Raw genomic sequence first — 56,701 nt, 5'->3', positions numbered from 1 at the left:
GGATCGAACCATTCCGGCTGGAACAGGTGCAGGCCGTAGCCCGCCTTGGTCTCGCCCCGGAGCAGCTCGATAATCCGGCTGCGGCATTTGTCCGGGTTGGAGTGGGGCACGCACATGGCGTCCTGGGCGGTATCGCGGTAGCCCAGGCCGGTGCGTCCTCCCACCTCGATAAAGGAGGCAAAACGGGAAAACAGAATGTTCACCTCGCTTTGGTAGAGGTTCCAGATGTTCAGGGAGGTGTTCATGTTTTCGTTGGGCGTGTTTACCTGCAAGCGGGAGAGCTTGTCGTCCCAATAGGCGGCCAGGGCGGCGAAGCAGGCGTCCACGCTGCGGGGATCCGCGTATCTCCCCCGGGCCGCCCGGGCCTCGGCCAGCTGCCCCTGGCCCAGGAGGAAGAGCAGGCGCACTTCCTCGCCGGGGGCCAGGGTCAGCCGCTTGCGCAGGGCGGCGCAGTGGTTGCCGGTTTTTCCAAAGCTGCCGGACAGTTCCCCGCGCTCCACTCCCACCGGGCAGCTTTCGTCATGATACAGGCCGATGAATGCATCCCGCAGGGCATCGAAGCCGTCGGGCTGAAAATCGGCGGTGAAGAACTGATAGCCGAACTCTTCATAAAACAGATCGTACAGCACCGCCCCGTCCTCATAGGAGGAGCCGGCGGCATAATTGGACATCTGAAAATTCTGGTTGTCCATCTCGATGTGGTGGTAAGACCATTCCACATAGGCGTACACGCTCAGCCGCCGTGGCTTGTCCGCCCGGCTGCGAAGCCGCACGTCCCACAGCTCCACCGGATCCCCCAGGGGGACGAACACCGTCTGGCTCGCCTCGATCTCCCGGTAATCGCAGGCATAGGTGGAATAGGACAGGCCGTGGCGGCAGGTATACGCCGCCTCGTCCAGCGGCTTGCCCACCGGCTGCCAGGAAACCGACCAGTACTCCCCCGTTTCGTCGTCCCGGATATACACATAATGGCCGGGTCGGTCCAGCGGCACCCCGTTGGGCCGGAACCGGGTCACCCGGTGGTACTGCGGCGATTTGTAGAACGAGTAGCCGCCCGCGGTCTGGTTGAGCACCGCGCAGTAGTCGTTCACGCCGATGTAATTGGTCCAGGAGGCCGGGGTGTCCACCCGATTGATGACATATTCGCGGCGGTCGTTGTCAAAATATCCGTATTGCAAAAAGCAACGCTCCTTTTTCATGGAAATCGAAGGTTCAATGGTATAGTATGAACCAAGCCACAGCGATAATTCCATAAAGAGCGGCATAAAAAAGTCTCCGGAACCTTTGTCCCGGAGACTGGATAACCTATTCCCGCGCTTACCGGCGCTACACGCTGCGCAGCGCGTCGATCGGGTTGAGGCGGCTTGCCTTGCGGGCGGGGGCGAGGCCGAACACGACGCCCACCAGCACCGAAAAGCCCACGCCCAGCGCGATGGCGCTCAGCGACACGGCGAAGCCCACGTCGATGGCCAGAGCCACCAGCAGGGAAATGAGCAGCCCGACGGCAATGCCGATGATCCCCCCGAACAGGGAAAGGAAAATGGCCTCGGTAAGGAACTGCATCTGGATCCGCTTTGGCTGCGCGCCCAAGGCCTTGCGCAGGCCGATTTCTGTCGTCCGCTCGGTAACGGAGACCAGCATCATGTTCATAATACCGATGCCCCCCACCAGCAGGGCGATGGACGCGATGCCGGCGAGCATGGTCTGCATCATGTTCTGCATGTCGTGCATCATGTCCAGCAGGCTTTCCATGTTGGTGACGGCAAAACTGTTGTCCTTGTAGTTGAAGGCCTGGCTCAGCACCGCCTCCACGTCGTCGATGACCGCGTCGGTATCCGCCCCGTCCTCCATATACATCTCCACTGCCATGATGTGGCTGACCCCGGCTAGGGACATGGCGTTTTTATAGGGTACGATGATACCGTCCCCCGTGCCCATGAGCATGCTGGTCATGTCGGTAGAGCTGGCTGTCACCCCGACGATGGTGTAGGCGATGCCGCCCAGGCGCAGGGTGTGGCCAACCGCGCTTTCGCTGTCGAACAGATCGTTTTCCAGCGTCTCGCTGATGAGGCAGACCCGGTTTTTATTTTCCACGTCCAGGATGTTAAGCCCCCGGCCGGCTTTGACCGCGTCGGGGTTGCGGGCGAAATACAGCTCGTTCTTGCCCTGGATGGACACGTTTTCCTTGACGACGCCGTTCTGCGCGATGTCCAGGTGGGCGGACACAGTGGGAGACGCCCCGGCGATGCCCTCCACAGCCTGCAAGTCCTCGAAATCCTTATCGGTCAGGCCCATTTTCAGGGCCGTGCCCTGGGCCTGCACCATCAGGGTATTGGCCCCCAGATCGTCGAACTGGCTGTTGACCTCGGTGATGACGCTCTGCACGGTGGTGATCAGGGCGATGATGGCCGCCACGCCGATGACGATGCCCAGGATGGTGAGGAAGGACCGCATTTTGTTATGCACGATGTTCTGCCAGGACATTTTCAGGCTTTCCCTAAACATCCGCGCCGCCTCCTTCCGCGCCCGTGCCGGCGGTTTCGCCCTCCCACAGCCGGCCGTCCAGAATATGGACGATCCGCTGGGCGTTGGCGGCGATGTTCACGTCGTGGGTGATCATGATGATGGTGCGCCCCTCGTCGTGCAGCTGCCGGAACAGCTGCATCACCTGCCGGCCGGTGGCCTGATCCAGAGCGCCGGTGGGTTCGTCCGCCAGCAGGATGGTGGGCTCGGTCACCACGGCCCGTGCAATGGCTACCCGCTGCTGCTGCCCGCCGGAGAGCTGGTTCGGGTAGTTTTTCATTTTGTTTTCCAGGCCCACCCGCTCCAGCACGGCTTTGGCGCGCCGCCGCCGCTCGGACGGGGACACCCCGGCGTACACCAGGGGCAGCTCCACGTTTTCCAGGGCGTTGAGCCGGGGCAGGAGCTGGAAGGACTGGAAGATGAACCCGATCTCCCGGTTGCGGATATGGGCCAGCTCCTCCTCGTCCATGTCGGAGGTGTCCTGGCCGGAGAGGATATAACTCCCGGAGGTGGGCACATCCAGGCAGCCGATGATGTTCATCATGGTGGACTTGCCCGATCCGGACGGGCCGAGAATGGAGACAAATTCGCCCCGGCACATCGAAAAATCGATGTGTTTTAGGATCATTTGCTCCTCTTCCCCCATCTGGTAGCACTTGACGATGTCCCGCATCGTCAGAATCGTTTCCCCGTTCATCCCTTGTCCTCACTGTCGCCGCGGTGGCCCATCATGGGAAAGGAAAAGCCGGCCTTGGGCAGCAGCACGGTGTCGCCGGCCTTCACGCCGTCTTTAATTTCCACGGTGATGCCGTCGTTGATGCCCACGGTCACCGCTTTGGTTTCGGTTTTGCCCTCGGCGTTTTTGACGTAGACATAGGGCTTGTTCTCGTTATCGAACTGGAGGGCCTTCATGGACAGGGTGGTGACCCCCTTGACCTCCTGGTTGAGGAGCTTGACCTCCACCGACATGCCCACGAGCAGGGAGGCGTCCTTCTCCAAATCCACCGATGCGGTGAAATAGGACACGCCGTTCAGGGTCACGGCCTCCCGGGAGACCTTGGAGACGGTGCCCTTTACGTCCTTATCCAGGGCGTTGATGGTGGCGGTGACGGCCTTGCCCGCCTGGATGGTGCTCAAATCGTACTCGTCCACCTTGATGGTCACCTGGAGATCGTCGTAGTTGACCAGATCCATCACCTGGACGCCGGCCATCAGCTGGGCACTCTCCTCCACATAGATCTTGGTGACTTCGCCGTCAATTTTGGCCAGGAGCTTCTCCCCCATGGTGGTTTCGGCCAGAACGTCGTCTTTCTTGACGGTGTCGCCCTCCTTGACCTTCAGGGTTTTGATTTGCATGACCTTATCCGCCAGGATGGACTGGCGTTCCTTGGCCTCGATGTTGCCGCTGAAGCTGTAATAGGTGGTGATATCCCCGGATTTCGCCTTTTCCTCGGTAAAAGCGGCATCCTTGGGGCGCAGCAGGAAGAGCGTCACCGCGGCGCCGATCAGCAGCACCAGGACGACAATGACAATTACCCGCCGGCGGAGTTTTTTCTTCGCTTTTGTCGCGCTCATGGGCAGAAGCCTCCATTTACAATACTGGGGTATAGTGTTAAAAGTATAACCGGATTCTATGAACGTCAAATGAATAAATTTGGGAGAAAACGAAAATTTGGAAGATTTCTTCGCTGGAATGCGGTACAATAAAGGCGAATGGGAGGAGTTGCGCATGAAACCAATCGCTCTGCTATACACCGGCGGCACCATCGGCGCGCGAGTGACGGACGGCGCGGCGGACGCGGCGCCGGGCGGTGGCCGTCTGCTCACGGAGGTGTTCCGCCGCCGGCATCCGGACAGCCCCGCCGTATTCGACGAAAGGGAGCCGCTGACCACCCTGAGCGAAAACATGACCGTGGAAAAGTGGAACACCCTACTGGACGCGCTGCGCGGGCTGGAGCCCGCCGCGTTCGCGGGGGTGATCCTCACCCACGGCACCGACACCCTGGCCTACACGGCCAACCTGCTGGCCCTCGCGCTGGAGGGGACGGCCCTGCCGGTGATCCTGGTATCCAGCCACACGCCGCCCACCGATCCGGCGGCGAACGGGCACCGGCATTTCGCCGCGGCGGTGCAGGCGATCGCGCAGGGGCATCCCGGCGGGGTGTACGCCGCCTTGTCCGATCTGGCCGACGCGCCGGAGAGCCGGGAGGTGCGGCTGATTCCCGGGGAACGGCTGACCCAGTGCGCGGGGCTGACCGATCGGTTCGGGGTGGCGCCCGCTCCCCCCGGAAAGCGGGGCGGGGAGCCGCCGCTGCGCCGGCTGCCGCCGCTTGCCGCCTGCGTCGCGCAGGTGTGGCCCTACCCGGGATTGGACTACCGGACTATCGCCCTGCCCGAGGGGACGCGGGCGGTGCTTCACGGGCTGTATCATTCCGGCACGGCCTGCATGGAGGGGGTGGCCACAGGCTTTCCCGGGTTCGCGGCCCGCTGCCGGGACGCTGGGATGCTGCTGGCCCTCTGTCCCGCCCGGCGGGAGGGGGCGGACTATCGCTATGCCTCGGCCGCCGGATTGGAGGGCGGCGGCGTCCTGCCGCTGCCGGGGAACACGATGGAGAGGGCCTACGCCCTGCTGCTGATTGCCTGCGCGTTATACAAGGACAACGACGAGGCGGCGGCGTTTATACGGGAAAGGTACGGGTAAGGAGAAACCGCCGGGACACGATCGTCCCGGCGGTTTCACGCTTATGGGGGGGATTTTAAATGGAAACGACACATTTTATGCGTCATAATTGCGTCATTTCCGTTTCTATTATAAACGGTTGGGTATAATAAAGTCAACACATTTTTGGGGTGTGGATTTTATGAAGGATTCCTTGCCGCGATATACCTTGCGGATAAATCGGCTCATGCTTAGCAAGCTGAAATATGTATCGGAAGCTCACGGACGATCGATCAATAAGGAACTGGAACAGCTGGTTGTACAGCATATCAAGTTATACGAAAAAGAAAACGGTCCCATCCCGCTGGAGGATTTGAAAACCGATAAATAAACAAAGAGTAGATTCCAAAAGGAATCTACTCTTTGTTTGAGTCTGTCGAAAAAGTCCTCTTGCCGTCGGGCCTTTTCGCCAAGCTGAGCAAAAGTGGGAAAATCGTAACGATTCCCCCACTTTTGACGCCTGCGGGCGGGTCGATTGTCGTACGCACACACCCTCCCTCCGATAGGCTTTTTCGACGGCCTCGGCGGTTTTGGCTTATGGGGGGGAGCGCAGAATGAAATTATGTGATATCAAAATAATATTATTCTGCCATATTATAGTAATACATGAGTATAATAAAGTCAATACATTTTCTAAGGTGTTGACGTTTATGGCCAACTCTGCGGGTTATTCCTTGCGGATCTCTCGAGAACTGCTGGACAAAATAAAATATATTTCTGAAGCAGAGGGCCGTTCCATGAATAAGGAAATCGGACGCGCCGTCCTCCTGCATATTAAGCAATACGAAAAAGAAAACGGCCCCATCCCGCTGGAGGATTTGAAAACCGATAAATAGACAAAGAGTAGATTCCGAATGGAATCTACTCTTTGTTTTTACAGAATATTTCCTGCCAGGGGCAGTTCCATCTCCGACAGCTTGCTGAGCTGGCTGCGGCAGCGGACCAGCTCGGCGGCGAAATGCTGGGTGTCGCCCTGCTCGATAAGCACCGGCAGGGGAATGGCGATTTCCTCGATGCGGCTGATGTCCGCATGCCGGAGGAAAAAGGGGAACATTTTCGTCTTCTCCTCAAAATCCTTGGCGAATTGGCGCGCCTCCTGCTTGCAGGCTTCCATATCCCCCTGATCGAAGGATTCCTGCATCCGATCGAGAGATTGCAGCAGATAATCGGTGTTGCGGGACATAATTATAATGGAACCGACGCACAGCGCGGCGGTCAGCAGCAGCATTCCCAGGGCGATGAGCATACGTTTGATCATGGCGGCCAGGTCCTCCTTTCTCTTAGCGAGTCTTTACGCCAATTCCTTGCGCACTAGGTAGTATTCCCGGGTTTTGGTGGCGGTGAGCAGGAAAACCTTGTCCTGAGGACAGGCGTTGTCGATGAGCACCTGGTCGATCCACGCCTCGTCCACCCCCACGGTCTGCAGCGCCCACTGGGATATTTTCCCGTCGCTGATGATGACCAAAGGCATCCCGTTGTCGGGGGGGACGTTATTTACATCCTTGCAGGTGGCGGGCTGGCTGTCCGGCTTCATGAACACGCTGATTTTCCCGTTGGTTTCCGCGATGGCGTACTGAATATCCTTGATGTCATAATAGTTCATGCCCCGCAGGTTTTCCATCAGGTCATCCACCGTCATGCGCAGCTTTTTCAGGGCCTTCTGATCCAGCTGGCCGTCCCGGATGATGGTGATGGGGTTGCCGGTAATCAGCCGGGAAACCCAGGGGAGCTTGAGCATGGCCCCGGACAGCAGCAGCTCCAGGGACACCAGGATGAGGATGGGGATCAGACCGTTGAGCAGGGGCATCCCGCTTTCCTGCATCGGCACGGCGGCCAAATCGGAGATCAGCAGGGTCACCACCAGCTCCACCGGCTGCAGCTCGCCCAGCTGCCGTTTGCCCATGATGCGCATAGCCGTGATAATGAATATGTAGATTATCACGGTGCGGATAGCAGTAATCGCCATGAAAAATCCCAGCCTTTCATTTTCTCTCGCCGAGTAGTATGGCCCGCTTTGCGGGTATATATGCGGGAAAGTGCGGACATACTCTTTGCAGGGAAAAGCTGGCGGGGCCGGCTTAAGGTGAGGGGGAGCGAACAAGCTCCGATTTTTGGGAGAGCGAGCGCCCACAGCGGCGTTGGCCTCTTTTGCCATGCGACAGCATGGCGCGATCGGCCGCCTTGCTGTGAACCCCCGCTCATTCCCAAAAATTCTTTGACCTCAGCCTGCGTATTTTGTCATTCGGCAAGGCAGAGGACGACGGTGGGCTGGCGCCCACCTAGGACGATAACGCGGCGGAATGGCAAAATACACCGGCTGAGGCGGGGGGGATTCGCTCCCCCTCACCTTACGGAAAGGCGGGGACAATCATGTTTTCCATCGGTAAAAAAGCGCGGCCGAAGCCGCAGCCCAAGGCGCCGCCCAAGCCGCCGGTGCCGATTTCCGGCGTGCTGCTGGACGACCTGGTCTATCTGCGGGCCCAGTTCGGGGTCAGCGCGGATTTGACCGTGCGGCGGCTGACGGTCTGCGGGAGGGAGACGGCGATCGTCACCATCGAGGGGATGGTAGACCGCCACATGATGGCCAACGCGGTCATCCTGCCCATGACCGAAATGACGGGAAGCTACACGCCCGAAGCGCTCATCGCCCGCATCCGGGACGAGGTGCTGGGCTTCACCGACATGCTCCAGGTCACCACCATGGACGAGCTGATGAACCTGGTGGCCTCCGGCTTCGGGGCCATATTGGTGGACGGGGTGCCCTTCGCGGTGCTGGGCGGCCTGCAGAATTTCATGATCCGCTCGGTGTCCGAGCCGTCGTCCGAGGTGACCATGCGGGGCTCCCGGGAGGGGTTCACCGAGGCCATAAGGGTCAACATTTCCATGATCCGCCGCCGGCTGAAAACGCCGGAGCTGGTGTTCGACATGATGGAGGCGGGCAAGACCAGCCACACGGCGGTATGCCTGTGCTACATGAAAAGCCGGGTGTCGGAGGAGCTGCTGGCCCATGTGAAGGAAAAAATCGAGTCCCTGCCGCTGGACGCGGTGCTCGAATCGGGATACATCCAGCCGTTTCTGGAAAGCCCGCCCCGGGGGCTGTTCAGCGGGGTGAACACCACCGAACGGCCGGACACGCTGTGCGGCAAGATCCTGGAGGGGCGCATCGGGGTGCTGGTGGACGGCACCCCCTTCGTGCTGGTCATCCCCTATCTGTTCGTGGAGAATTTCCAGTCCATGGACGATTACGCCCTCAACCCGTATTACGCCAGCTTTCTGCGGATCATCAAATACGCGGCGTTTTTCGTTTCCCTGTTCCTGCCGGGGTTATATGTGGCGGTGGGCACCTACCACCCGGAAATGCTGCCGCCCACCCTGCTGATGACCTTTCTCAAGGCGGATCACGCCACCCCCTTTCCCCTGACGGTGGAGGCGCTGCTCATCCATTTCCTGTTTGAAATCATGCGGGAGGCGGGGCTGCGCTTTCCCAAGGCGGTGGGCCACGCGGTCAGCATCGTGGGGGCGCTGGTCATTGGGGAATCGGCGGTGCGGGCGGGGCTTATCGGCGCGCCGATGGTCATCATCGTGGCGCTGACCGCCCTATGCTCCTTCGTGCTGCCCAGCCTGTACGGGCCGATCGCCATTCTGCGGTTCGCTTTCATCATCCTGGGCGGCTCTCTGGGGCTGTACGGGGTGATGCTGGGGGCCTGCCTGCTGCTGGTGAGCATCGCGGCGATGAACATCCAGAGCATTCCGTTCCTTGCGCCCATCTCGCCCTTCAGCATCAAGGCCATGCGGGATGTGTTCGTCCGCGACACCTGGACCAGGCTGTGGAAGGGCACCTTCACGGTGCAGGGGCTGCCCGGCTCCAAGATCGGGAAGGACAAGGGGGAAACGGACAAGTAGACCGCCCCGCATTACTTGGAAAGAAGGACGATGAACAGCTTATGAACAATCAGCAGCAAATCAGCGTGGGGCAGTTGGTGGCTATCCTGCTGACCAGCCGCCTGGCGGTGGCCATGACCTTCGCCCCCACCGTCCACCAGCTCTCCCATGGGACGGATTTTCTCCTGTCCATCCTGCTCCAAGCGCTGCTGCTGGCTCTGCTGCTGCTGCCGACCTGGTGGTTCGCGCGCCGGTCGGAGGGCATCAGCACCCTGGATTACGCCGTGGCGGTGATGGGAAAGGGCGGCGGGGTGGTGGCGGTGTTTTACGGCCTCGCCTGCCTGTACATCCAGGCGGCGGATCTCATCCGGTTCAGCCGGTTCGCCTCGAGCACCCTCTCCCCCGGCATGTCCCGAGAGGTGCTGTGCATTGTGCTGATGGTGACGGCAGGCATTGCGGCCTTCTACGGCATCCAGGCCATCGCCCGCTCGGCGGCCATCATCGCGGTGTTTGTGGTGGCCACCATCCTGCTGGCCGCCCTGGCCCTCCTGCCCCGCATGGAGCTTATCAATTTCCCGCCCCTGCTGTATGACGGAGGCTCCCCCGTGCTGGCGGGAGCACTCGAGGAGCTGCCCCGCAGCATGGAGCTGGCGGTGCTCGGGCTGCTGATCCCTTATGTAAAGGGAAGCCTGATAAAGGGCAGCCTGTGGTGGATCGGCATTTTCACGGCGGTGGCGCTGGTCATCCAGGCCACGGTGGTGGGGGTGCTGGGCGATTTCGGCGCCATGGAGCTGTTCCCCTATTACACGGTGCTGACCACCGTGCAGGTCAGTGTGATACAGCGGCTGGACATTGTGGCCACCGCCATCTGGGTGGGCGCGCTGTTTTTGAAAATGGCCTTTTTCGGCATGCTGTTCACCGATTGCTTCCAGCGGGTAACGGGGCAGAAATGGCGGATGCTCATCGCGGCGACGGGGGCTGTGATCACCCTGGCGGCCGGGCTGCTGCTCGGCGACGCCGCGCCGCTCCAGGCCGAGCAGCGGATTATCTGGTACGCCTCTGCCGTGCTTCTGGGCGTGTGCGCGGTGGGGATCCCGGCGGCGCTGGCCCTGTGGGATCTCTGGCGGCATAAAACCATGCGGAAAAAGCTGGGGCCGCAGCAAGAGGAAGGCGCGTAACCGCGAATTCACGCGAAGAAAAGGGTGGGAAATATGAAAGTTTGGGTCTTGGCGCTGGCGCTGGCTGTGGGGTTCGCCCTGCTGCCCAGCTGCCGGGAAAAATCGCTGACCAACAGCCGGGTGGTGGTGACCGCCGTGGGCATCGACGCGGGGGAAGAGGCGGACTGCCGCCTGTCCATCCAGGCCATCGAAACCCTCAAGACCTCCGGCTCTCTGACCGAGCAGGCGGAGAACGCCACCAAGGTATATGATATCGAGGCCCCCTCAGTGGCCGGGGCCCTCCAATCCTTTGTCACCCGCACTGGCCGCAGCTCCTATATCCTGCACAACCGGGCGGTGGTCATCGGCCTCGAGCAGGCGAAGCGCCGGCCGCTTTCCGCCCTGCTGGACTACTTCATCCGCAACCACGAGGGCCGCTCCACCGTGGATATGGCGGTTTGCCGCGGGGAGGCGGCCGAGCTGTTGGCGGTGCCCAGCGCGGGCTATACCATCCCGGCGGAGCATTTGTCCGTCCTTTTGCAGCAGGCGGGGCGGCAGGGGTTCGCCGTGCCCACCGATCTGCTGGACGTGGAGCGGAGCACCAGCGGCATGTACGACATGGTGATGCCCATCGTGCGGGTGGACAAAACGGGCGAGGAGCCGGCCATGGTCATGGACGGCACGGCGGTATTCCGCCGGGGGGAATACGCCGGGGAGCTCGACGAGGCGGCGACCCGGGGCCTGCTTTTCGGGCGCGGGGATTTGCAGACCTGCACCTATCCGCTGTCCCTTCCGGGGACGGCGGAGGATCCGGAGAGGCTGACCGTGGAGGTGGTATCCTCTAAAACCAAGGTGCACATCCGGCCCGAGGGGGAGGCCGCTGTCATCCGGCTGACCATCACCTGCAGCGCCACAGTGCTGGAGGAATACCGCGCGGCAGGCCTGGAATCCAGCGATTTGAAGGCGGTGGCCGGCGCGCTGCAGGAAGCCATCCTCCAGGACGTGCGCAGCGCGCTGGACAAGACCATCGGGGACTGGGGCTGCGATGTATACGGCTTTTCCCGGATGGTGAAAAAGAAGGCGCCCGAGCTGGTGCGGGGCCGGGAGGACGAATGGCCCGCCCGGCTGCGGGACTGCCGCTTCGAGGTCGAAGTGAAGGCGGACGCGGCTAAGGCCGGCGGGGTGGCCGGCGGCGGCATCATGCAGAAATAAACTAAGGAACACCGCGGGGAACCGGCTCCCCGCGGTGTTCCTTTTTGCGTGCAGGCGCGTTATTCGCCTTTGGTCAGCGCATCGTAACGCTTTTTCGATGTTCTATATGTGTCAAAATACCAATTCAAAATGGCCGTTTTTTCCCCAGGGTCAGCCGTTTCTTCCTGCATGCCCTTCAAGAGCGCCAGTACCTTATCGTGATAGAACCACTCATAGGTATGTCTGGCCTTGGCTGGGGTCATGCGCAGGGCCTTGCCGATGGCGGCAAACGACGCCTTGTCCTCCTCCCGCATCGCCACCACGCGGGCAATCGTCTTTTGGCTCAGCCTCGCTCGAAAGGGCGGCAGGGCTTCGAGAAACGCCGCCGGCAGGCCCGGCTCCCCGGCGCGGTACTCGCGCAGGATATCCGGATACATTTTTTCCAGATAGGCGCAGACATAGGGAGTCGATTGGTAGCATTCGTAGGCGTCCCGAAAAACCTTTTTCATTTGTGAAGTATTTTCACACATTTGCTCGGCCGCTATCTGTCTGATATACAGGTTTTTCTGTTTCACCTTCATTTGGTTGTATTTCTGCGCCACCCTGGACGGCGAGAGCCCCAGCTCCTTGGCAATGGCCGTAAAGGCGAGGCCCTGCTGATCACGCAGCAGCAGAATGGTATAGCCGCGTTCATCCCGCTTAAGCAGACTGTATGGGTATTTGTCCATAAGAATTTTCCTTTCCCTTCACATGCAAATTTTACCTGTAATTCGGATATTGATTATATCATATACGGGTAAAAAATACAACAATTTGCGATAAAATATATTTGGGCAGGTGGTAATGTGCTTCGTTTAAAAAAATTAAGGGAACAGGAGCGGCTCAGCCAAGAGAGTCTGGCCTTAAAACTTAATGTTTCCCAGTCTACCATTAGTGCATATGAAACCGGAGAAAGAACGCCGGATTTAGAAACCTTTATTAAAATCGCAGATTTATTCAACGTTTCTCTTGACTATCTCTGTGGTAAATCGGATACCAAACAGAGTATTCAAAGCAGCGACTTATCTCCAGAGGAATTAGACCATGTGTATGTTTACCGCCAATTAACCAGCAGGGATAAAGAAAAGGTAAAGGCATACATAGACGGTTTGAAAAGCTAGCCGGCTACTAACACAAAAAAACGCCGCACGGTTCATCTGCCGTGCGGCGTTTTTCCTGTAAGTTTATTCTTTTTCGTCGGTCATCAGGCGGTTGATTTCCTCATGGAAGCTGTTGATGTCTTTAAACTGACGGTATACCGATGCGAAGCGGACATAGGCCACCTCGTCGATGTCCTTGAGCTTCTCCATGGCGTACTCCCCGATGCGGGTGGCGGTGACCTCCCGATCCAGAGAATTCTGGATCTGAACCTCGATATCATCCACCGCCTTCTCGAGGGTTTCGATGGACACCGGACGTTTCTGGCAGGCGCGCAGCAGGCCGTTTAGCAGCTTGTTGCGGTCGAACGCTTCCCGGGACTTGTCCTTCTTGACCACGATGATGGGCAGGCTCTCGATAATCTCATAAGTAGTGAAGCGCTTCATACAGCTCAGGCATTCCCTGCGGCGGCGGATGCGGCTGCCTTCGTCGGTGGGCCGGGAATCGATGACCTTACTTTCGGTATATCCGCAAAAAGGGCATTTCATGACTTGTTCACGCCTTTCCGGTACAGTCGTCATCCTAATGAACTGCCCGGCGGCCGGCCGGGGAACAGCCCATGTCTCACAAAACAGGGAGGTTTTGTCCTTCTGCGCCCATTATACATGGCGTATACCGGGTCTGTCAAGAAATCCATGTATAATTTTCCTTGTTTTTCCTGAAAATATTAGAGTCCGCATGGAAAACCCATGCGGACTCCGCGTTATACGGCGATATCGTATTGATCCAGCAAAAAATCCTCCAGAATATACGGCAGTTCCTCCAGCACGATGTCGTATCGCAGCACCAAATCACACAAATCTTCCACCGTTTTCCGCCGGCAATCCACATCCGAGCAGGTAAACTCCTGCCCGCTTTCCAGAATGACATGAATGCCGAAAACCTTTTCCAGCGACGGGATACCATCGCTGCCGCAGCAGGACTCCAGTATTTCGCACTGTTTCCGCTTTACGTCCTCCGGCGCCTTAATAACCGCTGTCGCGGTCCCCTCCATAAGGTCCATTGACTACCCCACCTCCAAATGTGGTAATATTTCACCTAGTAGTATACCACATCTATGGAATTTGTCAACTCATTTGTTTTTATGTGGGTATTATGCGGCAGGATTCGACAAATTGCAAGAATTAGTGGAAGAATCTCGTAAATTCACGGCATTTTCACGCGGGAAACGGCATCCTCCAGCAGACGTTTGGCGTCGGCCAGCTCGGATTCCCGCTCGAAATTGGTGCGATACAGCTCCAGGACGATGGGGCCGTCGAAGCCGACGGAGGCCAGCAGGCGGAACAAGCTGTCGTAGTCCACCGCGCCTTTGCCGGGGGGCAGGCAGTCCCGGCGGGCGTCGTTGTCACTGATATGCACATGCACGAGGGCGGACCCCATGGCGGCAACAACATCCTCCGGCCGGTGGCCGCAGCGGCGGCACTGCTTGAGGTCAAAGACGAAGGCCGCCTTAGGCCCCAGTTGCCGGCGCATGGCGGCGATATAGGCGTTGTCGGATGCGCGGAAGCGCACGACGTTCTCCTGCGCCAGAGTGACGCCGTAGGTGCGGCCCAGGTCGCTGACCCCTTCGAAGCGGGCGATGGATTCCTCCACCGGGAGGACCCCCTCCGCCTTATCCCCATGCATGACCACCAGCCCCGCCCCCAGGTAGGACGCAGCCTCGAACAGGCGGGCGTATATATCCAGCCCGTCCCGATACCGCCGTTCGTAGGCGGAATAGAGGATGTACGGCTCGCTGCCCGAAATATAGGGGTGCAGGGAGACGACGCGGGCCCCCGCGGCCTGGATGCTCTCCTTCAGCTGCCGGAGGAAGGAAGGGACGATTTCCGATTCGGTATTGACGAACACCTCCAGCTCCCGGAAGCCGAGACGCAGCAGGGCGTCCAGCGCGTCCTCGGTGTTCATAGGATACAGATTGGCGGTGGAGGCTCCGATATGCATTTTCCTGTCCCTCCCAAAAACGGAAAGATTTTAGCCTTGAGACGGCGGCGATCCGCGTGATAGAATATTCATAGACTCTTTATCAGTATAGCACAAACGGGAAGGTTTACCCCCATTTTTTTCGAAAGGGCGGCTGCATATGAAAAAACGATTAAAAACGCTGCGTGCCTGGGGGAAGCTTCACCCGTTTTCCCGCAATGTGTTGCACGGCAGCGCGCAGTTCACGGCGGTGTGGTATCTATTTGCCGGGTTCCTGCATCTGACGGCGGGATACACCCCCGACTATTTCCGGGCCATCCTCTACCGGGACGCGGCGCTGCAGGTGGCACCGGTGACTCTGGCCGCCGGGATTGTGCTGGCCCTGCTCACCGACCTGGTGCTGCGCAAGACGGAGGAGAAAAAATAGTACATAAAAAGCGGCGCAGAGTGCTTCTGCGCCGCTCAGCTTGTCGACAAAGTCGACAAGCTGCTGGACGGGGACGCCGGATCACGGCGGCTCACGGACGTTCGCCTTGTTCCCTCTGTCCCCGCCAGTGCCACCCCTGCTCTTGAAAACCGGCGGAAACACGTGTGTTTCCGCCGGTTTTCGCCTATAAGGTGTGTTTGCGAGGCACATGTCCTCGCAAACACCGATCGGTAACCCGCCCCCGCTTTTTTCGTTTTCCGAACGGCGGATTCCCCTTTTTTGACAGCCTGAAGCGGCGCAGAGTGCTTCTGCGCCGCTTTTTGGTTTTTGTTATAAGACAACGCCGGGCGGGGCGTCACCCCCGGGCGATGATGTCCTTGAGCAGCCGTTCGGCGGTTTGCGCGTCGGCGGCGCCGCGGGTGGCTTTCATCACGCCGCCCAGCAGGGCTTTCAGGGCCTTTTCCTTGCCGCCCAGGTAATCGGCCACCGCGCCGGGATTGGCGGCCGCCACCTCCTCGCACAGGGCGCGCAGGGCCCCCTCGTCCACGCCGGCCATGTCCTCCTCAGTGAGCAGCTCGCCCACCGGCTTGCCGGTGTCCAGCATCTTTTCCAGGGTGGATTTGGCCAGGTTCATCTTCAGCTTGCCGCTGTCGATAAGGGCCACCAGCTCCCGCAGATAGGCGGCGGGAACGGACACCTCGCAGGCCTCCTTGTCCGCGTCGGTGACCAGACGGCGGAAAATCTGGCCAAGGATGAAGTTGGCCGCCGTCTTGGGGGTGACCCCCTGCGCGGCCTCCTCGAAGTATTCCGCCACCTTCCGGTATTTGACCAGCAGGCCCGCGTCGGCGGCGGGGATGCCCCACTCGCCCGTATACCGGGCATAGCGGCTGTCGGGCAGCTCGGGCAGGGCGGCGCGTATGCTCTCGATTTCCTCCGGCGCGGTGGCGATGGTGACCAAATCCGGCTCCCGGAAATACCGGTAGTCGTTGGCGTCCTCTTTGCCCCGCATGCTTTCGGTGACATCCCGCGCGTCGTCGTACCGACGGGTCTCCTGCACCACCTCTTCCCCGCTTTCCAGCAGGTCGATCTGCCGCTCCACCTCGTAGGCCACGGCCTTCTCGATGAAGGTGAAGGAGTTCATGTTCTTGATTTCGGTGCGGGTGCCCAGCTTCTCCTCCCCGGCGGGGCGGACGGACACGTTGACGTCGCAGCGCATGGATCCCTCCTGCATCCGGCAGTCGGAAATCCCGATGTATTTCATCATCAGCTGAAGCTTTTCAAGGTATTCCCGGATTTCCTCAACACTGCGGATGTCCGGCTCGGTGACGATTTCGATCAGCGGCACGCCGCCCCGGTTGTAATCGACAAAGGTGTCCCCCCGGGTGTGCACCAGCTTGCCCGCATCCTCCTCGATGTGGATGCGGGTGATGCGGATTTTCTTGCCAGAGGCCAGCTCCACATACCCGTGCTCGCACAGGGGCTTGTCAAACTGGGAAATCTGGTAGGCCTTGGGCAGGTCGGGATAGACGTAGTTTTTCCGATCCATTTTGGAAATCGGGTTGATGGTGCAGTGGGTGACCAGGCCGGCCATGATGGCGTACCGCACGGCCTGGCGGTTCAGCTTGGGCAGGGTGCCGGGCAGGCCGATGCAGATGGGGCAGCAGTGGGTGTTGGGCTCGCTGCCGAAGGCGGTGGTGCACCCGCAGAAAATCTTGGTGGCGGTGGACAGCTCGATATGGGTTTCCAGGCCCCCGACCATTTCATATTGCCGGCTCACAGGGCGACCCCTCCTTCCACGGCGGACAGGATCGGCCCCGCCGCCTGCTCGTACTGATAGGCGGCGCGCAGGATTTTCCCTTCCTCAAAGCGGCCGCCGATAAGCTGCATGCCGATGGGCAGGCCGGCGGCGTCCATGCCGCAGGGCAGGGAGACGGCGGGCAGGCCCGCGATGTTCACCGGCACGGTGCAGATGTCTGTCAGATAGGTTTCCACCGGATCCTGGGCCGCCTGGTTCTCGGGGAAGGCGGTCATGGGCACGGTGGGGGCGAGTATCACGTCGCAGGAGGCGAACGCCCGCTCGAACGCGGCCACGATGGCTCCCCGCAGGTTCTGCGCCTTCTTGTAATACGCATCGTAGTAGCCGGAGCTGAGCACATAGGTGCCCAGCAGGATGCGGCGCTTGACCTCGTCTCCGAAGCCCTCGCTGCGGGTTTTGCAGATCATATCGTTCACATCGTCATAATGGGGGGCGCGGCGGCCGTATCGGATGCCGTCGTACCGCCCCAGGTTGGAGGACGCCTCGGCGCACGCCAGGATGTAATACACCGGCAGGGCGAACTTCAGCTCGGGCAGGTCGAACCAGACGATCTCGGCGCCCAGGGACTCGTAGGTTTTCACCGCCGTTTCCACGGCGGCCTGCACCTCGGGGCGCAGACCCTCCATGTATTCCCGGGCCATGCCGATCTTCATGCCCCGGATGTCCTGCTCCAGACCGTCGCAGACTGGGGCGTTCACCCGGCCCCGGGAGGTGGAATCCATAGGATCGTAAAGGGAGATCGCGTCGTACACGGCGGCCGCGTCGGCCACCGATGAGGCGATGGGGCCGATTTGGTCGAAGCTGGAGGCGTAGGCGATGAGGCCGTAGCGGGAAACCGCGCCGTAGGTGGGCTTGAGACCGACAAGGCCGCAGAAGCTGGCCGGCTGCCGGATGGACCCGCCCGTGTCGGATCCCAGGCCGTAGGCCGCCAGGCGGCCGCCCACGGCGGAGGCCACGCCGCCCGAGCTGCCCCCAGCCACGTGGGCGGGGTTGTGCGGGTTCTTCGCCCCGCCGAAGCAAGAGGTCTCGCAGGAGGAGCCCATGGCGAACTCGTCCATATTGGTCTTGCCGAGCAGGACGGCGTTCTGCTCCTTGAGCAGCTTCCAGACAGTGGCGTCATAGATGGGAGTATACCCCTCCAGGATCCTCGAGCAGCAGGTGGTGGGGATGCCGGAGGTGGAGATGTTGTCCTTGAGGGTCATGGGGATGCCCTCCAGGGGGGCCAGAGCCTCGCCTCGGGCGATTTTTTCATCCACCCGGCGGGCGGTCTCCAGGGCCGTGTCCTCCGTGACGCGGACATAGGCGTTGAGCCGTCCATTGTCCCGCGCGATGGCGTCGAGATAGGCTTGGGTCAGCTCGGCGCAGGAAACCGCCTTGGTGGTCAGCTTGTCCCGCAGGGCGCGGATGCCGCTTATTTTCTTGTCGCTCATACCGCCGCCTCCTTACTGCCGCTTGCGCACGGGGAAGAAGCCGTCTTCCCCGCCGTCCACGTTCTTGAGAATCTCGTCCCGGGGATAGGAGGGAACCACCTCGTCCTCACGGAACGCATTCTGCAGATTGTTAATATTGTCGAACTCGCCGGCGGCGGCTCCCGCCGCGTTGATGGTGTCGGCAAAAGCGATGATCTCGCCCATGGCGGCGGTCAGGCCGTCCAGCTCCTCCTCGGTAACGGACAGCTTGGACAGCTTGGCGATTTTCAGGATCTCTTCGCGGGTGACCATTGGGATCCCTTCCTCTCTGGAATAAAATGGTAGTTCGTCGCTCCGGTCAAAAAGCGAACGCGGGCCTGACGCATCGCGTCAGGCCCCCTGATCAGCGGATCTTGATGTGCACGTCCCGCAGCTGCTGCTCGGTGACCTCGCAGGGGGCGCCCAGAAGCAGATCCTGGGCGTTGGAGTTCATCGGGAAGGCGATGACCTCCCGAATGCTTTCCTCCCCGGTCAGAAGCATCAGCATCCGGTCAATGCCTGGGGCCATGCCCGCGTGGGGCGGCGCGCCGTACTTGAACGCGTTATACAAAGCGGAGAATTTCTGCTGCAAATCGCTTTCGGTATACCCCGCCAGGGCAAACGCTTTGACCATCACGTCCAAATCGTGGTTGCGCACCGCGCCGGAGGACAGCTCCACGCCGTTGCACACGATGTCGTACTGGTAGGCGAGGATATCCAGGGGATCCATCGTCTCCAGAGCCTGCAGCCCGCCCTGGGGCATGGAGAAGGGGTTGTGGGTGAAGATGAGCTGCCCGCTCTCCTCGTCCCGCTCGTACATGGGGAAGTCCACCACAAAGCAAAGCTCGTACCGGTTCTCGTCGATAAGCTCCATCCGGCGGGCCACCTCGGTGCGGATTTGGCCGGCGAGGCGGGGGGCCAAGTCCTTGGAGTCGGCGATGAAGTAGAGCACGCAGCCGGGCTCGAGGCCCGCACGGCGGATCAGCTCCTGCCGGTCGTCGGCGGTGAGGAATTTATCGATGGGGCCCTGGAAGCTCATGTCGTCCGTAACCTTGACGTAGCCCAGGCCCTTCATGCCGATATCGGTGGCGAATTTCAGCATGTTCTCGAAAAAGCTCTTGGAGCGGGAGGCGCAGCCGGGTACGTTGATGGCCCGCACCGTCTTGCCCCGGAAGGGGGCGAAATCGGTGGAAACAAACAGGTCGCTGATGTCGATAATCTCCAGGGGATTGCGGAGATCCGGCTTATCGGTGCCGTATTTGAGCATGCACTCGGCATAGGGGATTCGCTTGAAGGGGGCGGGGGACACCGGCTTATCCGAAAAGGTGGAAAACACGTCGTACAGCACGTCCTCGGCCACGCGGAACACGTCCTCCTGGGTGGCGAAGGCCATTTCGAAATCCAGCTGGTAGAACTCGCCGGGGGATCGGTCGGCCCGGGCGTCCTCGTCCCGGAAGCAGGGGGCGACCTGGAAATATTTATCGAAGCCCGACACCATCAGCAGCTGCTTGAAAATCTGGGGTGCCTGGGGCAGGGCGTAAAACTTGCCGTGGAATTTGCGGCTGGGGATGAGGTAATCCCGGGCCCCCTCGGGGGAGGAGGCGGAGAGGATGGGGGTCTGCATCTCAAGAAAGCCCAGCTCGGTCATCTTGCGGCGCAGGTGGGAAATGACCTGCGAGCGCAGCACAATATTGTCGTGCACCTTGCGGTTGCGCAAATCGAGGAAGCGGTATTTCAGCCGCACCTCCTCCTTGGTCTCGGTGGATGCGGGGACTTCGAAGGGCAGGGACTCCCGCACCCGGCCCAGGACAGTCAGGGCCGCGGCCTTGACCTCCACGGTGCCGGTGGCGATTTTATCGTTATAGGTTTCTTCGCTGCGTTTGACCACCGGGCCGGACACGGTGACGGCGCATTCCCGCGTCACCCCGTCCAGCAGCGCCTCGTCGTAGACCACGACCTGCACCACGCCGTAGTGATCCCGCAGATCCAGGAACTGCACCCCGCCGTGGTCGCGGATATTCTCCACCCAGCCGGCCACCCGCACCTCCGAACCGATTACGCTTTCGTCAATGCCCGCGCAGGTATGCGTGCGGTACTGGTTTTCAAACATCATGGCTCACTCTCAATCCTTTTCGCCGGGAAAAACCCGTTTCATTCCGTAAGCGGAGGCAGCGCCCCGCGGCCTTACTTAAGCCTTACTTAAAGAGACATCCTTATAACCATCTTTTACTATGCCCCAAAACAAGGCAAATTGCAAGCAATGATAAATTATACCATAAGGTTTTTCCCTTTTCAACCAGGAAAGGGGGCGAATTTTCCCGCCTTTCGCCTTTTTTCGTCTGCGGGCGGCGGTTTCACGGAAGTTGCGCGCGCATCTTGACTGGGCGAGCAAACAAGGGCATAATAGGAGACAGACAACATCGCCGCCTTTGCGGAGAAAGGATGCCCTGCCATGCCGAAAAAAGCGCCGCGGTTTCAACTGGCCAACCGGGTGGTAATCCTGACCTTCTTCCTGTCCGCCCTCATCGTGGGGTTCTATCAGCTGACCATCCGGGGGATCGGAGTGGCGTGGATGGGGTTCATCGCCGTGCTGTACCTGCTCATCCCGCCCCTGTACCGGCGGATTTTCCACCTCAAGCCCACCTATCTCATCGATATGGTGCTGATGATTTTCATCCTGCTGGCCTTCAACCTGGGGGTGGCCCTGCGGCTGTACGGCAGCATTCCATGGTACGACAACGCTGTTCATGGCCTGAGCGGGGCGGTGTTCGCCCTCATTGGGCTGTGCGTGTTCTACGTGCTCGAGGAGGACAAGGGCCACGGGCCGGGGCACAACCGGCGCACGGCGGTGGGGTTCTCCTTCTGCTTCGCCATGATGACCGCGCCCGTCTGGGAGCTCATCGAGTACGCCGGCTTCTTGTTCTTCGGCCATGACGCCCAGGATATCGCGAACGGGGTAAAGGACAGCATGGAGGACATGTTTTTCTGCCTGGTGGGGGCCGTGATCCTGTGCGTATTGATGGCCATCCATCTGCGGGGCCGGCACAAGCTCTTCCTGTTCGCTCCGTCGGACGAGTTTTATCGCATCAACTTTGGACAGAAAAAAGAAGAGAAAACCGCATGAAAAAGCGGCCCTCCGGTCTGGATGGGCCGCTTTTTATGTCAACAGGACGGGGCAGCGGGCGCGCAGGGTTCCGCGTTCTTGCTCGTTCGGCTCCCGGGATGCGATGCTCCATGGCCTCCGTTTTCTGGTTTCCGCCTCCAGCGTGCTGCCGCTCGCCGTGTTTGACACAAATAGGCACTTGCGAGACGCCAGGCTACCTGCCTATAACCGCGTTGTGATAATACCACACAAAATCGAACAAAAGTTTGATTTTTCAAACGTAGTTGTGTATACTAGGAGCATCTGACAGGGGGAGAAAAAGGCTATGACGGAGGATCTGCGCGCGAAAACCTGCTGCTTCACCGGGCATCGGCGCATTCCGAGGGAGGCGCTGCCGCGGCTGGAGAGGCGGCTGAGTGAGGAACTGGAGGCGCTGGCGGCGCGGGGCGTCGTCTATTTCGGCGCGGGAGGCGCTCTGGGCTTCGACACCCTGGCCGCCGAGGCTGTGATCCGGCTTCAGCGGACGCGCCCGCAGGTGAAGCTGATTCTCGTGCTCCCCAGTCCCGACCAGACCAGGGGCTGGTCCTCCGGCAATGTCCGGCGGTACGAGGCTATCCGGGCGCGGGCCGATAAGGTGATGTATGTGGCCCCGGCCTACGGCCCGGGATGCCTGTTTGAGCGCAACCGGCGGCTGGTGGACGGCAGCGGGATCTGCCTGTGTTATCTCGCCGCCGAAACGGGCGGCACCGCCTACACCGTCCGTTATGCCCGAAAACAGGGATTGCCGGTGATCAACCTGGCGGAAACCGAGCGATAACGGCCACATCGCTCCTAAAGAAGCGCCGGATTGCCTCCGGCGCTTCTTTAGGAGATGGTCTCATGCTCCTTCAGATAGGTGCCCACGTCTTTTTTCAGCTGTGCCCAGGCGTCCTCGTGCACCACATAATAGAGGGGGCAGGACTTGCCCGTGACATCATAATGCCGGATGAGATGCGTCTCATCCAAATCCAGCTGCTGGCAGAGCCAGGCGCAGAGCTTCACCAGGGAGGCGTAGGTCTTGTCGTTGAACCGGCCGCTTTCGTCCGGGTGGCAGACCTCGATGGAAATGGTGTCGATGTTCCTCTGATTGGTGGCGGCGGATTTCTCGTCCAGGGGCACGCACTGCACGATTTCCCCTTCCAGCCCCACGATAAAGTGAGAGCTGACCTCCACCCCCGGGGAATTGAAATAGTTGCGGTTGGCCTTGGCGGTGGTATCGGGATTGCCCACGTAATGGATGGCGATGTCCTTCACCCGGTCGATTTTCGCCCCGTCCCTTCCGCCGCCCAAATCGATGAACTGCTGATCGATCCAGGACGGGCAGGGGATGGCGCCCATATCGATGCTTTCGCCGCCCAGTAGGGAGGACAGGCCCCGCACCGCCAGAACAACGAGCACCACCAGCGCCGCCAGGGCCGTCGCGGCCAGGGAGAGCACCAGGGCCAGACGCTGTTTCCTCTTTCTGTCCCGCCGCCTTATCTGCACCCGGGAGGAACAGCGCCCCCGGGGCGCGTGATAGGCCGTTTCCTCCGGGGTTCGGCTCTGCTCCTCCGGCGCAGCCTCCTCGCTTTTCAGCCACCCGCCGTCTTTCCACTCGGTTGCCATGGACACCAACTCCTGTTTGTCTGTCATGTCTCCATTGTAGCACACGCGCCGCGCCAGGTGTTAAGAGAAGCGGTCGAAATTCTTAAAGTTTCCTGTCCTTTTATTTGACCCGGAAATTTTTCGGGGCAAAACGGCGGATGAGCACCAGCGCCATGCCAATGTACGCCGCCGTGGCGCCCAGGACGATCAGGGAAAACCGGGCGGGGGCGGCGTCCATGTTCAGGCAGATGAGGCACAACGCATAAACTATGCCCCGAATGAGGGAATAAAACGGGTTTTTCATGGTCATATCAGAGGTGTACGGCTGGAATACATAGTATAGGAACAAATAATGCACCGAGAAAAAAGCGCCCAGCAACAGCAGGGACAGCACAAAGGGAATACAGTCGGCCAGCGGCCAGGCCAAGCCGCCCAGCAGGGCGAAGCCGACGCAACCGGCCGCCACCGCCCCGCCCAGCAGCAGATTGGGCCCCAGCATATAGCCCAGCCGGATCCGAAAATTGACAAGAATCGCGGAGGGCTTGCGGTAAAACCCCTGACGCAGCAGCGCGGCGTCGCAGTTATGAAACAACGCGCGGCAGGTGCGATCGCTGACCGAGGTCAGCAGGTACAGGACGAACACCATCACCGGCAGCAGGGTGGGCACCTTTCCCGCGGCCTTTCGCCCCGCCTCCGGGGCCAGCAGGAGCAGCAGCACCGCCAGGACGAACACCGCGCCGATAATGGCCAGGCGGATGAGCACCGGGCGGTAGAGCAGCCGCTTATGCCGTTCAAAAAAGACGGCGTTGAGATACCGGTAGCCATGCAGCCGGGCGAATTTCCGGCTGTCGGTCTGCTCCAGATCCTTGTCCTTGAGCTGGACATCCGCCGCGTGGGCCTTGGTTTTGGCTTCCTCCAGGTCGGCCAAATCCTCCGCCTTGGCGGTGCGCATCGCCACCAGAGTGAAACGGGGATACCGCCAGACATAGGCAAAGCCCGCCGCGCCGGCCACCAGGCAGACGAGGACCATGGGCAGGCTGACCGCCAGCCGGCCGATTCCCCAGTCCCGGCCCAGCATCAGCGGCAGATAGGCCAGGACCAGCGCCGCGGCGATGGGCAGAAGCTTGAAGCCGCCCAGCCGCCCGGGCGCGCCCCCACGCAGCTTGAACCATGCCAGATGGGCCGCCTCCCCCGCCGCGTGGAGCGCCGTGATTTCCAGCGCGCACAGCAGCCCGTCCCACGGGGAACCGCCCAGCAGAAACGCCCCCAGGGTCAGCACCGGGAGGAAGCCGACGGCATCCTTGCCGATCTCCACCAGATACTGAGCGAGCAGATACGGCCGGGGCGGCAGCCGCATCAGCCGCAGGCAGACATAGCGATCCGCATCGCTGCTCAGCAGCGCGCGGGACTGAAAGGTGCCGGACACCAGGCTGAGAAACACCAGAGCGTGCAACGCGTAGGGATACGCGGCCGATAGATTTTCCTCCCCCGCCGCCAGAATAGCCGGCAGCGCGGCCATCAGCAGCACATACAGCGCTTTTCCGAACCACAGGCCGATGAACCGGGCCGGCAGGGTGATATAGGCCAGGACGGTTTTTAAGGTCTGCCAGCGATAGACCCGATCGGGTATTCGCTTACCAACAATGGGTAATTTTAGGAGAAAATATAACCATCCGTTTACTTTCGTGGCCGTGCGGATTTCCATGGAGGCCTGCAAAACGGGCAGCAGGCGGTTGGTCACTGGTTTCATCCGCCGTCCCCCTCGTCCTTCAGGATTTCCACAACCTTCTCCTCAAAAGCGGGGCTGTGGATGGCCGCGGGATCCACCAGCTCCAGGGTCCCCTGATGCAGCACGGCGATTTCATCGCACAGATCGGTGGCCAGCTGCAGGATATGGGTGGAAAAAATCAGGATGTGATCCTGCTTCATATCCCGCAGCAGCTTCTTCATCTCCAGCGCCACCACCACGTCAAAGGAGGTCAGCGGTTCGTCCAGCAGGATGATCGGCGGGCGGGTGATGAAAAAGCTGAGCATCTGCAGCTTGTTTTTCATGCCGTGGGAGTAGCCCTTGATCAGCCGGTGCCGATCCTCCGGCGCCATTTGCACCAGCTCGAAGTAATCGTCCGCCGTTTTCCCCGGCAGCACCCGCTGGCGGTGGATGTCCATCAGGAACCGGACGAACTCGTAGCCGGTGAGAAACTCGGGCAGGATGGGGGTGGAAAAGACATAACCCACATCCTCCACGTCCAGGGGGCGGGACAGGCCGTCCTCCGTCAGCCGGGCCATCCCGCCGTCCGGATCCAGCTCCCCGGCCAGGCAGTTGAACAGGGTGGTTTTCCCCGCGCCGTTGCGGCCCAGAAGGCCGTAGATTTTTCCCTTTTCAAAGGTGCAGGACACGTCCCGCAGCACCTTTTTTTCGCCGAAATCCTTCCGGATGCCGGTCAGCACCAATTCCATACGCTTGTCTCCTATTCTTTCATCAGCCGCCGCAAGACGGCCGCCTCCGCGGGCAGGGATTCCGGACGGTCGTCAGGCATGAATTCCAGCAGACAGCCCCTATCCCAGCCCCGCTCCCGGAAAACCGCCAGGTACTCCCGCCAGACCGGCACCCCCTTCTTCAAAGGATAGCGGTTTGGCCCTTCCCAGTAAAACACGTGGATATTCTCGGTATACGGAGCCAGGGAACGAGCGGCCTCCAGATTATAGGCCAAGTCTCGCGACGGGTCAGGCTGCCAGTACATGCCGACCCCCGCCTCCCGCACCGCCTCCATAAGCCGCAACGCGGCGCGGTAGTCGTCGGTCAGGGTGTTGCGATGGCACTCGAACGCCACCCGGCATCCTTCCCGGGCCGCCATGCGCCCGATACGCGCGGCGTCCTCCGCTGTCCGACGCCACGCCTCCGCCGTGGCGGAGGCGGAGCCTTTGTTTCCGGCCCATACCCGGATGACCGGCGCCCGCAGCGCGGCCGCACTGGCCAGCACGCCGTCAAACTCCTCGGCGGGACTGACCCCCGGCTTATAGTACGAGCCGTAGGCCAGCACCCGCAAGCCCGCCGCCCGCGTTTCCCCGCCCACCCGTTTGGCGGCGGAAACATCCCCAGCGGGGACGTGGACGTCCGCGCCCCATTCGATGCCCGTCAATGCTGCCTCCCGGGCGGCGCGGATTACCTCGCTGGGAGACAGGCCCCGAAATGAAACCGAAACCAGACCGGCTGTCATGCCAACCGCCTCCTTGCCCATATTGCCCTTATCATACCGGATCCTCCGGCGAAAATGCAAGCGGCGGGACGGCGCGACACAGGCCGTCCGGCCCTCGCCGGCGGGGCGCGAGCGACCGCAGCCCGCGATTTTCAGGAAAATCATCCATTTTGGTGAAAATCGGCTATTTTCTTTTTTCCCCGGCTGTGCTACTATGTAGGGGATCATTTTCCAGCCGACAGTGATAAGGAGAAAGCGAGAGGATTCTATGGAGTTTCCTATGCAGTTTATTCGTGCCACCAGCGTGACGGGGACGCATGAGGCGCCGGTTCCCGCCCCGTATCTGCGCCGGGCTTTTGAGGTCAAGGAGGCGTGCCAGGGCCGTCTGCTCATCGGCGCGCTCGGCTTTTACGAGCTGTACCTCAACGGGCGGCGGATCACCAAAGGGGCGCTGGCCCCCTACATCAGCAATCCCGACGATATCGTCTATTACGATTCCTACGAGCTGGCGCTGCAGGCGGGCGAGAACGTGCTGGGCCTGTGGCTGGGCAACGGGTTCCAAAACAATCCGGGCGGCCATATCTGGGACTTCGACAAGGCCCGGTTCCGCGGCGCGCCCCAGGTGGCCCTCCGGCTGACCTACACCGGCCCCGACGGGACGGAGCGGACGTTGGAAAGCGATGACCGTTTCCGCACCGCGCCCTCCCCGGTGCTGTTCGACGATTACCGGTTCGGCGAGCACTACGACGCCCGGCTGGAGCTGCCGGGATGGAACGCCCCCGGCTTTGACGACAGCGGCTGGCAGCCAGCGTTGCCCGCCCCCATGCCCCGGGGCGAGGCCCGTCTCTGCGAGGCGGAGCCTATCGTGGTCACCGACGAGCTGAAACCCATATCCATCCTCCCCGAGGGGGACGGCTACCGCTACGATTTCGGAAAGAACTGCGCGGGTGTCTGCCGCCTGACCATCCGCGGCCAGGCTGGCCAGCGGGTGGAGCTGCTCCACGGCGAATACCTGGAGGACGGCAAGCTGACCGTGCGCAACATCTGGTTTGGCGATAACCCCCTGGTCCATCGGGACGTGTATATCTGCAAGGGTGAGGGAGAGGAGACCTACACCCCCTCCTTCACCTACCACGGCTTCCAGTATGTGCTGGTCACCGGCATCACCCCGGAGCAGGCCACGTCCGATCTGCTCACCTATGTGGTCATGAACTCCGATTTGAAGGAGCGGGGCGGCTTCACCTGCTCCGATCCCACAGTGAATACGCTCCAGGAGCTGACCCGCCGCTCGGATCTGGCCAACTTCTATTATTTCCCCACCGACTGCCCCCAGCGGGAGAAAAACGGCTGGACGGCCGACGCCGCGTTGTCCAGCGAGCATCTGCTGCTCAACCTCTCGCCCGAAACCAGTTACCGAGAATGGATGCGGAACATCTGCAAGGCCATGGACGACCGGGGCGCGCTGCCCGGCATCGTACCCACCGGCGGGTGGGGCTTCCACTGGGGCAACGGCCCGGCCTGGGACAACGTGCTTTTGTATCTGCCCTATTTCGTGTACCTGTACCGGGGCGACAAAACGATCCTGGAGGAAAGCGCCGCGTCCATCCTGCGGTATCTGCACTACCTGACCACCCGGGTGAACGAAGAGGGGCTGATTAAAATCGGCCTGGGCGACTGGTGTCCGCCGGCCCGGGGCAGCGATCAGTACAAAGCGCCGCTGGAATTTACCGACACGGTGCTGTCCATGGACATCGCCGAGAAGGCGGCGTACATATTCGGCGTGCTGGGCATGGCGCCCCAACAGACCTTCGCCGCGTCCCTGGCGGCCCAATTCCGCGCCGCGGTGCGGGAGCGGCTGGTGGATTTTTCCACCATGACGGCGGCGGGGAACTGCCAGACCTCTCAGGCCATGGCCCTGTTCTACGGGGTTTTCGAGCCCGGCGAGCGGCCGGCCGCTTTTGACCGGCTGCTCCGCCTTATCGAAGAACAAGACGGCCATATGGACACCGGCGTCCTGGGCGGCCGGGTAATTTTCCATGTGCTGACCGATTTCGGACGCAGCGATTTGGCCTTCAATATGATCGTCCGGCCCGATTTCCCCTCTTACGGCAACTGGGTCGCCCGCGGCGCCACCAGCCTGTGGGAGGATTTCCAGCCCGAGGGGGGCGACGTCACCTCCCACAACCACCATTTCTGGGGGGACATCAGCAGCTGGTTCATTCAGGCGCTGGCGGGCATCCGGTTCAATCCCCACCGCCGCAGCCTGCTGGAAGCGGACATTCGCCCCTCCTTTGTGCCGCAGCTGGACAGCGCCAGCGGCTTCCATCTCGCCCCGGCGGGTAAAATCGCCTCCTCCTGGGTCCGGGAGGGCGGAGAGATCCGCCTGACGGTGGAATTCCCCGCCGACATGACCGGGCGGATCTCCTTGGAGCCGGGCTATGTCTTCGACGACGGCCTGGCCGTAAAACCCGCCGCCTCCGGCGAATATCGCATTCATACCGTATAAAAAAACACCGGATCGCTTCTTCCATGAGCGATCCGGTGTTTTTTCATCGGCTGCGGCGGCTCCGCGCCCATATCTCAGGCGAATCCGCGCATACTACTAGTAAAAATCCTCCATGAAAGCTGGTATCGCATGAATCATCTGCACGGGGAGACGAGCCCCTATCTGCTGCAGCACGCCGACAATCCGGTGGACTGGTATCCGTGGTCGGAGGAAGCCTTCGCGCGGGCTAAACGGGAAAACAAGCCGGTTTTTCTCAGCATCGGCTACAGCACCTGCCATTGGTGCCACGTCATGGCCCGCGAGAGCTTCGAGGATGAGGAAACCGCCCGCCTGCTCAACGCTCATTTTATCGCCGTCAAGGTGGATCGGGAGGAACGCCCGGACATCGACAGCGTGTACATGGCGGTGTGCCAGGCGTTTACCGGCAGCGGCGGCTGGCCCACGAGCCTGTTCCTGACGCCGGATCAAAAGCCCTTTTTCGCCGGCACGTATTTTCCCCCGCGTGCGCGGCACGGGCTGATCGGTTTCCGCGATCTGCTGCGGACCATTGCCCGGCAGTGGGCGGACAACCGGCCGGCGCTGCTGCACTCCGCCGAGGATGCGCTGGCGCAGCTTTCGTCCGCCATGCCACCCGCCGGGGAGGCGGCTCCCCATTCCGATCTGCCGGAGCGGGCGGTCGGGTGGTTCTCCGCCGCCTATGACGAGGAATACGGCGGGTTCGGCGACGCGCCCAAATTCCCGACGCCCCACAATCTTCTGTTTCTGCTTGCCTACAGTAAGCTGAAGGCGCACGACCGCACTCTTCGCATGGCGGAAACCACCCTGACCCAGATGCGCCGCGGCGGTATCTTTGACCAAATCGGCTACGGCTTCTCCCGGTATTCCACCGATCGGTATTTTCTCGCGCCGCACTTTGAAAAAATGCTGTACGACAACGCGCTGCTGATCCTGGCCTACGCGGCGGCCTATGCGGCGACCGGCTCGGCTGCCCACCTGGACACCGCGGAGAAAACTGCGGACTATGTCCTGCGGGAGATGACCAGCCCCGCCGGCGCGTTTTACGCGGCTCAGGACGCCGACAGCGGCGGCGTGGAGGGGCGGTATTACCTGTTCCACTACGACGAACTTCTCACCTTGCTGGGAGACGAAAAAGGGCGGGCGTTCAACGCGTATTACGGCATCACGCCGCAGGGGAACTTCGAAGGGGGCAGCATCCCCAACCGCCTGCACCCGACCGGCCCCGAAGGCGCTTTCGACGACGTGCTGCCGGCCGTGCGCACTTACCGCCGGGAGCGGGACTCCCTTCATTTGGACGATAAAATCCTGACCGCCTGGAACGCGCTGATGATAGCGGCACTAGCCTTTCTCTATCGGATCACCGGCGCGCCCCGCTATCTCGACGCCGCGAAAACGGCGCAGCGGTTCCTGGATACCCATCTGTCCGATGAAAACGGCCTGTATGTCAGCTTCCGGGAGGGGAAACGGACGGCCCGCGGTTTCCTGGATGAATACGCCTTCTCCGCCGCCGCCCAGCTCATGCTGTTTGATGCCACGCTGGAGGAAGCCTATCTTCGCCGGGCGGAGCAGTTCTGCCGGCAAGCGGCCTCGTTCGCCGACCCGGACGCCGGCGGCTTCCACCTGACGGGGGACGCTAATGAGCGCTTGGTAATCCGGCCCAAGGAAACCTATGACGGCGCGCTGCCCAGCGGCAACGCCGTCATGGCCTTCAATTTCGTCCGCCTGTCCCAGCTGACACAGGAGGACGACTGGGAGCAGGCCGCGCTTCGGCAGCTGGCCTTCCTGTCCGGCGAAGCGGCGAGCTTTCCGGCGGGGCACAGCCTGTTTCTGCTGGCCCTGCTGCTGCATGACAACCCGCCGCCCTCGGTCACCGTCGTCCTGGGCAGCGACGGCGAATGGGAAAGCGTGAAAAAGCGGCGGCCTCTTTATGCGACCGTTCGGGTGCTGCCCGGGCCGACAGCGGACTACCCGCTGCTCAACAGCCGCACCACCTACTACGTCTGCCGGGCTCATGCCTGCCTGCCACCCTCCAACACGTTGGCTTTATAAAGGGGCGGTTTTTTATTCCGCACAATCCCTTGTGCTTTTCTGATATGTGTGGTATAATGACTTGTTTGCACCTTTTGGCCGAACCGAGCTGAAAGACATTTGTCCGCGAAAACCGTGCACGGAAGCGAGGCGAAAGTCTCGCTTTTTTTCACGGCGAAGCGGCATTCCAGATTTTACCGAAAAGAGGACATGCATGAATTCCATTCCCTTTGAAGAGCTAAACCTAATCCCCGAAATCCGCCGGGCGGTGGAGGCCCTGGGCTTCGAAACCGCCACCGACATTCAATCCCAAAGCATTCCCCTTATCCAGAGCGGCCGGGATGTCATCGGCCGGTCCCAGACCGGCACCGGCAAGACGCTGGCCTTCGGCGTCCCGGCGCTGGAAATCATCGACCCCGCCATGCGCGGCGGCTGCCAGGTGCTGATCCTTTGCCCCACCCGGGAGCTGGCGGTGCAGGCCTGCGGGGAAATCCGCAAGCTGGCCCGGTTCCTGCCCGGCATCCAGGCGGCGGAGGTCTACGGCGGCGCGCCGATGGATCGGCAGATCCTGCGGCTGAAAACCGCCAACCTGGTGGTAGGCACCCCCGGCCGGGTGATGGATCACATGCGGCGGGGCACCTTGAAGCTGGATCGCCTGAAAATGATTGTGCTGGACGAGGCGGACGAAATGCTCAGCATGGGCTTCCGGGAGGATATCGAGACCATTCTCACCGACACCCCGGAGGACAGACAGACCGTTCTCTTCTCCGCCACCATGCCGCCGGCCATCCTGGCCCTGACCCGGACCTATCAGAAGGATCCGGTCTTGGTGCAGATCCAAATGCGGCAGGAGACGGTGGAAAACATCGAGCAGGTGTATATCGACGTACCCATGGGCCGCAAGATGGACGCTCTCAACCTGATACTGCGGTACGAGAACCCGCAGCTGGCCATGATTTTCTGCAACACCAAGCGGATGGTGGATGAAATCGCCGCTTATCTCGACCGCCACGGCTTTATGGCCGAAGGGCTGCACGGCGATATGAAGCAATCCCAGCGCACCAAGGTGATGGAGGGCTTCAAGCACGGGCGCACCGGCATTCTGGTGGCCACCGACGTGGCCGCCCGGGGCATCGACGTCACCGGCATCGATTATGTGATCAACTACGACATCCCGCAGAGCAGCGAGTATTATGTCCACCGGATCGGCCGCACCGGCCGGGCCGGGAAATCGGGCAAGGCGATCACCATCTGCAGCGGCCGGCGGCAGGTCGGCGAGCTTATGCAGATCGGCCGGATGGTCAAGACCTCCATCGCCCGGGCGGATATCCCCAAACCCGAGGATATCCGGCTGAGACAGCAGCGGCTGCATGTCGCCGAACTGGAGAAACTGCTGGCGAAGGAGGAACCCTCCCCCTTCGCGGCACTGGTGGAGGAGCTGATCCAGCAGGGGCACGATCCCGCGGCCGTGGCTGCCGCCGCGCTGCAGCTCCATTACGGCGAGGAAAGCCAGGGGCTGGAGGAAATCAAAGCGCCGGCCTATGGTTCGGGCTTCGCGCCCCGCCCGGCCGGCGGCTATCGGAAAATCAGCATCAACATCGGCCGGGACAAGCGGATCGCCCCCAACCACATCGTGGCGGCCATCGCGGGCAAAACCGGGATGAACGGCCGGGAAATCGGTAAAATCGAGATTTTCGACAACGAGACGGTGGTGGCCATCCCGGAATCGCGGTTTGACGAAACCCTGGAAGCCATGGCCGACTGCCAAATCGGAGGCAACCCCACCGTGACCAAAGCCTACAAGGGCGGCGGAGGCGGCTACAGCCAGGCCCCCCGTTCCTATCCCCGGGATAACCGCCCCGACTACCGCCGCCTGCCCAAAAAGCGAGAGCTGGAGGGCCGGGGCCGCAAGAAGTACTGAGTGAAAAGCCCGGCGCACCGCGATGGTGCGCCGGGCTTTTTTATTATATATGTTTATGTATATTCCAGCAGCGCCAAGGGCGCGGGGAGGGACAGAGCGCTCACCGGGGGGCACAGACGGCCCGCCCGGAGGGGAAGCGCCGTCACCGCATGGCTCCGCTCGTTGGCGGCCAGAAGGAACCGTTCGTCCGCCGTCAGCAGGATGTCCCGGGGCCAAGCCCCTCCGCAAGGGACGGCCTGCGTCAGCCGCAGTGCCTCGCCCTCCGCTTCAAACACCGTAATCACGTCGGCCCCCCGATTGGACACGAACACACGGCGGCCGTCCCGGCTGACGCGGATGGCGGCGGGATAGTTTTCCGCCGGCCGCATCTCCGCCGGCAGGGCCGGCACGGTCTGAAGCACGTGAAACCGCCCCGGTTCATAGGCCAGCGCCGTCACGGTGGAAGCCAGCTCGTTGACGCACCAGGCGAAGCGCCCGTCCGGCGAAAACGCCAAATGACGCGGCCCGCTCCCGGCGGGCAGAGCCGTACGGTTTTTCAGCCGCAGCTCCGCATCCAGCAGCAGCAGGCTGTCGCTGCCCAAATCCACCGCCGCGAGAAATTCCCCGTCGGGGGTGAACGCCACTTGATGGATGTGCGCCGCCTCCTGCCGATCCCTGTGAGGGCCTTGTCCCTCGAAAACGGCCAAGCGGCGCGTCTCCCCTTCCAACAGCGCCGCGCTGCCGGTGCCATAATTGGCGCACCATACCCGGCCGCCCCGGGCCGCCAGATGGCAGGCCTCCACCCCTCCGGTGGAACGCAGCTCCCCGTGGGGCCGCAGCCGGCCGTCCTTTTCCTGGGGGAAGGCCGTCAAAGCGCTGTCTCCCCCGCAGCCCTCCGGCGCCAGCAGCAGCGTCAGCAGCTTCCCGCCGTCCATGGCCATATACATGGGCCGGTCGGCCGTCGCCATCTGCCGCAGGGACAGTGTCCCCTCCTCCGTCCCGTCCAGCACCGCGATGCCGCCCTGGCGGGAGCAGCACGCGGCATATAGGCAATAAGCCATGACGAACCCCTCTTTTCGTATCTTATTTTCGTTCCTGCCGGTAGGCGCGGGGCGTCGTCCCGCAGACTTTGAGAAACGTGCGGTTAAAGGTGCGCGGATTGTCAAACCCGCAGGCGTAGACAATTTCCATCACCGGCCGATCGGTGCGCGCCAGCAGCTCCTGGGCGCGCTGTATCCGCAGCGCCGCGACATAGGCCGAAAACCCCATGCCCAGCCTGCCGGAAAACAGGCGGGACGTCTGGCAGGGGCTGAGCCCCAGGGCGTGCGATACATCCGCCAGGGAAAGCGGCTGACAAAAATGGCCGTTGACATAATCCACCGCCCGATAGGTCAGCTCCTGATAGGCCGCGTCGGTGTTGGGCTTCAACTCCAGCCGGTTCCACAGCAGGGCGAGCAGCAGCTGGAGATACGCCCGGCAGACCGGCGTGTCTCCGTCCCGCCCATGCCGCAGCAAATGACGGAAAGCCACCGGTACCTCGTCCAGCTCTTCCACGGACAGGAACGGGCAGCGCGGATGCCGGCTGACAAGGGCGCGGGCATAATCCCCCGCCTGGGCCGGCTTGGCTATCAGCAGGTGCACCAGATGGCCGTCCTCCCCATCCGCATGCGCGTATCCGTGCAGAACATGCGGGAAAATCACGGCCAGCTCCCTCGGCCGCAGGACGGCCGCATCGTCCCCCACCGTCACGCGGATAGTCCCCCGCTCCACATACAGGATTTCCAGGGACTCGTGAAGATGGAGGGGATAAGCCATATCGCAGGACGAAAACATCCGGATATCCGTCTCTTGGTTCTCATACCAGGGATGCATGATCCGCCCCGCCTTCCGTGTGCAACAAATGTCCAAATTCCTTGCGCTTTTGTCCTGTATTTTATCACTTCCCCTGCTATAATGCAAGTAAAGACCATATTGGTTAGGAATTTTGGAGGAAAAGCTTATCGTTAAGCCGGTGCAGGCCCTGCGGGTGATACGGATCATCGATCTGGCCTTTGCCTCCCAGGAGCAGGGCGCGGGCCTGCCCTGCGATATTTAATGCCATGTAAGGAGGACACTTATGAAACAAGCTCTCATTTTCCAAGGTGGCTGGGACGGTCACGAGCCGCAGCTCACCTCCCGCCGTTTCGCGGGCCTGCTGGAGGAAGCCGGCTTCGCCGTAACAGTCTCCGACACCCTGGACTGCCTGGCCGATCTCGATCGCCTGCGGGAGATGGATTTGCTGGTGGCCTGCTGGACCATGGGGGAAATCCCCGGAGACTACACCCGCAACGTCGCCAAAGCGGTGGGCGAGGGGGTGGGACTGGCCGGCTGCCATGGAGGGATGTGCGACTCCTTCCGGCAGGATACCGAGTGGCAGTTCATCACCGGCGGCCAGTGGGTCAGCCATCCCGGCGGGGACGGCCAGACCTACACGGTCAATATTCGCTCCGGCAGCAGCCCCATCGTGGAGGGGCTGGAGGATTTCGAGGTGTGCAGCGAGCACTATTATCTCCATGTGGATCCCGCCATCGAGGTGCTGGCCACCACCCGCTTCCCCCTGGTGAATTATTACCACATTTCCAATAAGCCGGTGGATATGCCGGTCGCCTGGACGAAATTCTGGGGCAACGGCCGGGTGTTTTATACCTCTCTGGGCCATCACGACGACGTGTTCGACCGCTCTCCGACCGCCCAGGAGCTGATGCGCCGGGGCATGCTGTGGGCGGCCGCCGGCCGGACCTTCGCCCGGGACCATGGACTGACCGCCGAGCGGTTTGAAAACAGCGCCAAAATGTATTGACGGGAGAGGGAATTATGGAAAAAGTACGCATCGGCGTCGTGGGCGTCGGCGCCATCAGCGGTATCTATCTGGAGAATATCACCGCCCGGTTCCGGGAGCTGGAAATCGTGGGCGTCTGCGATCTGATCGACGAACGGGCGCGGGCGGCCGTGGAGAAGTACCGCATTCCCAAGCAATACCCCACCATGCACGATCTGTTTGCCGATCCCGCGGTGGACATTGTGCTGAACCTGACCCGTCCTTACGAGCATTTCGAGGTGTCCCGCGCGGCCCTGCTGGCCGGCAAGCATGTGTACAGCGAAAAGCCCCTGGCCGCCGATCTCGCGGAGGGCCGGGAGCTGGTGCGGCTCGCGGAGGAAAAGGGGCTGCTGCTCGGCGGCGCGCCCGATACCTTCCTGGGGGCCGGGCTGCAAACCTGCCGCCGCCTGATCGACGACGGCTATATCGGGGAGCCGGTGGGGGCCGCGGCCTTCATGATCTGCCGTGGACATGAAAGCTGGCATCCCGATCCCGATTTCTACTACCAGCGGGGAGGCGGCCCTCTCTTTGACATGGGGCCCTATTATCTGACGGCTCTGGTGAACCTGCTCGGCGGCGTGTCCATGGTCTCCGGGATGGCCCGCGCCTCCTTCCCCGAGCGGCTGATCACCAGCCAGCCGCACCGCGGCGAGACCATCCACGTCCACGTGCCCACCTATGTGGCCGGCCTGCTGCAATTCGCCAGCGGGGCGGTGGGCACCCTGTTCACCACCTTTGACGTCCACTATTGGGGGCAGGCGCGCCTGGAGGTTTACGGCGCGGAGGGCACGCTGGTGTGTCCCGATCCCAACGGCTTCGGCGGCCCTGTCGAGCTATACCGTCCGGAGGACGGCACCCGGCGGGAGCTGCCTCTCCTATTCCCTTACGCGGAGAACAGCCGGGCCCTCGGCCTGGCTGACATGGCCAAGGCGCTGCGCACCGGCCGGGCGTTCCGCGCGGACTGTCAGCAGACCTTCCACGTCCTGGAAATCATGGAGTCTCTTTATAAGAGCAGTCAAGAGCAGCGCTTCGTCCCCCTGACCTCCGCCTATACCCGGCGGGAGCCGATGCGCACCGGCCTTCTCGACGGCATTCTGGACGATTAGGCCCTTCAAGCTTTTCCGGCTTGCCGCAGCGGCCTTTTCGGCAGAATCCTCTGTCGGCCGCCCGGATAATTATCATGGAAACACGGCTGCACCCGTGACAGGTGCGGCCGTTTTTTAAAATATTTTTCCAAATTTTTGAAAATTCTCCTGTCAGAAGAACAGAAAACCGCTGGAAAATTTTATAATACTACGGAGAATAACTACGTCATTTTATAGGGGGGACGATACATATGAAACGCATTAAAAAGGGGCTTGCGTTTTTCTTGGCGACATGGATATGGATGCTGGCGCTCCCTGTCGGGACTTTATCAGCGATGGAAAATACCGCGGAATTTCTGGGCGGAGACGGGACGGAGGAGAGTCCGTATCTCATTTCAAACAAAACGCATTTGAACAATGTGCGGAACCATCTGGACGCACATTTTTTGATGGTCGCGGATATTGAATTTAACGAGGCGGATTTTGCCCAAGGAGGGGAGTTTTATAACGGAGGGCAGGGCTGGGAGCCGATTGGGGCAGATCGATATTTTACAGGCGTATTTGACGGGGATGGTCACATCGTTGATGGCCTAGCTTGTTACCGTAGCGGAACAGGAGGGATTTGTGCCGGATTGTTTGGTTTTAATAAAGGGGAAATCAAAAATCTTGGTCTCATAGATTGTGATGTATCTGCCAAATCTAAATCTTATCCTACTACTCCGGATGCTTATGCAGGCGGGATCGTGGGATATAATACAAGTTATGGTACGATCAGCAATTGCTACAATACTGGAAATGTGAGTGCCACTATTTTTCATTCAAGCGATCGAATTGACTTTCCCAGAACTCATGCTGGGGGAATTGCAGGAGAAAATTATGGAAAAATCAGCAATTGCTATAACATTGGTAGCGTAAACGCTACTTTGTCCACTTCTTTCCATTCTCACAGTGACCAATTCGAAGCCCATGCAGGCGGAATCGTGGGGTATAATACAAGTTATGGCACGATCGGCAATTGCTACAATATCGGCAGTGTGGATGCCACTGTTTTTTATTCACCGGATCGTTTCACTTCCAGTGCCTATGCAGGCGGGATCGCGGGGGGGAATGGATACGGAACACTAGGCGAAGATTGTTATTATCTGAATGTGGCTTCCAAAGTCGGCGTTGGTACCGGAGAGGATAATACAGTTTCCTGTACGATGGAACAAATGAGATCACAGGCTACCTTTTCGGGTTTTGACTTTGATGCCATCTGGACAATGTCTGGAAATGAAACGTATCCTTATCCAGAACTACAAAAGATGTTCCATGCTGATGTTCAAGAGGAAAATGTCACAGAATTTAACGGCGGGACAGGGGCGCAATATGCCCCTTATCTTATTGCCAATAAAGAACACCTGAATAATGTGCGGAACCATTTGGGTGCATATTTTAAAATGGTGGCGGACATTCATTTTACCACAGACGACTTTGCCGAAAACGGTTTTTTTTACAATGACGGCCAGGGCTGGGAGCCGATTGGAACAAGTGAAAACCCGTTCTTTGGCGTCTTTGATGGCGCTAATCATACCATTCATGGATTAGAAATAAGCATTTCGGACAAGAATCCTGTTTTTGTAGGACTGTTTGGTTGTAATACAGGAATTATTCGAAACGTAGGCATGGTGGACGGTACTGTGAGCGCTGCTGTTTCGTCTGCATATGCCTACATGAACTCCTATGTGGGCGGGATCGCTGGTTATAACCGGGAGGGAACCATCAGCAATTGCCATAACACGGGAAGCATAGGTGTCTCAGTTTCGTTTTCGTCTTCTAATACCTCCAGCAGTGCACACGCTCATGTAGGTGGAATTGCTGGCTATAGTCTGGCGGGAACAATCGACAATTGCTACAATACCGGAAGGGTAAGCACTACCGTTTCATCCACATCTCCCGATGTGATCTCTGCATGCGCTCCCTATATAGGCGGGATCACAGGATATAATCAGGGCAGCACCATTAGTGAGTGCTACAATACCGGGAATGTGAGCTCTTCTGTTTTTTCTGAATATTTAGGGAGGTATACGTCAGCAGAGACCGGTGGAATTGCAGGGATCAGCCGGGGAACGATCCGCAATTGCTACAATATCGGTAGCGTGTTCAGTAATACTGGCGATGTAGGTGGGATCGCAGGGGAAAATCAGAGCGGCGGAACAATTTGTGATTGTTACAATACTGGCAGCACGACAGGGCCAGGATTTTATATAGCCGGGATTGCAGGACGGAATGGCGATGGAAAAGCCGTCAGAAATTGTTATTATCTTAATATTATCTCTCAAGGCGTCACTGGCGACGACTTCACGACTTCCTGTTCAATGGAACAAATGAAACAGGAAAGTACTTTTATAGACTTTAACTTTGACCTTGTCTGGACGATGATTGGGAACAAGGATTATCTTTGCCCAGAGTTGATGAGTGTGCCCATGATTTTTGAAAAATCGCTCGTTTCCATCTCACTAAGGCAGAATCCAACCAAGGTGGAATACATTGAGGAGACCGCTTTTGATCCCGCCGGCGGTTGGCTCACTCTCACCTACAACAATGGAACCGGTGAGGAGATCGCCCTTACTTTGGATATGGTGAGCGGTTTTGATAATACCAGGATTGGCAAGCAGATACTAACCATTACTTATCAAGGGAAAACCACCGCCTTTGAAGTAACCATAATAGCCAAATCTCTCACTAAAATTGAGGTAAGCCCGCCGACCAAAACGGAATACCTCGAAGGCAAGGACGAACTGAATGTCACCGGCGGAAAGGTCACCGTTTATTACAACAACGGTTCCTCCGAAATCATTGATCTAACTCTTGATATGGTAACCGGATTCGATAATACCCGAGTGGGGACGCAAAAATTGACTGTCACCTACAAGTGGGGAAAGGCGACCTTTGAGGTGGAGATCACTAAGAAGTCGGTCGAGCGTATCGAGGTGACTCATCCGATCAAAAACGAATACTTGGAAGGGGATGAATTCGACGCATCCGGCATGGTGGTTACCGCCCACTATAATAACGATACCTCGGAGGTGGTGACGGATTACGGCATCGGCGGCTACGATTCCGCGCCCGGGGCTAAGATCATTACGGTTACCTATGGCGGAAAAACAGCAACTTTTGAGGTGACGGTGCGGGCCAAGACGCTGACGGAAATTCGAGTGACGAAGCAGCCAGCTAAGCGAACCTATCTGGAAGGGGATGCTTTTGATTCGGCGGGGATGGAAATTACCGCTTACTACGACAACGGCACCTCGGAGGTGGTGACGGACTATGGTATCAGCGGTTACGACTCCACACCGGGCGTCAAGCGGCTCACTGTGACCTATGGGGGCAAGACGGCGGCTTTGGAGGTGACGGTGCGGGGCAAGGCGCTGGTGTCGATTGCGGTCACTAAGAACCCGGATCAAATGACCTATGTGGAAGGAACCGCGCTGGATACGACGGGGATGGAACTGACCCTGGTATTTGATAACGGGACAAAAGAAGTCCTCGCCACCGGCTGGACGGAAACCTATGATTTCAGCCAGCCGGGAAGGCAGGAGGTGCGAATTGACTGCCGTGGGAAAACAACGACGCTGACGGTGATGGTCCTATCCAAAACCCTTACCGGAATTGCCGTATCCCGGCTGCCGAACAAGCTGACGTATATCGAAGGGAATGCCTTCAGCGCGGCCGGAATGGAAGTCACGGCTTATTACGACAACAACACCTCGGAAATCGTTACCGATCGGGTAACGATTCAAGGGTACGATTCCGCGCCCGGCATCAAAACCATGGCGATTTCTTATCAAGGGAAAGAGACCTCTTTCACCGTAACGGTGGAGGCTAAAAAACCGGTGTCCATCGCGTGGAAGGCCAAGCCGAACAAGACCGTCTATTTTGTCGGGGAGGAGCTTTCCTTGAGCGGTGCGGTCATCCTCATTCGCTACAACAACGGCACCACGGCGGAACAAAAGCTGGAGGGCTCCTGGGGGGCGGATCAGTACAACCCCAACCAAATCGGGACACAGACGATTTCTATTCGGTATCAGGAGACGCCGCCCATTTCCTTCACGGTGACGGTGAAAAGCCGCGTCCCCTCGTCCATCACCAGCGGCACATACAGTGTCGGCGGCGGATTCCTCAGCAAAGTCGGAGCGGGCACCACGGCGGCGCAGCTGCTGGGCGGCATCAACGAAAAAGATTACTGCAAGGTGTACAAGGGGAACACGGAGGTGACCGGGAACGCTTTGGTGGGCACCGGCATGGCGGTGAAGTTGCTGGACGGCGGGACGGTTAAGCAGACAGCGGCGGTTGTGGTGACCGGAGATACCAACGGCGACGGGCAGATTACCATCACCGACATGCTGGCGGTCAAGGCGCATGTGCTGAAAAAGAGCGCCCTTGCCGGGGCGGCGGCGAAGGCAGCGGACACCAGCGGGGACAAAGCCATATCCATTACCGACTTCATTCAAATCAAGGCGCACATTCTGGGTAAGGATAAGATTCAGCCCCGGGCGTGCTGACGGAGGAAAACGAATATGAAAAAGATTGCCTCGAGCCTGTCGGCTCTGCTGCTGACAATATTGCTGCTGGTTCCCTTTACGGCGTCGGCCACGGCGGCCTCCGCCAGCCTGTCCGGCCCCGGAACCGTCCGGGCGGGGGACACCATCACCCTGACCTTCAAGCTGAACGGTTCGAACCTGTCGGGCGCGTCGGGTACTCTGACCTATGACGGCGGCCAGCTCCAGCTGACCGGCACCAAGCAGAAAATCGCGGCGCCTTGGGCGGTGGAGTTCAATGGCAATAACATGGTGGCCTACGACAACAACCTGTCTGCGCCCATCAACGGCGGCAAGGATTTGTTCACCGTCTCCTTCAAGGTGAAGGACGTGGCGGCGGGGACGAAAATCACCGTGTCTTACCAGGATGTGAAAGCCTCGGACGGCAGCGCGGACGCGGGTATCGGCACTGTCCGCTACAGCGCCACCGTGGGCGCGCCGCTATCCGGCGATAACGCGCTGGCCTCCCTGACGGTGAGCAACGCGACTATATCTCCCGCTTTTCATGCAAACACGACCAGCTACACGGCGGAGGTACCCTTCAGCGTGTCCAAGCTGGAAGTGGAGGCGACGGCGGCGGACGGCAAGGCGAAGGTGAGCGTGAACAGCCCGACGCTGAAGCCGGACGGCACGACGAATGTGACGGTCACGGTGACGGCGGAAAATGGTGCGAAGAAGACCTACACCATCCGGGTGCACCGGGAGAAGGATCCCAACTATGTGGCAAGCGGGAACAATACCTTAGCGGGTATCACCGTGGACGGATTTCTATTGTCGCCAGGGTTCCGCGCCGACGTGACCGAGTACGTGGTGTGGCTGCCGTATGAAACCGCCAGTGTGAAGATCAGCGGCAAGGCGGCGGACGGCAGAGCCAGTGTGGCGGTCATCGGCGGGGACAATTTGGCCGCCGGGCAGGACAACCCGGTGCAGGTGATCTGCACGGCGGAAAACGGAGACAAGAAGGAGTACACGGTCGTTGTCAAGCGGGCGGCGGCCCACGACGGCCGTGTGGACGAGAAGCCGACCACGCCGGCGACCGAACCGACCCAGGCGGCCACGACGACGGGCGCAGCTGTTCCGGGAAGTGCCGCACCAGCCTCCGGCGTCCCCTGGTGGACGCTGCTGCTGGTGGGGGCGGCTGGCCTGGGCGGCGGCATCGGCATGGGATATGGGCTGTTTGCGAAGAGAAAAGGCCGCTGACGAATCGACAAGCCTGGTTACCCCCAAAAGCCCCCGGCCATACGGCCGGGGGCTTTTGGGGTGTGGGGCATCGGGGGCCGGAATCCGGCCCCTTGTAAGCGGTTGTCCCCTCTATATGAAAAGTGTTCCGCCGCCTCCCTACTGGGCCTTGACCTTTTCTGCGAAGGCGGTGTTGACCACTTTGCCATATGGCGCTGCCTGCTTGAGTTCGCCCGCCTGGGTCATGACTTCCTGCAGCAGGCTGAAAGAGGATTCCTTCAGGACGGGATCGGGGCTCCAGGCGTCGATGTCCTTATACCGTTGCACCACGGTGGTGAGCAGATCGACGCTGGTATCGGGGAAGGAGGGGGCCACGATCTCGGCCACCTCCCGGGCGGTGTGAGAGGCCACCCACTGCTGCCCCTTATAGACGGCGCGGGTGAAGCGTTCGATGAGATCCGCATTTTTCTCGATATAGCTTTTCTTGGCGAAATAGGCGGTGTAGGGGATTTCGCCGCTCTCCTTGCCGATGGAGGCCACGATATAGCCCTTGCCTTCGGCCTCCAGCATGGAGGCGGTGGGCTCGAACAGGGTGACGTAATCCCCGGTGCCGCTGGTGAAGGCGCCAGCCATCAGGGCGAACTGGATGCTGTTGTCCAGGGTGACGTCCTTATACGGATCCACGCCGTTTTTGCGGATGACGTATTCGAGCGCCATATAGGGCACGCCGCCCTTGCGGCCGGGCAGAATGGTCTTGCCCCGGATCTTATCCCAGGAGAAGGAAGCGTCCTTTTTCCGGCCCACCAGGAAGGAGCCGTCCCGCTGGGTCATTTGGGCGAAGACCTGGGTATAGTCCTCCTTGCCCTCGTTGTACACATAGATGGAGGCCTCGGGGCCGGCGAAGCCGATGTCGATATTCCCCGAGAGGACGGCGGCCATGACCTTGTCAGCCCCCTGGCCGTTGGACAGCTCGATGTCGATGCCCTCCTCGCCGAAAAAGCCCAGCTCGATGGCCGCGTACTGAGGGGCGTAGAAGATGGAGTGGGTAACCTCGCAGACGGTCACCTTGTCGCCCGCCGTTTTGCCGCCGCAGCCAGCGGGCAGCAGGGCAATGAGGGCGGCGCAGGCCGCCGCGCCGATAAGACGCCGGTATGTAGGCTTCATAGAATCCTTCCTTTCCGAAATTAGCTTTTGGAGAAGCGGCGGCGGGTCAATGCCCGTACCACCGCATGACCAGCTTTTCAAGCAGCACGACGCCCTCGTACATCAGGGCGGCCACCACCGACAGGATGATGACGCTGGCCATCACCAGGTCGAGCTGAAACACCTGCCCGCCGTAGACGATGAGATAGCCGAGGCCTGCCTTGGACACCAGGAACTCCCCGGCGATAACGCCCACCAGGGACAGGCCAATGTTGATTTTCAGGGAGTTGAAGAGGGTGACGATGTTGGAGGGGAACACCACCTTGGTGAAAATCTGCCGTTTAGACGCGCCGAAGGTGGCGGCCATTTTGATAAGCTCCTTATCGGTGGAGCGGAAGCCGCTGAGCATTTCCAGGACCGTGACGATGAGGGAGATGGCCAGTGCCATGAAAATGATGGCTTTTGTCCCGGCGCCGACGAGGATGATGATCACCGGCCCCAGAGCGATTTTGGGCAGGCTGTTGAGCACCACCAGGTAGGGCTCGCTGACCTTGGAGACGAAGGCGCTCCACCACAGCACGATGGCCAGCAGGGTGCCCAGCGCCGCGCCGAGCAGGAAGCCCACCAGGGTTTCGTAAATCGTGACGCCCATATGCATGAGCAAATCGTTCTGGGCCATGTTGAAGTAGGTGCGCAGAATCCGGGTGGGCTGGCTGAGAATGAAGCTGTCGATGAGCCCCACCCGCGCCGCGATTTCCCAGGCGGCTATAAAAACGACCAGAATACCGATTTGCCAGTACAGGATATGCCTTTTTCGCTGCTTTTGCTTTTTCAGATACTGCCGCCGCTCCTTTGACAGCGGCGGGATGTCGGTTTTCTTAAGCATGCATCCCCAGTTCTTTCCATATGTGGTCGAAATATTGCCCGAATTTCGGATTGTTCCGGCAGGACAGCGGGGTGCGGTGATCCATGCCGAAATCGATGTCCAGGATTTCCTTCACCCTCGCCGGCCGGGCGGTGAGCACCAGAATCCGGTCGCCCATGCTGATGCTTTCCGGAATGTCGTGGGTGACCATGACGGTGGTGATCGCCTCCTGCTTGAGGATACGGTACACGTCCTCGGTGACGGTCAGGCGCGTTTGGTAATCCAGGGCGGAAAACGCCTCGTCCAGCAGCAGGATATCCGGGTTGATGGCCAGGGTGCGAATTAGGGCCGCCCGCTGCCGCATGCCGCCGGACAGCTGCGCCGGGTATTTATCCTTGAATTCGTACAGTCCGTAGGTTTTCAGCAGCTGCACCGCCCGGTCGACGGTCTCCTGGGTGAGCATATGCCGGACTTCCAGTCCAAACAGCACGTTGCTGTAAATGGTGCGCCAGTCCAGCAGGCTGTCCTTTTGCAGCATATAGCCGATGTGGCCGGAGATGCCCTCGACCTTTTCCCCCTTGACATACACGGCGCCGGCCGTGGGCTTCAGTAGCCCGGCCAGAATGGACAGCAGCGTGGATTTGCCGCAGCCGCTGGGCCCCACGATGCTCATGAACTCGCCCTTGTCCATGGAAAACGATATGTTCTCAAGGGCGGTGACTTCTCCGTTTTGCGCTTGATACTTCTCCTCTATGTTCTCCACCCGAAGAATTTCCAAACCCATCACCTCACGCCCTGCAATTTCCTGTAAAGCTCGCGGCGGCCGGCGCCGCGGGCGCTTACATCCCATAGTATGGTGGCAAGCCCCGATTGGTGCGGGGAACCGTGGCGGGGCCGGAAACAAACCTGTCATCCGGTTTGAACGTTTTGTTACACTTTTTTCCAGAACTCCCGGAAAAGGTAAAGAAACTGTAAGCGGATTGTAACCGCGCTGTCATTGCATTCGGCGTGTCCGTGCCGTACACTGAAGATAAGGAAAGTTCCTCCAATTCAATATATGCGAGAGGTGTTTTGTATGAAAAAGATCCGTATCCCCGCGCTTCTGGTCTCCCTGTTCCTGACCTCCCTGCTGCTGGCCGCCTGCGACGGCACGCCGGTCGGCGGTAAGCCCCAGTCCTCCGCCCCGGGCACCACGACCTCCGGTAAAGCCGACGAGAGCACCACGGCACCCACCGAGGCACCGCCCACCACGCCGCCGGAAAGCGGCGATCCCACCACGCCGCCCACCACGCCCCCAACCACTCCGCCCGAGACGCCTTCGGACGACAAGGGAGACGCCATCGCCACCCTGGCCAAAACCCTGGAGGGCAAGCCCTATCGGTACGGCGCGGCCGGACCCGACGATTTTGACAATTCCGGCTTCGTGTATTACTGCCTGAAACAGAACGGCATCACGGCTCCCCGCAAGACCGGCGATTTGGCCAAGGCGGGAACGGCGGTCGGCAAGGACGAGTTGCAAGCCGGCGATGTGGTGTTCTTCTACAACGACACCCCGGAGATCGCCCAATACACCGGCATTTATCTCGGAGGCGGCCGGTTCATCGCCTGCAGCAACGAGGAAAAACCGGTTATTGTGCAGGACATGACGCTGAAGTATTTCACCGATCACTATGTGACTGCCCGGCGGTTCTAGGTGGCAAAAAAGAGGCACACCTAACGCGGCGCCTCTTTTTGGTTATTTCACGACATTGTCCCGAATGGCTTCCAGTTCCTGACCGACGGCCGTGCGGTGGATTATCAAGAAGCGGAAGAGCCGGGCATACCGGATGAGTCGGATACGTCGGAGGATCCTTCTCCGTCCTCCCCCGGCACAGGTTCCGTAGCGCCGGCTGCCGCCTGCATGCTGGCGACAGCGGCGGGGGCCATGCTTTTGACACTGAGAAAACAGCGGAAAGGACGCTAAACAGTAGGTTTAGCGGCAGGGCTTCTCTATCCAGACGCCTGCGCCGCGTATCGTCGGCCTCAAAGGCTGTCTGATCGCAAAAACTCCCTGAAAGCCGGCTGGCTTCAGGGAGTTTTTGCGTGTTGTGTTCATCAAAAAAGATACGGTAAAAGGCTGCGCAAGGGAACGGCCATGTAAAGGAGAAGCCTATACGAGATTCTCCCGCGCGTCGAGCGGAAGAATCTCGCTCCAAAGGAAAAGACAGGCCGTCGCCTGTCTTTTCCTTTGGAGCTACTGATCCGATTCGAACGGACGACCTGCTCATTACGAGTGAGCTGCTCTACCAGCTGAGCCACAGTAGCATCTATGAGAAAGCGGAACCGGCTTTCTGTTTGTGGAAAATTCTGCCTAGTGACCCTCGGGTTATGAGCCCGACGAGCTGGGAAACGGTACGGGACATGGTGGATTCCTCCGGTATTATAGCAAACAAACCGGCCGCCGTCAAGGGGAAAAGCGAGTCCCGGCGCAAATTTCCGCGTCGGGACGCCGCCCTAAAACAGCTGCCCCAATTGGTTGCAGGCCACCATTAATAAAGCGAACAGCCCCGTAATGGTCAGCCCCACCCAGACCCGCTTTTTGGGGCGGACGGGCGGCGGGGCCATATTGGTATAGCCGGCCCCCGACGTGGCCACGGCCTGTCCGCAGCGGGGACAAATCGGCCCATCAAAGGGCTGGTTGCAGCGGCTGCAAAGGATTTTCATGGTTTCCGGCTTCCTTTCTGCTGAGATAAACTTAAGGGTTTCCTAATAAATTATTTTATCTCTTTTCGAACATTTGTAAAGGGATATCTGCTATAATAAAGAAAAGTTTCATCATTTATGCAATTTTTCAGCGGGGTTCCGGCGGTGCCGGCGTCCGTTCGAGATACAGGGAGAGGATCGCGTGGAGGGTATATACGACAACATTTTGGTGGTTATTCCATCGCTGAACCCAGACGACAAGCTGATGAAGCTGCTTGAGGATTTGAAAGCAGGGGGCTTTCCTCATGTTCTGGTCGTCAACGACGGCAGCGCGGAGGACTATGCGCCGTACTTTCAGCGGGCGGAGGAGGAATTCGGCTGCGAGGTGCTGCGCCACCATATCAATTTCGGCAAAGGCCGGGCGCTGAAAACCGCCTTCAATCATTTCCTGAACGCCTATCCCGCCTGCAAGGGCCTTGTCACGGTGGATGCAGACGGCCAGCATAAGGTGCCGGATATCCGGGCATGCTGCGACGCCATGCTGGCCCACCCCGAGGCTCTGATCCTGGGCAGCCGGGATTTTTCGAAAGAAGATGTCCCCTTTAAGAGCCATTATGGCAACGTCATCACCCGCAATGTGTTCCGGCTGCTGTGCGGCGTTCGGATTTCCGACACGCAGACCGGTCTGCGGGCCATGTCTTCCCCGCTGGTTAAGCGCTTCCTGACCACCAAGGGGGAGCGGTTCGAATATGAGATGAACATGCTCATCGATTGCGCCGAGGACAAAATCCCGCTGCGGGAGGTGCCGATCGAAACCGTTTATATCGAAGAGAACGCGTCCTCTCATTTTCATCCGGTGCTGGATTCTATCAAGATCTATGCGGTTTTCGGCAAATTTCTCTTTTCCTCCGTGTCCAGCTTTTTGGTGGATATCATCATGTTTACCATGCTCAGCTGGGTGCTGCGCCTGGCCGCGCCGGAGCTGCTGACGACCGATGTGCCCCATATCAAAATCACGTACGCCATCCTCATCGCCACGGCAGCCGCCCGCGTGATATCTTCCTTGTGGAACTACCTGCTCAATCGAAAGCTGGTTTTTCAGAGCAAGGCCAACGGCGCGGTTACGCTGGTTAAATATTACGCACTGGCGGTGGTCATTTTGTTCCTGTCCGCCCAGGGGGTCAGCTTTTTCACCCACCTGACCGGATGGAACAGTACCGTGGTGAAAATTCCCATCGATATGCTGCTGTTCCTAATCAGTTTCCCCATTCAAAAGCATTGGGTCTTTAAGAAGGAAAAAGCACCGCGGCAGGACGGTCTGGCCGCTTGAAAATTCTACAACGTATTGTCGTATAGGCAAAGGGACGGGATTGCATAAATTTGCAATCCCGTCCCTTTTTTTCTATATGTTGTTGTTTGCCACAGCTTTTCCTCAACGAAAAATATCCGCCCACCGGATAAAAAGGTAAAAAATGGCTAATATAAACGGATAATTCGGATGAGTTCACAGCTGGCTAAGATTTTACCGCAACTTTCTTACGATGCAGATTCCACAACAATCCTTCATATTTCAGCCTAATTGTAGGAAAAAATTTCCGCATAATTGCGGCTCTTCTGGAAATACTACCGGAAATAAGTGAATATATTTCACATATTGGTGGTTAAAATTCACATGTACTGCATTTGGAAAACGGCCATGATATACTCGGAGGGAAGGGGGCATCAGTATGTCCAATGACAAACGGGCTCGTTCTGTCTTTTCCGAACGTCTGCGCATGCTGCGCAAGTCCAACAATCTGACACAGAAGCAGGTGGCTCAGAGCCTGAGTATAGACCGTTCCACATATGCTTACTATGAAATTGATAAAACCAAGCCGGATTATGACACGCTGCTGCGTATTTCCCGTATTTTCAATGTTAGTGTGGACTTTCTTTTGGGCCGCGACCGGGATGCCTCCGCTTCGGTGACGCTTCACGACAACCATTATCCCCGCGATAACACGGAGACCTCTCGCTCTCTGGTAGATCTCACCCAGGAGGAACTGGCCTTCCTCAACATTTACCGCCAGCTAGACAGCATCCAGCGAAACGCCGTGATGCAGTTTGCGCTGGAACAGCGGTTTCAGCGGCAGAGCTTTTCGGATAGATAAGAAAAAGCGGAGGGGACAAGCCCTCCGCTTTGCTTTGTCATGTAGCCATTTATCGATGCTTTCCCAGGAAAAAGAGGGCCAGTGTTCCGGGGCCGGAATGGCTGCCGATCACGGTGCCGATGGTGTGCAGCATAAAATGCCGCGCGCCGGTGACCTGCTGCACGATGGCCTTGAGCTTTTCGGCATCCTCCAGGCAGTCGCCGTGACTGATCAGGATCATCTGATCGGACACGTCGTCATTCACCGTTTCCTTCATTTTGGCGGCCAGCGCCTCCATGGCGCCCTGACGGCCGCGGCTCTTGCTCATGAGAATGAGATGCCCCTCGTCGTCCACATGAAGCACCGGCTTGATCCCCAGCAGGGAGCCGAAAATAGCGGAAGCCTTGGAAACCCGGCCGCCCCGATGCAGGTGCATCAGATCGTCCACCGTGAACCAATGGCACAGATGCAGTTTGTTGTCCTCCAGCCACTTCGCGTTTTCCTGGATGGTCATGCCCGCTTCCTTATGCGTCTGGGCGTAATAGAGCAGCAAGCCCTCGCCCATGGACGCGGCCAGGGAATCGACCACCAAAATGGTGCGATCCGGGTATTTTTCCCGCAGCTCCGCCGCGCCACGCTCCACCGATTCATAAGTGCCGCTCAGCCCGCTGGAGAAGCAGAGATGCAGCACGTCCTCCCCCGCCTGCAGATAAGGCTCCACAAAATCGATAAAATCGTAGGTATTGACCTGCATGGTGGTGGACTGGGCGCCGCCGCGCAGCGCTTCGTAGAAATCATGAATGGGCATGCAGTCCTCGCTGCCCTCCCGGTACTCCTTACCGTTTATCTGAAAGCCGAGACCTACGCAGGGGATAGAATGCTCCGTATAAAATTCCCGGGGCATATCGCAGGTGGAATCGGTGGTAATTCTGTAGCTCATACAGCAGCCTCCCGTTTTATCTGGTTTTGGATACTATGTTACATCATATCGCCCGGCGTGTCAAGAGGGGCCGACAAACGTCCGTTTTGACGCCGGCTGTTCCGGCATGGCGGGCGTCTGGCACGCCCTTTCCCGGACTTTCTTTCAGTATACCCGATCCTTCAGACAAATACAAGGTTTCCCGTACTTTCAGATGCGATTTTCGAGGATTCCCCGGCTTTTCCCCTTGCGCCGGCGGTGCAAAACCGGTATGATGGGGGAAAACGCCCGGTTGGGCGCGCTTGGAGGAATTTCGCTATGGCTGATCCGTTTTCATCCATTCTGTCCCTGACACGGGCCGCCGTGGAGCGGTACGATATGCTGCCCGCCGGCGTGTCGGTGGCCGTGGGGGTGTCGGGCGGTAAGGACAGCTTGGTGCTGCTCGTGGCCCTGGCTCGTCTGCGGGAATTCTTCCCCACCCCCTTCTCCCTCACCGCCATCACGCTGGATCCGGTCTTTGAGGGGCGGCAGACCGACTATTCCCCCGTGGCCTCCCTGTGCGAGGAGCTGCGCGTCCCTTATATAGTCCGTCGCACCCGGCTGTGGGAGGTGGTGTTCGAGGAGCGGCGGGAGGCCAATCCCTGCAGCCTGTGCGCCCGGATGCGCCGCGGTGCCCTTCACGCGGCCGCCAAGGAGGCAGGCTGCCGTTTTGTCGCCCTGGGGCACCACAAAAACGACGCGGCGGAGACCTTTCTCATGAATCTGCTGGCGGGAGGCACCCTGGCCTGCTTTTCGCCGAAAAGCTATCTGGACAGGCGGGATCTCACCCTTATCCGCCCGCTGATATTCGCGCAGGAAGCGGATATCGCCCGCTGCGCCGAGCGGGCCGCGTTGCCGGTGGTCAAGTCCCGCTGCCCGGTGGACGGCTGCACCAACCGGCAGAGGACCAAGGAGCTGTTGGCCGACCTGTCCGCCGCGTACGGCCCTCTGAACGACAAAATTCTGGGCGCCATGCAGAAGGCCGGCCTGAGTGGCTGGTGAATAAAGTGAGGGGACGCGAACCCACCCGGCAGGCTCTTGTTTGCCTGCCGGTTTTTGCTGCGCCTCGGTCGATATTATATTTCCTTTTTATATGAGGGCGCGTCGCTTCCTCCCCGTGATATTGACGAAAACTCGTGCGAAATTGCTAAGAGATTTCGGCTGAATAAGGGTATCTTTTTTTGAACAGGCCGGTATAATAGGGCGTGTAAATAGTTTGTTAACAAGTTCCCCGCGAAGCCGCCGGGGAATTTGAAAGGCAGGGTGATGATATGTTTCAAATCCGATGGCTGTGGCGTAACATTGAACGCAAGTACCGCGTCGCTCTGATTGTCGCGCTCATTCTATCCGCCGGCACCAGCGTCATGCTGGTGATCAACCCCTTTCTGTCCGCCAAGCTCATCGACGATGTTATTATCCCCCAGAACCCGGATCCCCTGCTGCCGCTGCTGTTCTCCATGCTGGCGGTACAGGTGCTGCGGCAGGGCATGCGGTATGTGATGGTTATTCTGCTGGAGCGCTCGGCTCAGCATCTGATGTTCAATCTGCGGGTGCATCTCTTCACCGTCCTGCAGCATCAGGAGATGCGGTTCTTCGATCGCAACCGCACCGGCGACCTGATGACCCGCCTGTCCGCCGATCTGGATTGGTGCCGCCATTTTACCGCGTTTCTCACCTATCAGGTGGTGGACAGCGTGGTGATGTTCGTCGCCACCCTGACCATGTTTTTCTGCGTCAGCTGGCAGTTGACCCTGGCCCTGCTGGCGGTTACCCCTCTGCTGATGCTCATCACCAAGCTGTATTCCAAAAAAGTGCATCCCCTCTTCGTCGGCATGCGGGATCGCCTGTCCGATCTGAACACCGCCGCCCAGGAAAATATCGCCGGTAACCGGGTGGTCAAAGCTTTTGCCCGGGAGGATTACGAGCGGGAGCGTTTCCATGAGCGGAACCAGGAGTACCGTGACGCCAACCTGGACATCAATAAGCTGTGGCTTACCTTTTTCCCCATGATCGAGGTGCTGGCCAACGCCATGACCCTTATCACCATCTTCTTCGGCGGCGCGCTCATCATCATGGGCCAGCTGCACCCCGGTCCCGGCGCCTTTTCCCCTGGTGACCTGACCATCTTCACCTCCCTGTCCTGGGCGCTGGCCAATCCCATGCGCAACCTGGGTACCCTGATAAACGATTTGCAGCGGTTCGGCGCCTCCGCGACCAAAATCATCGAGGTGTATTACGGCCGGCCCCTTATTGTCGACCGGCCCGACGCCGAGAGCCATCCGCACATGGAAGGGAGAATCGCCTTCCGGGATGTGAGTTTTTCCTTCGGCGGCGTCCAGGTGCTCAAGGATGTCAGCTTTGAGGTGGAGCCTGGCCAGACGGTGGCCATCATGGGCCCCACCGGCTCGGGCAAAACCACCCTCATCAACCTGCTGGCCCGCTTCTATGACGCCGACAGCGGCGAGATCCTGGTGGACGGCTGCAACGTCCATATGTGGAAGCTGCAGGAGCTGCGCCGCGGCATCGGCACCGCCACCCAGGACGTGTTCCTCTTCTCCGACACGGTGGAGGGCAACATCGCCTTCGGCAACCAGTCTTTGTCCGAGGTGGAGGCCCGGGATTTCGCCCGGCGGGCGGCGGCGGACGAATTCGTCGTCAAAATGCCAGAGGGCTATGACACCATTGTGGGGGAAAGAGGCGTGGGCCTTTCCGGCGGCCAGAAGCAGCGTATCGCCCTGGCCCGCGCCATGGCGGTGGAGCCCGCCATCCTGGTGCTGGACGATACCACCTCCGCCGTGGATATGGAAACCGAAAAATACATACAGCGGCAGTTGCGCGAGCTGCCCTATCCCTGCACCAAAATTCTCATCGCCCAGCGGATTTCCTCCGTCAAGGACGCGGATCTCATCCTGGTGCTGGAAAACGGACAGATAACCGAGCGGGGCACCCATGAGGAACTGCTGAAAAACCGCGGTTACTATTGGGAAACCTATGCCCTGCAGAACGATATTCATGAGGAATCCGTCCCCGTGACCGCTCAAGGGGGTGTGTGCTGATGGCTCGGAACAAATTCGACGTGGACGAAAACCTGGAATCCCCGTTCAGCTTCGCCCACCTCAAGCGTGCCATGAAGTACGTTAAGAAGCATGCCTTTAAAATGGTGCTCGCTCTGGTGCTGTCCTGCATCGCCAGCGTGGTGGCGCTGTTCGGCCCGAAGATTATGCAGTGGGCCCTGGACGATGCCGTGCCGCATAACGATTTCGGCCTGCTGGGCCGCCTGGCCCTGTTCTACACCCTCATCGTGATTATCGGCATCGTCTTCACCACCATCCGGGCCCGCATTATGGCTCATGTCAGCCAGGAGATTGTCTACGATATTCGGGAGGATCTCTTCGCTCATCTGCAGCGCCTGCCCTTCAGCTACTACGACAGCCGGCCGGCGGGGAAAATCCTGGTGCGGGTCATCAACTACGTCAACTCGGTGTCCGACATGCTGTCCAACGGCATCATCAACAGCATCCTGGAAATCGTCAACGTGGCGTTTATCATCGTGTTCATGTACTCCACCAACGCGCTGCTGGCTACGATTGTGGTGGCCGGTCTCCCGCTTTTCGCGGCGGTCATCTGGTACATCAAGCCCCGCCAGCGGAAATACTGGCAGGCCCAGTCCAACAAAAATTCCAACTATAACGCCTACCTCGCGGAGAGCATCGACGGCGTGCGCGTCAGCCAGCTGTTCGCCCGGGAGGAGGAGAACATCTCCATCATGAAGCGGCTGGCCGCCGCCTGCCGCGCCGCTTGGCTGAAGGCTGTCTATGTGGGCAACGCCGTGTGGCTCTCTTCCGAAATCATCAGCCAGATCGTCTTCACCGTGATGTACATCGCTGGCGTGTACTGGATTGGCGGCGCCATGGTATCCTTCGGCGTGCTGCTGGCCATGGGGCAGTATGTCAGCCGCTTCTGGCAGCCCATCACCAACCTGGCCAACATCTACAACATGTTCATCAATAACATCGCGTACCTGGAACGCATTTTTGAAACCATGGACGAACCGGTGGTGGTGGACGATCTGCCCGGCGCGCAGCCTTTGCCCGCCATCCGGGGCGAGGTGGAGTTCCGTGACGTGACCTTCGCCTACGAGCCGGGCGTCAATATTCTGGAGAACCTCTCCTTCTCCGTGCGGGAGGGTGAGAGCGTGGCCCTGGTGGGGCCGACGGGGGCCGGCAAGACCACGGTGGTCAATCTTATCAGCCGGTTCTATAACCTCACCGGCGGTCAGGTGGTGCTGGACGGCAAATATGACATCGCCGGCGTCACTCTCCACTCCCTGCGCAGCCAGATGGGCATCATGCTTCAGGACAGCTTTATTTTCAGCGGCACTATCATGGACAACATCCGCTATGGCCGGCTGGACGCCACCGACGAGGAAGTGCAGGCCGCGGCCCGGGCGGTGCGGGCGCACGATTTCATTATGGAAATGGATCGAGGCTACTACACCGAGGTTAACGAACGGGGCAGCCGCCTCTCCCAAGGGCAGCGGCAGCTGATCTCTTTCGCCCGTACGCTTCTGTCCGACCCGAAAATCCTGATTCTGGACGAGGCCACCTCCTCCATCGATACCAAAACGGAGCGGCTGCTCCAGGAGGGGATCGCGGCGCTGCTCAAGGGGCGGACCTCCTTTATCATCGCCCACCGGCTGTCCACCATCAAGACTTGTGATAAAATCATGTACATTGCCGACAAGCACATTCAGGAATGCGGCAGCCACGACGAACTTATCGCCCGGCGCGGGCTATATTATAATCTGTATACCGCACAATCGCAGGAACAGGGCGTCGCCCTGGCGACATAACGAAAAGGGATCGGTCTTTTGGCCGATCCCTTTTCGTTATGTCTCTCTTACGCCGCCTCCAAGCGGCGGGCTCCCACGGCCAACTTTCGAGAAAACTCCTGGAGTAGTCTCTCAGCCGCCATCGGTTTGTCCGTTGCGGCTATTTTTTTGTCTTTTTGGGTGAATTTATATAAAGCGCTGCATAATCTCGTAGAAAATTTCGCGTTTGTCGGCGGTTTTGCCTAACAATTGCCTATTTACAAGGCCTAGAGAATATGTTATAGTTTTAACAATGCATCATGGGGGAGTTTGGCGCTTTGTCATGGGGCAGACAAATTCCGACAGCGACCCGCCGGGTTACCGGGGGGCCGGAGAGGGTGTACCGCGGGGCTTGTGCAGCCAGCCCGATCCGGGTAAGCCGATAGAGTTAAGGGAGACAACCGTATGCGAAAAGGGAAAAAAATCACCATTTTGGGCGCCGGTAATGTGGGCGCCTCCATCGCGTATACCCTGACCATGGACGGTATGGCGTCCGAAATCGTTCTCATCGACATCAACGAGAAAAAGGCCCAGGGCGAGGCGGCCGACATCCTGCAGGGCACCCCGTTCAGCGCGCCGGTGAACATCCACGCCGGCGGTTATGAGGATGCGGTGAATTCCGATATCGTCATCGTCACCGTGGGCATGGCCCGCAAGCCGGGACAAACCCGAATCGATTTAGCCCAGGCCAATGTGGACATCGTCAAATCGGTGATGCCGCAGATTACTCGTTTCGCTCCTGACGCGGTGTATGTGGTGGTCAGCAACCCGGTGGACATCATCACCTACGCCATTCTGAAAACGACCCATCTGTCCGAAAGCCAGGTCGTTGGCTCGGGCACCATGCTGGATTCCGCCCGGCTGCGGTCCCGACTGGCCGCCCATGTGGGGCTTAACTCAAAGAACGTGCACGCCTATGTGTTCGGCGAGCATGGCGACACCTCCATGATCCCCTGGTCCCTGGCGACCATCGCGGGCATGGAAATGGACACCTACTGCTCGGTAATCTGCGACAAGCACAACCACTGCGGCAAGGAAGAGCTGCGGGAAATCGAGGACGACGTGCGCACGGCGGGGGCCAAGGTCATCGCGTTGAAGGGCGCGACCTACTACGCCATCGCCATGGCGGTGCGCCGTATCTGCGAGTGTATCATCCGGGATACCGACTCGGTGATGACAGTGTCCGCCATGATTCACAACCAGTACGGTATCAACGACGTCTGCCTCAGCCTGCCCTTCGTGGTGGGGGCGGCGGGCCTCAAGAGGGCCATCATCCCGCCGCTGACCGACGGGGAAAAGGCCATGCTGCATAAGAGCGCCGACGCGCTCAAGGAAGTTATCGCCCAGCTCAATATTTAACGAGATAGTATGGAAAGGATAGGATGACATTATGGATTACGCTGCCGAATCGCTGAAACTGCACAAGGAATGGAAAGGCAAAATCGAGGTGGTCTGCCGCGCCCCCCTGAACACCCGGGACGACCTGTCCCTGGCCTATACCCCCGGCGTCGCCGAGCCCTGCCTCGCCATTCAAAAGGACGTGAATCTGAGCTATGACCTGACCCGTCGCTCCAACCTGGTGGCCGTGGTCACCGACGGCACCGCGGTACTGGGCCTGGGCGATATCGGCCCGGAGGCCGGCATGCCCGTTATGGAGGGTAAATGCGCCCTGTTCAAGGCTTTTGGCGACGTGGACGC

The 56,701-nt window shown here is 59.7% G+C and carries 51 protein-coding genes and 1 tRNA gene (2 of these 52 only partly in view); 26 read left to right on the top strand and 26 right to left on the bottom strand.

Going from position 1 to position 56,701, the window contains the following annotated elements; all coding sequences use genetic code 11:
• From ACSAMM_RS14690 to ACSAMM_RS14675, 4 genes are all read right to left on the bottom strand, one after another.
• Positions 1-1,178, bottom strand: partial view of a GH36-type glycosyl hydrolase domain-containing protein gene (locus tag ACSAMM_RS14690; RefSeq protein WP_457792032.1) — the start only. It extends 1,219 nt beyond the left edge of the window; the window shows 1,178 of its 2,397 coding nt (coding positions 1-1,178); it begins with the start codon at positions 1,176-1,178; the stop codon falls past the left edge of the window.
• A gap of 148 nt (positions 1,179-1,326) precedes the next feature.
• Positions 1,327-2,505: an ABC transporter permease gene (locus tag ACSAMM_RS14685; RefSeq protein WP_457792030.1), complete on the bottom strand. Its 1,179-nt coding sequence runs from the start codon at positions 2,503-2,505 to the stop codon at positions 1,327-1,329.
• Positions 2,498-3,220, bottom strand: coding sequence for an ABC transporter ATP-binding protein (locus ACSAMM_RS14680; protein ID WP_457792029.1), 723 nt, complete (start codon positions 3,218-3,220; stop codon positions 2,498-2,500). The genes ACSAMM_RS14685 and ACSAMM_RS14680 overlap by 8 nt, the downstream gene beginning before the upstream one ends.
• Entirely contained in the window at positions 3,217-4,098 is an 882-nt protein-coding gene (locus ACSAMM_RS14675; RefSeq protein WP_178720934.1) for an HlyD family efflux transporter periplasmic adaptor subunit, read from the bottom strand. Before ACSAMM_RS14675 ends, ACSAMM_RS14680 begins: the two co-directional genes overlap by 4 nt.
• A 154-nt stretch (positions 4,099-4,252) precedes the next feature.
• Between ACSAMM_RS14675 and ACSAMM_RS14670 the strand changes: the two genes are divergently transcribed.
• From ACSAMM_RS14670 to ACSAMM_RS14660, 3 genes are all read left to right on the top strand, one after another.
• A complete protein-coding gene (locus ACSAMM_RS14670) occupies positions 4,253-5,224 on the top strand; it encodes an asparaginase domain-containing protein (protein WP_457792027.1) in 972 nt (323 codons plus the stop codon).
• Positions 5,225-5,384: 160 nt separating this feature from the next.
• Positions 5,385-5,573: an Arc family DNA-binding protein gene (locus ACSAMM_RS14665; protein ID WP_457792025.1), complete on the top strand. Its 189-nt coding sequence runs from the start codon at positions 5,385-5,387 to the stop codon at positions 5,571-5,573.
• Positions 5,574-5,796: 223 nt separating this feature from the next.
• Positions 5,797-6,078, top strand: a complete 282-nt coding sequence (locus tag ACSAMM_RS14660) for an Arc family DNA-binding protein (protein ID WP_457792023.1) — start codon at positions 5,797-5,799, stop codon at positions 6,076-6,078.
• Positions 6,079-6,116: 38 nt separating this feature from the next.
• Here ACSAMM_RS14660 and ACSAMM_RS14655 read toward each other — a convergent pair whose 3' ends face one another.
• Together ACSAMM_RS14655 and ACSAMM_RS14650 are read right to left on the bottom strand one after the other, a co-directional pair.
• Positions 6,117-6,500 carry a DUF4363 family protein gene (locus tag ACSAMM_RS14655; RefSeq protein ID WP_457792022.1) on the bottom strand — a complete coding sequence of 128 codons (384 nt, stop codon included), beginning with the start codon at positions 6,498-6,500 and terminating at the stop codon, positions 6,117-6,119.
• A 33-nt stretch (positions 6,501-6,533) separates the two neighbouring features.
• Complete coding sequence (locus ACSAMM_RS14650; protein ID WP_178720940.1) at positions 6,534-7,208, bottom strand: YetF domain-containing protein; 675 nt, start codon at positions 7,206-7,208, stop codon at positions 6,534-6,536.
• 404 nt (positions 7,209-7,612) lie between these two features.
• On the opposite strand from ACSAMM_RS14650, the gene ACSAMM_RS14645 reads away from it, so the two are divergent.
• From ACSAMM_RS14645 to ACSAMM_RS14635, 3 genes are read left to right on the top strand one after another with little or no spacing between them, the layout of a single operon-like run.
• Entirely contained in the window at positions 7,613-9,145 is a 1,533-nt protein-coding gene (locus ACSAMM_RS14645; RefSeq protein ID WP_457792020.1) for a spore germination protein, read from the top strand.
• Between the two features lie 41 nt (positions 9,146-9,186).
• On the top strand, positions 9,187-10,302 hold the full coding sequence (locus ACSAMM_RS14640; protein ID WP_457792019.1) for a GerAB/ArcD/ProY family transporter: 1,116 nt from the start codon (positions 9,187-9,189) through the stop codon (positions 10,300-10,302).
• 33 nt (positions 10,303-10,335) lie between these two features.
• Positions 10,336-11,493 carry a Ger(x)C family spore germination protein gene (locus ACSAMM_RS14635; RefSeq protein ID WP_457792018.1) on the top strand — a complete coding sequence of 386 codons (1,158 nt, stop codon included), beginning with the start codon at positions 10,336-10,338 and terminating at the stop codon, positions 11,491-11,493.
• A 59-nt stretch (positions 11,494-11,552) separates the two neighbouring features.
• On the opposite strand, the gene ACSAMM_RS14630 is transcribed toward ACSAMM_RS14635, so the two are convergent.
• The gene (locus ACSAMM_RS14630) at positions 11,553-12,200 is read right to left on the bottom strand and encodes a hypothetical protein (protein WP_457792017.1); all 648 of its coding nucleotides are present in this window, start codon (positions 12,198-12,200) and stop codon (positions 11,553-11,555) included.
• A gap of 117 nt (positions 12,201-12,317) precedes the next feature.
• Between ACSAMM_RS14630 and ACSAMM_RS14625 the strand changes: the two genes are divergently transcribed.
• Positions 12,318-12,632, top strand: a complete 315-nt coding sequence (locus tag ACSAMM_RS14625; protein ID WP_178720672.1) for a helix-turn-helix domain-containing protein — start codon at positions 12,318-12,320, stop codon at positions 12,630-12,632.
• Between the two features lie 63 nt (positions 12,633-12,695).
• Here ACSAMM_RS14625 and nrdR read toward each other — a convergent pair whose 3' ends face one another.
• From nrdR to ACSAMM_RS14610, 3 genes are all read right to left on the bottom strand, one after another.
• Entirely contained in the window at positions 12,696-13,157 is a 462-nt protein-coding gene (nrdR, locus tag ACSAMM_RS14620) for a transcriptional regulator NrdR (RefSeq protein WP_178720670.1), read from the bottom strand.
• A 215-nt stretch (positions 13,158-13,372) separates the two neighbouring features.
• Positions 13,373-13,672 (bottom strand): hypothetical protein, encoded by a 300-nt coding sequence (locus ACSAMM_RS14615; protein ID WP_457792015.1) that lies wholly within the window; start codon positions 13,670-13,672, stop codon positions 13,373-13,375.
• 143 nt (positions 13,673-13,815) lie between these two features.
• Positions 13,816-14,610, bottom strand: a complete 795-nt coding sequence (locus tag ACSAMM_RS14610) for a sugar phosphate isomerase/epimerase family protein (protein ID WP_457792014.1) — start codon at positions 14,608-14,610, stop codon at positions 13,816-13,818.
• A 139-nt stretch (positions 14,611-14,749) separates the two neighbouring features.
• On the opposite strand from ACSAMM_RS14610, the gene ACSAMM_RS14605 reads away from it, so the two are divergent.
• Positions 14,750-15,016, top strand: coding sequence for a hypothetical protein (locus tag ACSAMM_RS14605; protein ID WP_178720664.1), 267 nt, complete (start codon positions 14,750-14,752; stop codon positions 15,014-15,016).
• Between the two features lie 355 nt (positions 15,017-15,371).
• On the opposite strand, the gene gatB is transcribed toward ACSAMM_RS14605, so the two are convergent.
• The 4 genes from gatB to aspS all read right to left on the bottom strand — a co-directional run bounded on the left by gatB (position 15,372) and on the right by aspS (position 20,393).
• Positions 15,372-16,775, bottom strand: coding sequence for an Asp-tRNA(Asn)/Glu-tRNA(Gln) amidotransferase subunit GatB (gatB, locus tag ACSAMM_RS14600; RefSeq protein WP_457792200.1), 1,404 nt, complete (start codon positions 16,773-16,775; stop codon positions 15,372-15,374).
• 14 nt (positions 16,776-16,789) lie between these two features.
• Positions 16,790-18,262, bottom strand: coding sequence for an Asp-tRNA(Asn)/Glu-tRNA(Gln) amidotransferase subunit GatA (gene gatA / locus ACSAMM_RS14595; RefSeq protein WP_457792013.1), 1,473 nt, complete (start codon positions 18,260-18,262; stop codon positions 16,790-16,792).
• A gap of 12 nt (positions 18,263-18,274) precedes the next feature.
• Positions 18,275-18,553 (bottom strand): Asp-tRNA(Asn)/Glu-tRNA(Gln) amidotransferase subunit GatC, encoded by a 279-nt coding sequence (gene gatC / locus ACSAMM_RS14590; RefSeq protein WP_178721088.1) that lies wholly within the window; start codon positions 18,551-18,553, stop codon positions 18,275-18,277.
• A gap of 91 nt (positions 18,554-18,644) precedes the next feature.
• A complete protein-coding gene (aspS, locus tag ACSAMM_RS14585; protein ID WP_457792010.1) occupies positions 18,645-20,393 on the bottom strand; it encodes an aspartate--tRNA ligase in 1,749 nt (582 codons plus the stop codon).
• A 339-nt stretch (positions 20,394-20,732) separates the two neighbouring features.
• Here aspS and ACSAMM_RS14580 point away from each other — a divergent pair, with 339 nt between their 5' ends.
• The gene (locus tag ACSAMM_RS14580; protein WP_457792009.1) at positions 20,733-21,404 is read left to right on the top strand and encodes a hypothetical protein; all 672 of its coding nucleotides are present in this window, start codon (positions 20,733-20,735) and stop codon (positions 21,402-21,404) included.
• A 304-nt stretch (positions 21,405-21,708) separates the two neighbouring features.
• Entirely contained in the window at positions 21,709-22,200 is a 492-nt protein-coding gene (locus ACSAMM_RS14575; protein WP_457792008.1) for an SLOG family protein, read from the top strand.
• A gap of 47 nt (positions 22,201-22,247) precedes the next feature.
• Here ACSAMM_RS14575 and ACSAMM_RS14570 read toward each other — a convergent pair whose 3' ends face one another.
• The 4 genes from ACSAMM_RS14570 to ACSAMM_RS14555 all read right to left on the bottom strand — a co-directional run bounded on the left by ACSAMM_RS14570 (position 22,248) and on the right by ACSAMM_RS14555 (position 26,224).
• Positions 22,248-23,027: a peptidoglycan recognition protein family protein gene (locus tag ACSAMM_RS14570; protein WP_457792007.1), complete on the bottom strand. Its 780-nt coding sequence runs from the start codon at positions 23,025-23,027 to the stop codon at positions 22,248-22,250.
• A 100-nt stretch (positions 23,028-23,127) separates the two neighbouring features.
• Positions 23,128-24,756, bottom strand: a complete 1,629-nt coding sequence (locus ACSAMM_RS14565; RefSeq protein WP_457792006.1) for a hypothetical protein — start codon at positions 24,754-24,756, stop codon at positions 23,128-23,130.
• A complete protein-coding gene (locus tag ACSAMM_RS14560) occupies positions 24,753-25,463 on the bottom strand; it encodes an ABC transporter ATP-binding protein (RefSeq protein ID WP_457792004.1) in 711 nt (236 codons plus the stop codon). Before ACSAMM_RS14560 ends, ACSAMM_RS14565 begins: the two co-directional genes overlap by 4 nt.
• A gap of 11 nt (positions 25,464-25,474) precedes the next feature.
• Positions 25,475-26,224 carry a sugar phosphate isomerase/epimerase family protein gene (locus tag ACSAMM_RS14555; protein WP_457792003.1) on the bottom strand — a complete coding sequence of 250 codons (750 nt, stop codon included), beginning with the start codon at positions 26,222-26,224 and terminating at the stop codon, positions 25,475-25,477.
• 247 nt (positions 26,225-26,471) lie between these two features.
• Here ACSAMM_RS14555 and ACSAMM_RS14550 point away from each other — a divergent pair, with 247 nt between their 5' ends.
• The 3 genes from ACSAMM_RS14550 to ACSAMM_RS14540 all read left to right on the top strand — a co-directional run bounded on the left by ACSAMM_RS14550 (position 26,472) and on the right by ACSAMM_RS14540 (position 32,676).
• Positions 26,472-28,709, top strand: a complete 2,238-nt coding sequence (locus ACSAMM_RS14550; RefSeq protein ID WP_457792002.1) for a family 78 glycoside hydrolase catalytic domain — start codon at positions 26,472-26,474, stop codon at positions 28,707-28,709.
• A gap of 129 nt (positions 28,710-28,838) precedes the next feature.
• Positions 28,839-30,776: a thioredoxin domain-containing protein gene (locus ACSAMM_RS14545; RefSeq protein ID WP_457792000.1), complete on the top strand. Its 1,938-nt coding sequence runs from the start codon at positions 28,839-28,841 to the stop codon at positions 30,774-30,776.
• Between the two features lie 193 nt (positions 30,777-30,969).
• On the top strand, positions 30,970-32,676 hold the full coding sequence (locus tag ACSAMM_RS14540) for a DEAD/DEAH box helicase (RefSeq protein WP_457791999.1): 1,707 nt from the start codon (positions 30,970-30,972) through the stop codon (positions 32,674-32,676).
• Between the two features lie 53 nt (positions 32,677-32,729).
• Here the strand turns inward: ACSAMM_RS14540 and ACSAMM_RS14535 are convergent, their stop codons facing one another.
• Together ACSAMM_RS14535 and ACSAMM_RS14530 are read right to left on the bottom strand one after the other, a co-directional pair.
• The gene (locus tag ACSAMM_RS14535) at positions 32,730-33,716 is read right to left on the bottom strand and encodes a lactonase family protein (protein ID WP_457791998.1); all 987 of its coding nucleotides are present in this window, start codon (positions 33,714-33,716) and stop codon (positions 32,730-32,732) included.
• Between the two features lie 22 nt (positions 33,717-33,738).
• Positions 33,739-34,527, bottom strand: a complete 789-nt coding sequence (locus tag ACSAMM_RS14530; RefSeq protein ID WP_457791997.1) for a helix-turn-helix domain-containing protein — start codon at positions 34,525-34,527, stop codon at positions 33,739-33,741.
• A gap of 244 nt (positions 34,528-34,771) precedes the next feature.
• Here ACSAMM_RS14530 and ACSAMM_RS14525 point away from each other — a divergent pair, with 244 nt between their 5' ends.
• From ACSAMM_RS14525 to ACSAMM_RS14510, 4 genes are all read left to right on the top strand, one after another.
• Entirely contained in the window at positions 34,772-35,494 is a 723-nt protein-coding gene (locus ACSAMM_RS14525) for a ThuA domain-containing protein (protein ID WP_457791996.1), read from the top strand.
• A gap of 14 nt (positions 35,495-35,508) precedes the next feature.
• Positions 35,509-36,618 carry a Gfo/Idh/MocA family protein gene (locus tag ACSAMM_RS14520; RefSeq protein ID WP_457791994.1) on the top strand — a complete coding sequence of 370 codons (1,110 nt, stop codon included), beginning with the start codon at positions 35,509-35,511 and terminating at the stop codon, positions 36,616-36,618.
• Positions 36,619-36,848: 230 nt separating this feature from the next.
• Positions 36,849-41,141: a bacterial Ig-like domain-containing protein gene (locus ACSAMM_RS14515; protein WP_457791993.1), complete on the top strand. Its 4,293-nt coding sequence runs from the start codon at positions 36,849-36,851 to the stop codon at positions 41,139-41,141.
• Between the two features lie 15 nt (positions 41,142-41,156).
• Complete coding sequence (locus tag ACSAMM_RS14510; RefSeq protein WP_457791992.1) at positions 41,157-42,377, top strand: cadherin-like beta sandwich domain-containing protein; 1,221 nt, start codon at positions 41,157-41,159, stop codon at positions 42,375-42,377.
• A gap of 138 nt (positions 42,378-42,515) precedes the next feature.
• On the opposite strand, the gene ACSAMM_RS14505 is transcribed toward ACSAMM_RS14510, so the two are convergent.
• Genes ACSAMM_RS14505 through ACSAMM_RS14495 form a run of 3 tightly spaced genes read right to left on the bottom strand, consistent with a single transcriptional unit; the run spans position 42,516 to position 45,148 of the window.
• A complete protein-coding gene (locus ACSAMM_RS14505; protein WP_178724940.1) occupies positions 42,516-43,520 on the bottom strand; it encodes an ABC transporter substrate-binding protein in 1,005 nt (334 codons plus the stop codon).
• A gap of 46 nt (positions 43,521-43,566) precedes the next feature.
• A complete protein-coding gene (locus ACSAMM_RS14500; protein ID WP_457791990.1) occupies positions 43,567-44,385 on the bottom strand; it encodes an ABC transporter permease in 819 nt (272 codons plus the stop codon).
• Positions 44,378-45,148, bottom strand: a complete 771-nt coding sequence (locus tag ACSAMM_RS14495) for an ATP-binding cassette domain-containing protein (RefSeq protein ID WP_178724944.1) — start codon at positions 45,146-45,148, stop codon at positions 44,378-44,380. The genes ACSAMM_RS14500 and ACSAMM_RS14495 overlap by 8 nt, the downstream gene beginning before the upstream one ends.
• Before the next feature lie 291 nt (positions 45,149-45,439).
• Here ACSAMM_RS14495 and ACSAMM_RS14490 point away from each other — a divergent pair, with 291 nt between their 5' ends.
• A complete protein-coding gene (locus tag ACSAMM_RS14490) occupies positions 45,440-46,057 on the top strand; it encodes a C40 family peptidase (protein WP_457791987.1) in 618 nt (205 codons plus the stop codon).
• A 535-nt stretch (positions 46,058-46,592) separates the two neighbouring features.
• On the opposite strand, the gene ACSAMM_RS14485 is transcribed toward ACSAMM_RS14490, so the two are convergent.
• Positions 46,593-46,668, bottom strand: a tRNA-Thr gene (locus ACSAMM_RS14485).
• A gap of 189 nt (positions 46,669-46,857) precedes the next feature.
• Complete coding sequence (locus tag ACSAMM_RS14480) at positions 46,858-47,067, bottom strand: hypothetical protein (protein ID WP_178724948.1); 210 nt, start codon at positions 47,065-47,067, stop codon at positions 46,858-46,860.
• Positions 47,068-47,248: 181 nt separating this feature from the next.
• Between ACSAMM_RS14480 and ACSAMM_RS14475 the strand changes: the two genes are divergently transcribed.
• A complete protein-coding gene (locus ACSAMM_RS14475; protein WP_457791985.1) occupies positions 47,249-48,376 on the top strand; it encodes a glycosyltransferase in 1,128 nt (375 codons plus the stop codon).
• 397 nt (positions 48,377-48,773) lie between these two features.
• Complete coding sequence (locus tag ACSAMM_RS14470; protein WP_178724950.1) at positions 48,774-49,196, top strand: helix-turn-helix domain-containing protein; 423 nt, start codon at positions 48,774-48,776, stop codon at positions 49,194-49,196.
• Positions 49,197-49,245: 49 nt separating this feature from the next.
• Here ACSAMM_RS14470 and ACSAMM_RS14465 read toward each other — a convergent pair whose 3' ends face one another.
• Entirely contained in the window at positions 49,246-50,115 is an 870-nt protein-coding gene (locus ACSAMM_RS14465) for a DegV family protein (RefSeq protein ID WP_457791983.1), read from the bottom strand.
• Positions 50,116-50,412: 297 nt separating this feature from the next.
• Here ACSAMM_RS14465 and ACSAMM_RS14460 point away from each other — a divergent pair, with 297 nt between their 5' ends.
• The 6 genes from ACSAMM_RS14460 to ACSAMM_RS14435 all read left to right on the top strand — a co-directional run.
• Complete coding sequence (locus ACSAMM_RS14460) at positions 50,413-51,135, top strand: tRNA 2-thiocytidine biosynthesis TtcA family protein (protein ID WP_457791982.1); 723 nt, start codon at positions 50,413-50,415, stop codon at positions 51,133-51,135.
• Between the two features lie 269 nt (positions 51,136-51,404).
• Positions 51,405-53,189, top strand: a complete 1,785-nt coding sequence (locus tag ACSAMM_RS14455; protein WP_457791981.1) for an ABC transporter ATP-binding protein — start codon at positions 51,405-51,407, stop codon at positions 53,187-53,189.
• Complete coding sequence (locus ACSAMM_RS14450) at positions 53,189-54,985, top strand: ABC transporter transmembrane domain-containing protein (RefSeq protein WP_178724959.1); 1,797 nt, start codon at positions 53,189-53,191, stop codon at positions 54,983-54,985. The genes ACSAMM_RS14455 and ACSAMM_RS14450 overlap by 1 nt, the downstream gene beginning before the upstream one ends.
• A gap of 18 nt (positions 54,986-55,003) precedes the next feature.
• Positions 55,004-55,210 (top strand): hypothetical protein, encoded by a 207-nt coding sequence (locus ACSAMM_RS14445; protein ID WP_178724961.1) that lies wholly within the window; start codon positions 55,004-55,006, stop codon positions 55,208-55,210.
• 198 nt (positions 55,211-55,408) lie between these two features.
• On the top strand, positions 55,409-56,362 hold the full coding sequence (locus ACSAMM_RS14440; protein ID WP_178724963.1) for an L-lactate dehydrogenase: 954 nt from the start codon (positions 55,409-55,411) through the stop codon (positions 56,360-56,362).
• 31 nt (positions 56,363-56,393) lie between these two features.
• Positions 56,394-56,701, top strand: partial view of a malic enzyme-like NAD(P)-binding protein gene (locus ACSAMM_RS14435; protein WP_178724964.1) — the 5' portion only. Its footprint extends 865 nt past the window's final position; only the first 308 of its 1,173 coding nucleotides appear in the window; the start codon lies at positions 56,394-56,396; the stop codon falls past the right edge of the window.

It is taken from the genome of Anaeromassilibacillus sp. SJQ-5 (genome assembly GCF_054108045.1).
The sequence above is the reverse complement of the archived record's forward strand: the minus strand, read 5'-3'. Positions and strand labels throughout refer to the sequence as shown.

Bases quoted from the DNA above. Each gene is read 5' to 3' on its own strand.
- ACSAMM_RS14685 (WP_457792030.1), bottom strand. From the start codon at position 2,505: ATGTTTAGGGAAAGCCTGAAAATGTCCTGGCAGAACATCGTGCATAAC.
- ACSAMM_RS14680 (WP_457792029.1), bottom strand. From the start codon at position 3,220: ATGAACGGGGAAACGATTCTGACGATGCGGGACATCGTCAAGTGCTAC.
- ACSAMM_RS14675 (WP_178720934.1), bottom strand. From the start codon at position 4,098: ATGAGCGCGACAAAAGCGAAGAAAAAACTCCGCCGGCGGGTAATTGTC.
- ACSAMM_RS14670 (WP_457792027.1), top strand. From the start codon at position 4,253: ATGAAACCAATCGCTCTGCTATACACCGGCGGCACCATCGGCGCGCGA.
- ACSAMM_RS14665 (WP_457792025.1), top strand. From the start codon at position 5,385: ATGAAGGATTCCTTGCCGCGATATACCTTGCGGATAAATCGGCTCATG.
- ACSAMM_RS14660 (WP_457792023.1), top strand. From the start codon at position 5,797: ATGAAATTATGTGATATCAAAATAATATTATTCTGCCATATTATAGTA.
- ACSAMM_RS14655 (WP_457792022.1), bottom strand. From the start codon at position 6,500: ATGATCAAACGTATGCTCATCGCCCTGGGAATGCTGCTGCTGACCGCC.
- ACSAMM_RS14650 (WP_178720940.1), bottom strand. From the start codon at position 7,208: ATGGCGATTACTGCTATCCGCACCGTGATAATCTACATATTCATTATC.
- ACSAMM_RS14645 (WP_457792020.1), top strand. From the start codon at position 7,613: ATGTTTTCCATCGGTAAAAAAGCGCGGCCGAAGCCGCAGCCCAAGGCG.
- ACSAMM_RS14640 (WP_457792019.1), top strand. From the start codon at position 9,187: ATGAACAATCAGCAGCAAATCAGCGTGGGGCAGTTGGTGGCTATCCTG.
- ACSAMM_RS14635 (WP_457792018.1), top strand. From the start codon at position 10,336: ATGAAAGTTTGGGTCTTGGCGCTGGCGCTGGCTGTGGGGTTCGCCCTG.
- ACSAMM_RS14630 (WP_457792017.1), bottom strand. From the start codon at position 12,200: ATGGACAAATACCCATACAGTCTGCTTAAGCGGGATGAACGCGGCTAT.
- nrdR (WP_178720670.1), bottom strand. From the start codon at position 13,157: ATGAAATGCCCTTTTTGCGGATATACCGAAAGTAAGGTCATCGATTCC.
- ACSAMM_RS14615 (WP_457792015.1), bottom strand. From the start codon at position 13,672: ATGGACCTTATGGAGGGGACCGCGACAGCGGTTATTAAGGCGCCGGAG.
- ACSAMM_RS14610 (WP_457792014.1), bottom strand. From the start codon at position 14,610: ATGCATATCGGAGCCTCCACCGCCAATCTGTATCCTATGAACACCGAG.
- ACSAMM_RS14605 (WP_178720664.1), top strand. From the start codon at position 14,750: ATGAAAAAACGATTAAAAACGCTGCGTGCCTGGGGGAAGCTTCACCCG.
- gatB (WP_457792200.1), bottom strand. From the start codon at position 16,775: ATGGTCGGGGGCCTGGAAACCCATATCGAGCTGTCCACCGCCACCAAG.
- gatA (WP_457792013.1), bottom strand. From the start codon at position 18,262: ATGAGCGACAAGAAAATAAGCGGCATCCGCGCCCTGCGGGACAAGCTG.
- gatC (WP_178721088.1), bottom strand. From the start codon at position 18,553: ATGGTCACCCGCGAAGAGATCCTGAAAATCGCCAAGCTGTCCAAGCTG.
- aspS (WP_457792010.1), bottom strand. From the start codon at position 20,393: ATGATGTTTGAAAACCAGTACCGCACGCATACCTGCGCGGGCATTGAC.
- ACSAMM_RS14580 (WP_457792009.1), top strand. From the start codon at position 20,733: ATGCCGAAAAAAGCGCCGCGGTTTCAACTGGCCAACCGGGTGGTAATC.
- ACSAMM_RS14575 (WP_457792008.1), top strand. From the start codon at position 21,709: ATGACGGAGGATCTGCGCGCGAAAACCTGCTGCTTCACCGGGCATCGG.
- ACSAMM_RS14570 (WP_457792007.1), bottom strand. From the start codon at position 23,027: ATGGCAACCGAGTGGAAAGACGGCGGGTGGCTGAAAAGCGAGGAGGCT.
- ACSAMM_RS14565 (WP_457792006.1), bottom strand. From the start codon at position 24,756: ATGAAACCAGTGACCAACCGCCTGCTGCCCGTTTTGCAGGCCTCCATG.
- ACSAMM_RS14560 (WP_457792004.1), bottom strand. From the start codon at position 25,463: ATGGAATTGGTGCTGACCGGCATCCGGAAGGATTTCGGCGAAAAAAAG.
- ACSAMM_RS14555 (WP_457792003.1), bottom strand. From the start codon at position 26,224: ATGACAGCCGGTCTGGTTTCGGTTTCATTTCGGGGCCTGTCTCCCAGC.
- ACSAMM_RS14550 (WP_457792002.1), top strand. From the start codon at position 26,472: ATGGAGTTTCCTATGCAGTTTATTCGTGCCACCAGCGTGACGGGGACG.
- ACSAMM_RS14545 (WP_457792000.1), top strand. From the start codon at position 28,839: ATGAATCATCTGCACGGGGAGACGAGCCCCTATCTGCTGCAGCACGCC.
- ACSAMM_RS14540 (WP_457791999.1), top strand. From the start codon at position 30,970: ATGAATTCCATTCCCTTTGAAGAGCTAAACCTAATCCCCGAAATCCGC.
- ACSAMM_RS14535 (WP_457791998.1), bottom strand. From the start codon at position 33,716: ATGGCTTATTGCCTATATGCCGCGTGCTGCTCCCGCCAGGGCGGCATC.
- ACSAMM_RS14530 (WP_457791997.1), bottom strand. From the start codon at position 34,527: ATGCATCCCTGGTATGAGAACCAAGAGACGGATATCCGGATGTTTTCG.
- ACSAMM_RS14525 (WP_457791996.1), top strand. From the start codon at position 34,772: ATGAAACAAGCTCTCATTTTCCAAGGTGGCTGGGACGGTCACGAGCCG.
- ACSAMM_RS14520 (WP_457791994.1), top strand. From the start codon at position 35,509: ATGGAAAAAGTACGCATCGGCGTCGTGGGCGTCGGCGCCATCAGCGGT.
- ACSAMM_RS14515 (WP_457791993.1), top strand. From the start codon at position 36,849: ATGAAACGCATTAAAAAGGGGCTTGCGTTTTTCTTGGCGACATGGATA.
- ACSAMM_RS14510 (WP_457791992.1), top strand. From the start codon at position 41,157: ATGAAAAAGATTGCCTCGAGCCTGTCGGCTCTGCTGCTGACAATATTG.
- ACSAMM_RS14505 (WP_178724940.1), bottom strand. From the start codon at position 43,520: ATGAAGCCTACATACCGGCGTCTTATCGGCGCGGCGGCCTGCGCCGCC.
- ACSAMM_RS14500 (WP_457791990.1), bottom strand. From the start codon at position 44,385: ATGCTTAAGAAAACCGACATCCCGCCGCTGTCAAAGGAGCGGCGGCAG.
- ACSAMM_RS14495 (WP_178724944.1), bottom strand. From the start codon at position 45,148: ATGGGTTTGGAAATTCTTCGGGTGGAGAACATAGAGGAGAAGTATCAA.
- ACSAMM_RS14490 (WP_457791987.1), top strand. From the start codon at position 45,440: ATGAAAAAGATCCGTATCCCCGCGCTTCTGGTCTCCCTGTTCCTGACC.
- ACSAMM_RS14480 (WP_178724948.1), bottom strand. From the start codon at position 47,067: ATGAAAATCCTTTGCAGCCGCTGCAACCAGCCCTTTGATGGGCCGATT.
- ACSAMM_RS14470 (WP_178724950.1), top strand. From the start codon at position 48,774: ATGTCCAATGACAAACGGGCTCGTTCTGTCTTTTCCGAACGTCTGCGC.
- ACSAMM_RS14465 (WP_457791983.1), bottom strand. From the start codon at position 50,115: ATGAGCTACAGAATTACCACCGATTCCACCTGCGATATGCCCCGGGAA.
- ACSAMM_RS14460 (WP_457791982.1), top strand. From the start codon at position 50,413: ATGGCTGATCCGTTTTCATCCATTCTGTCCCTGACACGGGCCGCCGTG.
- ACSAMM_RS14455 (WP_457791981.1), top strand. From the start codon at position 51,405: ATGTTTCAAATCCGATGGCTGTGGCGTAACATTGAACGCAAGTACCGC.
- ACSAMM_RS14450 (WP_178724959.1), top strand. From the start codon at position 53,189: ATGGCTCGGAACAAATTCGACGTGGACGAAAACCTGGAATCCCCGTTC.
- ACSAMM_RS14440 (WP_178724963.1), top strand. From the start codon at position 55,409: ATGCGAAAAGGGAAAAAAATCACCATTTTGGGCGCCGGTAATGTGGGC.